Below are 48621 nucleotides of genomic sequence, written 5' to 3' on the forward strand. Positions count from 1 at the left end.
ATTAAAGGGATATAATGATCGAGAAATCGCGAAAATAGAATATAACAAAGCAACAGAAAAAATGCAAATTAAATTAGAAGCGGGTATCCCCCATTCTTATTTTACTAATACGTATGCAAGCATTAAAGTCCAGAATTCATCCGGTAACATTTTGTACAATAAAGAAATTATAGGAAATAGACAACAATCTGCTGAGAGCCAAACCGTTTCAGTCAAAGTAGGAGATTGTATTGAGTTTACTCATATAGAGGGAGAAGCACAAAAGGAAAAGACACGCGCCACACTTACTAATCTTGAGAATAGTAAACAAGAGTATATGGGAAAGAAAAGAATATATCAGGTTACCTCTATGGGATTATTAATAAAGCCATAGATTTCACTACAAAAGTTAAATTATAGATTTATATATTATATAAAAATCTTAACCATTATACGCATTGAAAAATGCTCAAGAGAATATAGATTGGCGGGTATAGTATGAACATATTTAAAGGGTTTCTAATTTCATCAATTGCAATGACAACATTTGTAGGAATAGATCTAATCCTACAAAATGATAGTATTCATAATAAAGTTTATGCTGAATCTTATAATGTCACATACAAAGAAAGAGATTCACAGGAAGAAAGATTAATTGTAAAGTTTAAAAATCAAATTGACTTACCTTATGAAGATGGTATTGAGAAACGAATAAAAAATGGGGATTATGATAACAATTTAAAGAAGTTATTTTCCGAAAATACAGAACTTACTTTGAATCGCCTGTTTTCATCTGTAAATCCAATAGAGATTGAAAAGTTATCATTACACTCTAAATCATTTGCTAATCAATCAGCTAACAATTTATTGAATTATTATATTGTACAAGTTCCTAATAACATAGAAATAGAATTATTACTGAAAAAATTTGAAACATCACCTCTTGTAGAGGAAGCTTATATACAAGAAAAACAAATTTTGACACCCCCTGAAATACAACAGTTACCAGATTTATCTGTTAATCCGTACGATGATCCTAGATTTAAAAATCAAGGATACCTTGAAGCGGCACCAAAGGGAATTAATGCCTCGCATGCTTGGAGCATTAAAGGTGGTGACGGAAAGGGGACAACTTTTGTGGATATGGAATATGGATGGTTATTGAACCATGAGGATCTAGTTAATAAAAATATAAAGCTTATGTCTGGACAAAATATAAGCCAGCATAGAGCTCATGGTACTTCTGTATTAGGAATTGTTTCATCAGAAGATAATCAAATTGGAAATATTGGAATTGCACCAAGTACAAATGTAAAAGTAATATCCCAAATCAGGGATAATGGAATTTATAATACAGCGGATGCTATTTTAAGTGCTGTACATAATTTACAAGCAGGGGATATTCTTTTATTAGAGGCACAAGCTTCGTATGATGGGTATGGGGAGAAATATTTACCTGTAGAAGTACATCCAGATATTTTTGACGCGATTCGTGTTGGTACAGATAAAGGGATTATTATTATAGAAGCTGGAGCAAATGGTTCAAACGACTTAGATAATTTTAAAGATCGTAATGGAAAAAAAATCTTAAATCGAAATAGTCCAGACTTTAAGGATTCAGGTGCTATTATGGTTGGGGCGGGATCATCAACTGTTCCACATAAACGTTTATGGTTTTCAAATTATGGAAGTCGATTAGATGTATATGGATGGGGAGAAAATGTTGATACAACATCTGCAAATCCAAGTCAAAATACTACAAATTTATATACATCAACATTTAGCGGAACATCAAGTGCTTCACCAATTATTGCCGGGGCAGCAACTTCGATTCAAGGTATTGCTAAAGAACATCGAGGTTATCCTTATACACCAGCCGAACTAAGAAATATTTTAAGTAATCCAAATACAGGAACACAATCTCAAGATCCTTGGAATGATAGAATAGGTGTTTTGCCTGATTTAAAATCTATATTAGATAACTTAGGTTTTAATTCAGATATACCGAACTCCTCTAGTATTTTAGAAGGAAAGCAGTTTGCATGGTCACTAAAAGGAATTAGTGATTTTGAGTTTGCTAAAATCAATTTCAATAAGTCGACAGAAGAAATGCAAGTTGATCTAAAATCAGGCATACCACATCATTATTTTAATGAAACATATGCGAGTATTAAAGTACAAAATGCATCAGGGAAAGTAGTATACAATAAAGATATTTATGGAAATAAACAACAAAATGCTGAATCGCAAAAAGTTTCAGTCAAAGTAGGAGATTATATAGAGTTAACACATCTAGAAGGTGTACATAGAGCTACTTTTACGAATGTCGATAATAGTAAACAAGAGAATTTTGGAAAAAAAGCCATATACGAAGTTACAAAAGAAGGTCTAAAGAAAGTAGAAAAAATGCCAGAAGCAACAATTTTAGAAGGAAACAAGTTTGCGTGGTCATTAAAAGGATATAGTGATAGAGAAATTGCAAAAGTAAATTATGATAAAACAGTAGAAGAGATGAAAGTAAAACTAGAAGCAGGTGTACCCCATTCCTACTTTACTAGTACGTATGCGAGTATTAAGGTCCAGAATGCTTCTGGCAACGTTCTGTACAATAAGGAAATCGTGGGAAATAAACAACAAAATGCTGAAAGCCAAACTGTGCCCGTTAAAATAGGTGATTACATTGAACTTACTCATATAGAAGGGGAAGCAACAAAGGAAAAGACGCGAGCGACTTTAATTAACCTTGAAAATAACAAAAATGAAACCATTGGAAAGACAGCAAGATATCAAGTTACAAAAGAAGGCCTGAAGAAAGTAGAAAAAATGCCAGAAACAACAGTTTTAGATGGAAATCAATTTAACTGGTCATTAAAGGGATATAATGATCGAGAAATCGCAAAAGTAGAGTATAACAAATCAACAGAAAAAATGCAGATTAAATTAGAAGCGGGTATCCCCCATTCCTATTTTACTAGTACGTATGCAAGCATTAAAGTTCAAAACTCATCGGGCAATATATTGTACAATAAAGAAATTGTAGGAAATAGACAACAAAATGCTGAAAGCCAAACCGTTCCAGTTAAGGTAGGGGATTATATCGAGTTTACTCATATAGAGGGAGAAGCACAGAAGGAAAAGACCCGTGCCACACTTACTAATCTTGAGAATAGTAAACAGGAATTTGTAGGCAAGAAAAAAACATATCAAGTTACTCCTACAGGATTATTAATAAAATAGATAAAAAGGATGTCTAAAAAAATAGAATTTTTTTAGACATCCTTTTTTATTATTAAAAAATGCTAATTATTAATAGTGATATAGGATGAATTCTATAGCCCACTAACTATTATATATACTCAAAAAATCAAGTTATAGCTAATGTTCCAAGGATTGACACATCTATTCTTAGTTAATCATGTTATACTTTTCACAAGTGAAATGCTACAATATCAAATCCTAGTTTTATGACATCCTTCTGTTGCCACGGTTTATAAAAGGTCAATTCCAATGGGATTGACTTTTTATAGTTGTAGCACAAAGTTATAAATGCCATATTTATTATAAGATAAATGTTGTAATTTCACGTACCGTATTTATGAATGTATAAATAATTACAATATGAAGAACTAAGGTATATGATTGTGATTTTTTTCACAAATAAACACCTTAGTTCTTCAAAATTATTTCAAAAGGAGATTATAAACAATGAAAAGAATTATAACACTGAGCACTTGTAAACTGCAAGATACTATAAAACATGGTGGGTGTGGTGCATGTCAGACATCTTGTCAGTCTGCTTGTAAAACCTCATGTGGAGTTGCAAATCAAAAGTGTGAAAATACAATAAATAGATAGGAAACAAGTAGTATTGTACTCAGTTATATTTTATATGGGCGGCAATCTTTATGAAAAAGGAGTTTGATTATCCAGTATGATTCATCAATATAAATTAAATGGATACAATATCGTATTAGATACTTATAGCGGTTCGGTACATGTTGTTGACGATCTTGCTTATGAAATAATTATGCTATATGAGAATACTCCTATGGTAGAAATCCTGTCAATGATGCAGGAAAAGTATAAATATGATTTCCACGTTTCCGAGAAGGAAATTCGAGAAACAATTGCAGATATTGAAGAACTAAAAAGAGATGGGAAGCTTTTTACCGATGATGATTATAAGGACCTTTCAATTGATTTGATAAATCGTCCCACTTATGTGAAGGCTCTTTGCCTTAATGTTGCGCATACATGTAATCTGTCGTGTGAATACTGCTTTGCTAGCCAAGGAAAATACAATGGAAATAGGGCCATCATGAGTTATGAAGTTGGAAAAAGAGCCATCGATTTTCTATTAGAAAACTCAGGTAATCATCAAAATCTCGATGTTGATTTTTTTGGTGGGGAGCCACTCATGGCGTGGAAGACTGTCAAACAGATTGTCGCCTATGCAAGAAATAAAGAAAAAGAGTACAAAAAAACTTTTCGTTTTACCTTTACTACAAATGGTATGCTGCTTAATGATGAAATTACTGACTTCTTGAATCAGGAAATGCACAATGTTGTATTAAGCCTTGATGGAAGAAAAAAAGTTCATGATTATCTACGTAAAACTGTCAATGGGAGGGGTAGCTACAATCATATTGTTCCAAAGTTTCAGGAATTTGTTGAGAAGCGTGGAGATAAAGAATATTATGTACGTGGAACCTATACCCATAATAATGTCGATTTTACCAATGATATTTATCACATCGCTGATCTAGGTTTTAATAAGATATCAATGGAACCAGTTATCTGTAATCCAAGAGAACCATATGCGCTCGGTGAAGAAGATCTTTTGGAAATTTACAATCAATATGAAATTCTCTCGAAGGAAATGCTAAACCGTGAGGAAAAAGGAAGCGGTTTTACTTTCTATCATTACATGCTTGACCTTTCAGAAGGTCCATGCGTTCAAAAAAGAATTTCTGGTTGTGGTTCTGGAACTGAATACCTTGCTATTACCCCATGGGGGGAGATATTTCCTTGTCATCAGTTTGTTGGGGAAGAAGAATATAGTATGGGGAATATCTGGGATGGCATTACAAAAACAGAGATACAGTCTCAATTTAAGAAGAGTAATTGCTATTCAAAAACGGAATGTCAGGAATGTTGGGCACAGCTTTACTGTAGCGGCGGTTGCCCAGCTAATACAATACATGCAACGGGTTCCCTTAAGGGAACACATGAGTTCAGCTGTAAAATCTTCCGCAAGAGGATAGAATGTTCTATGATGGTTAAAGTAGCTCAATCCATTAGAGCTATGAAGAAGGAAGAACAAGCCATAGTTCAGTAAATACAAAAGTGCACAAGCGTTGTTATAGCATAAATTTATAAAGATAGTTACAAACAAAACTTCTTTAGTCCAATTTAGAATAAATGAGTTTAAAAGAAGATAGCCATTTTTAAGGGCTATCTTCTTTTGTAAAAAATATATAATTTATTCAATTATTTTTTCGATAACAGGCATAACAGCGATTGGTGGAATAGAGTGAGTCCATCCTACGGAAAATATATTTAGTTTTTCACCTACGCTATAGTTATCTTTGCTAGTAATAGGAACACGTAAAATTTTATTCTGAGAAGCTAATTCCCACCAATTATTTTGATAAGAAAGTGCCTCCTCTTTTGTATTAGTGTCAGCTACAACCAAATAATTATCATCTGCTGAAATAACATATCCAGTGAAAGGTATTTGTATTCTTACTTGTTCTTCCTTAATAGGAGTAGGATTACTTATAGAATCTGCCGAAGTAGGAGTTAATCCGAAAGCTAATCCACATCCTAGCGTCAGAGTGGTAACCACTGTTACTAATTTTTGTTTTTTTGAAAACATAATATAAATCCCCCTTATATTTTATCCGTACACCATCACCTTTCTATTTTTTTATATAGAAAGCCTTTTTAAATCCCTATATTTAACAATTATGTCACAAATAATCCATTATTTTTTTTGAATAGGTATTATTTAAAGATAATATATGTTATAATTCACCAAATTAACTATTAATTGTACCTTTATCTTCTAGTGAACATATATTTTTGAAAAGAATGATAGCGTTATCTTTTGTAAATGTTCCTATTTGCATGATTACCTAATTTTTATGTACAATAAAGAAAAGAGAGTTTCTTAGACAGGAAGAGGAAAGTCATGACCAAGTCATTAGTAAATTTACGAATTGATTTTGCTTTTAAGCAATTATTTGGGACAAGTGGTAGTGAGGATATTCTTATCACATTTTTAAATGCCATGCTAAAGAGTTCATTAGAATCACCTATTATGTCACTACAATTAGAGGATCCACATTTACATCGAGAACACGAGGATGATAAATTATCAATTTTAGATGTCTCAGCCACATTAGACACAGGTACTAAAGTAAACGTAGAAATTCAGCTGAATAATAATCACGACATGATTAAACGAAGTTTGTATTACTGGGGTAAATTATATACTTCACAGTTACAAAAAGGAATGCCTTACAGCTCTCTTAGTAAAACAATTACTATTAATTTGTTAAACTTCGTACTTTTTCCCGAATATGAGGAATTTCATACAACGGGAAAGCTATGGAATGTACAACAGCAAAAGCAGTTTAGTGATGATATAGAGATTCATGTTATAGAGCTTCCTAAATTAATGGAACAATGGCGGGAAGAGAAGGTTAATCCGTGGGAAGATTCATTTGTTCGTTGGCTGTTATTACTTCCGGCAAATGAAGATGAACACTTAACTCAAACATTGGAGGACATTGCGATGAATCAAGATCCGATTTTACAAAAAGCAATGAATAAGTGGGAGCGAATGAGTCAAGATTCGACTTTCAGACAAGCCTATGAAGCGAGGGAAAAAACCCTAATGGATGAAGCTGCAAAGTTTGCTCATGCAGAGGAGCAAGGAATCAAAAAAGGTATTGAAAAGGGTATTGAAGAAGGGAAAAAAGCCGAGCGTATACAATTGGTATGTGGTATGTATAAAAACGGAATGTCTGTAGAGGATATTGCGAAATTTACGAAGTTACCTATAGAAGAAATAAGAGAAATTATCCAATTATAAATAAAAAAGAACACCTACAGCATTTTTAGGTGTTCTTTTTTATAATCAATAATGCCCATAATTATTAGTTGATGTATCGTCAGGAAAATAAGAATTTACAACATTAAATATTTTTTAAAGAACTATACATGGATGCTACGCTAAATACATGCTCTATATTCCATCATAATATTGTTAATAATTGTTTGGACGGGCAAAATCTCTTTGACTTCATTTACTCGTGCACCTGCGAAAACAAGACCATTTTCACAATCACCATCCATAGAGGTTATCAAAGAATCTAGCGTGCAGAAACGATAAGAACAGTTTTTTAAGCAATTTATACACTTTTTTATTTTTATTTTTTTATTATTATCAGCTATTAATTTAGTAAAGTTATTTTTTACCGCACGACCTTGGAGACCGACAGTTGTTTTGACTAATATAGTATCTTCTAATCGAGCATTTATATATTTTTCCTTAAAGGATAGTGGTGCGTCACACTCATTACTTGCAACGAATCTTGTCCCCATTTGCACACCAGATGCACCCATTTTTAAGGCACGAGCAATATCTTTCCCGGTCATAATTCCTCCAGCAGCAATTACGGGAATTTCGACTGCTGCAACTACTTCCGGTAATATATCGAATAAAGGTCGCTCGGTACCCAGATGTCCTCCTGCTTCATGCCCCTCTACTACAACAGCGGCTGCACCCAATCGTTCAGATAATTTAGCGAGTTTGGCTGAGGAAACTATTGAAATAACTGGTATGCCGGCATTTTTCCCCCAAGTATACATATCTCGCGAAATGCCAGCACCAGATATGATGAAATCAACTTTTTCCTCAATGGCTGCTTTCATTTTTTCAGCAAAATCATTCATTGCAAAAAGGACATTTACTCCAATATAACCAGTATTCCGAATCTTTTCTTTCGCCTTCCTAATATGCATTCTCATTTCATCTATGGAAATACCAGTTCCTGATATTATCCCAATTCCTCCAGCATTTGCAACTGCAGATGCAAGTTTACTTAATGAAATGCCTACGCCCATTCCTCCCTGTAGAATTGGGACCTTTGGCATCATATGCCCGATTTTTAATTGTGGAAAGTTCAAGTAAATACCCCATTTCATTAATGTTATTAGAGTAGATCTGTTAAACCCCTTCAGTTTAACACGGTGTTTGGAACAAACACAGGAAATTAATACCTACTACTAGTAGTTTGTGATGTTTTTTGGTGGTTTTCACAAAATGTTCGAATAGTGCGCTATAAATTTTAGAATAATATCAAATGTATATTAAGGCTTCTGGATAAAAAACAACGAAATTTAGAATTTCTAATAAAAATGTCTTTAAAGAATTGATTTGTCAAAAATGAAGTGGGATGTAATCATTAATTATTTTAAGCGGGGATATGAACAGAGCTAAATAGAAATTTATCTCCTTTTTAATAAAAGTAATTTTTGTATTATAAGTGTTAAATAATCAATAGTTATAAAGGGAAAAATCTATGTTTTTAGTAATCTACACGATTGGATTAGAGACAATTAGATGTGTAGTACATTCTAGAAGTTTTAAATATCAATATTCCAAAAATCCTGATAATCAATATGCTTATCAAATTTTTTTAGTATTCTAATGATTTTAGTTGCAGATGTTAAAGTGGGAATACGATCCTTTTTATTTGCTAAATCACTTATCAGAGATTTACTTAATCCAGTTCTTTGTACAAGCCATTGTTGTTTGATTCCTCTGTGATCTAAATAATCACCAAATGGAGTTCTTTTTTTTCCTAGACCAAACATAAAGAATCCCTCCTAATTAAGAATGATGTATAAATAGCTTGTACAAAATTCCATAAATTTAAACTTTTGTCCATAAATATGGAATTATAATTTAGAACAAAGCATAGAATAATATAAATATAATGAAAAAATATGGAATAATTTTGAGGAATCTAGCATTCATAGTAATAGCTACAAGTTGCTGATACACTATCCTAATGGCAACTTGTTGCAAAGGGTATTACTAAAATAAAAAAATCTGAAACTCCTTATGCCAGAAGGGGTTTCAGATTTTTTCTTTTTTAGGTCTTTGATTTGTAGATACGTATTTTATAGATTATGATGCATAATATGGCGAATGATTAGAATGGATTTGCCGCTTATATAGTTTGATCGACCTTGTCACTAAGAAAATAGCTCTGTTTTAGATATGATGAAAGGAAATACTAACAAAAAATGTGAAATAAACAGATCAAATAATGGACGTTTAAAAATTTAGCCGCCTTTCGGTGGTTTTTTATTTGTGCTTACCGTGTGGGGACTAGATGTATTGGGAGTGGTAAATGTGAAGAAGAAAAATAACCACATTGTTATTCCATGAAAGAGGCTTATTTTCCAGTTATAGTTTTTCATCCTATACTGTGGTTATAAATGGAAGGTGTTATCCCATGTTTGTATGCATTTCCCTAGTTAATCAAGTTGGTGACTAAATTTATTCTATTAGTATTTCGTTTGTCCTCATTCACTATTAAATGGACTTACTTCTTATCAATCTTCAAAATAAATTAAGTATTTTAACTTGTATTCCAGTTTTTCTTACCTATTTTAACGAAACACCACATATACACTCCAGATAAGCCCTAATATCTCTAGATAAACTCCAGATAAGCTTCATATAGACTCTAGATAACCTATATAAAATACAAATTATCAAGGAGGTAAGGAAAAATGAACTTTATGAAACGTGCAATTCTCAGTATGAAAAAAAGAGTCGGGACATCATTAATTTTGATGGCGGTCTTTCTGATTGTTACAAATTTAGTATTGGCCGGATTCGCAATTCAAAATGCATCAAAAAAAGCTGCGGATGCAGCAAGAAAAAAATTAGGTGCAGATGTCACTTTAGGTCTTGATTTTGATAAATTAGGTCAACAAGCTAGGGAAACTGGAGAGATGCCTAAGCCACCAAAGCTCAACATTAAAGAAGCAGATCAATTAGCGAAGTCCAAGTATGTAAAAGATTATAATTACATAACCCATACTTTCGGAATTTCGGATGGATTTAAACTAGTAGGTGCTTCAGAAGGAGAAGACGAAGGAAAAGGTAGAGTTGGAATGGTGGCAGCAGCGGGTGGAACAGGTTCGGGCTCAGAAATAGATATGAATTCTTCTCTTATGATAGAAGGAGTTCGTAAAACTGTATTACAAGAAAATTTTAAAAATGGAAAAAGTAAAATCATTGATGGGAAACCAATTACAGAAAAGATGAAAGATCAGAATGTAACTTTAATGGAAAAACGATTAGCGGAACAAAACAATTTGAAAGTAGGAGATAAGATTAAAATTCAATCAGGGGATAAGAAGCAAACTCTTGAATTTGAAATTATTGGTATTTATGAAACAAATGAGCAACCAATGGGTCAGCATGCTCCTCCTATGATGGATCCAGCTAATAAGCTATATATGCCTTACTCTACTTTAAAAAAATTAGAAACAGATGACGGTATGGGTAATAGTTTTCAAGCCGTGTACTTCTTGAACGATCCACAATACATTGATGGATTTAAAAAAGAAGCAAAAAAATCTGATATTGATTTTAATTATTTTAAGTTAGATGCACATGATTCGTTGTACAAACAAATGATTGGTCCTATCGAAAATATCGCTTCTACTTCTCAAATAATTATCTATATGGTATCTATTGCAGGTGCAATTATCTTAGGATTAATTATTATGTTATCGATTAAAGCACGTCGTAAGGAAATGGGAATTTTATTGTCCATTGGAGAGAAAAAATGGAAACTGATGGCGCAGTTCGTAGTAGAAGTAGTATGTATTGCTATTTTAGCATTTGGTTTATCTCTAACAACAGGAGCTAAAGTTTCTCAATTCGTAGGGGATAATTTACTTTCGAGTGAAGTTGCTACAGCAGGCGAAGAAACAGACACTTCACAAAATGGAACTGTAATGGTGGCTGGACCAGGTGGAACGGTACAAGATCAAAAAGAGGATCCAATAGATAAAATTAATGTAAGTGTAGCAGGAGAAGACGTAGGGAAAATGGGGGGGATTGGACTAGCTATTGCTATATTAGCAACTATTTTGCCAGCATTATCTATTCTACGCTTAAATCCAAAACAAATCCTTTTAAAAGATGAATAAGGAGGCTCGATATGGAGACGATTTTACAATTTAAAAACTTAGATTATTATTATGAAAGTAATGGAAAAAAAGTAAAGATACTAGATAATGTTAATTTTTCTTTTCAAAAAGGGCATTTCTACACGATTTTAGGGCCATCTGGATCTGGTAAAACCACCACCCTTAGCTTAGGTTGTGGGCTTGATATACCTAAAAATGGTTATGTACTTTATAATGGCAAGGATATTAGAAAAATTGGTTTGGATCGATACCGTAATCAAAATGTATCCGTAATTTTCCAATCCTATAATTTAATTACCTATATGACTGCCATTCAGAATGTACTAACGGCAATGGAAATTACAGGTGTAAAGGTAAAAAATAAAAAAGCAAGAGCATTAGAATTATTAGAGAAGGTAGGACTCACAGAAATAGAAGCGAAACGAAATGTCTTACAACTAAGCGGCGGACAACAACAACGTGTAGCAATTGCTCGAGCGCTATCTTGTAATGTCGATTTACTGATTGCTGATGAGCCAACAGGAAATCTTGATGAAGAAACAGCAAATGACATTATTGATTTGTTCCAGGAGCTCGCTCATCAAGAAAATAAATGTGTAATTGTTGTAACGCATTCACAGGAAGTTGCAAAAAAATCGGATCGAGCTGTTTATTTAAGTCAGAAAAAATTAGCAGTAAAAGATGCGCCTAGCATCTAAAAAACAAATACTACGACTAGAAGAGTGTGTAGGGTATGGAAATCGTGAAAATGATAAATAACTAGTTAATTATTTTCCGAAAAAATATATGATTAATTTAAAAAGGAATGGAGATGAAAATCTCCATTCCTTTTTAGATAGATAATGTAATGCTTATTTAACAGCCTCTTTTAAAGCTTTTCCAGCTTTAAATCCAGGTACTTTTCCTCCTGGGATATGCATTTCTTCGCCCGTTTGGGGATTGCGCCCAGTACGTGCAGAACGCTTACGTACTTCAAATGTACCAAATCCAATTAACTGTACGGATTCCTCTTTTTGAAGAGATTGTGTAATTTGATCTAGGATAGCTTGTACAGATGCAGTAGCCTCTTTTTTAGTAAGTGATGTTTTCTCAGATACTTGGTTAATTAGTTCTGTTTTATTCATTATGAACCTCCATTAAATAATATTTGTTAATTTAATTTTATAGTATAGTATGTTTTCAAGAAAGGGTAAATTTTATATAAATATAATATTAAAAGGTTGAAGATACTCTTACAGTTTTGTATAGGGGGATTAGGTATGTTTACTTTTAAATCTATACTATATAAATAGTTAAATAAGGGAAATTGTATTGTAGAGAAGATACAGGCTACCCATTTGCATAATTTTAAACTAGAAATAAAAATTAATTAATTGAAGTAGTATCACTTAACTATAGATTTAAGAGCAAATAGACCTAAACAAAAAAATTCACACCTTTTAATTAAAAGTGTGTGAATTTCTTGTTTTGGGTGCTTAATAATTTTTAAGTCAATGATTAAACGTCGGAAATTAAGTTATATATTAGACTTCTCAGCAATATTAAAAATATATGGCATAAAGATTAAAAAGAAACCCAATATCACCATCAAAGAATTTAATGAAAATAAAGAAGAGTTGTTAATGAAAGATGATCCAAAAATAATTACAAAAGTCATACCAGTTCCACGCAAAATAGATTTAAAAGAAACAGAATTTGTCATCATTTCAAATGATTTCAATTGTAAATTTTGAATTGATTTAGCTACTTTGGTTTTCGTGTTCAATCCTTCTTTCTAAAAAATAAGGTATATACTATATTCATTGTATTCCTGGGTGTTTTGAAATTCAAATTTTTATTTTTGTGTAACAAATCAGTGGGTATTAGGAAGCAGGGTAAATTGCTTTATATGTAGGAGGGAACCGAAAGATATCTATATCTTCTTTAAGATAATGACTTAGCTTTATAGAAAAAGAAGAACGCTTTCTCTTAAACTGAATCTCTCTAATTTCGACTTGATAGTAATAGGATTTTCTCTTTAATTTAGTGAAGAAATAGACGTTCTCTTGTATGAAAAGAAGCGAGCTTGATATAATCTATAAAATTAACCGATTGTACTTGTAAATAAAAATAGCATGATAGCAATTGATAAAAACAGGTATATTATATAAATTGTCAGCAATATATATCATCCCTTTCTATTGATATACGTATCATACAAACATAATCTGTAGTATATATGGAGTTTATGGGTAGTTAGTGTAATGATTATTATAATAATTTTTTAGTTGTGAGAAAGAATAGGAGAATCAACTATTACTTATTGATTTTATATCGTTATTTTAAGAAAACAGAATGTGTTTTACTGTCAGTTTTTCTATGCTATAAGTAGCATTAAGATACGATAGTTACTGCTCATTGGTCATAAGTAGTTATTTGAAATCAAGAAGGAACGCCTTTACTATAAATAAATTATATATAGAAAGGTGATATGATTATGTACTTATATGAAAGTAACGGGGAACGAAACCAAGAAATGTTATTTTCTATATAATGTGTTTCCGCGAATAAAGTTGAAATAAATCCATTACCAACATGGAATGAAGTTGTAGTTATTGTACTTTTACTTTTAGGACGTTCAGCGGTTTGTTAATTTGTATTTTAATTATTTTTATAAAATAAAACATTTTAATCTAAATATGAATTGTTTCCAAAAACAAAAAAGAATCTAGTGGAATTTCTAGATTCTTTTTTATTTTATAATCCTAAAGATATGTCACATTAAATTTTTTTAAGTTCACTGGATTCTTTATTTCCTTTAATATAGCATACCTGGAGAGAATGCTCTTTTGATACATAAGGTAATTGAACTTCTTAAGCCGACGGAGGGATAAAGAAATCCTTTAAAAAATTTAATTGGTAATAGCATATACTTTTACTGTAAACGGGTGATTTGCACCACTTGGATTTGCGATATAATATTTAGAATTTGTATCTGCTGCAGTCCTGGACTCATTTGAAATATTGCTCCAACTAACACGATCTAGACCCAGAGAAACATCGACCATAATATTGAAAGAGATACTGTCAGAAGTCTCTCCCTGGGTAGGTTCAATAATCCATTTTAAACCGATTGTCCCTGGGGGTAAATTATTTATACTAAAGTTTTGGCTGGATCGGTTCTTTTCTCCAGGCAATGGCTTAGAGTCAGAAGAAATTTGGGAAATTAATATCTCTTTTTCATTAACGTTTATCCCATTTAATTTAATGATACTATCTATTAAACCTGGACCTGGAAAATCAGCTGCAATGATACCAGAATGTCTGATACCACCTTGTAGTATGAAATCTGTCCCCATTGTATTCATTCCACCATAAAATACTTGACCGTTTGTATCACGAGGGAAGTCTTTCCATTCATTTGTTGTGTTTTTTTGAATTAACTGTGGGTTACTACCAGTATCTCGATTTTCCTTTCCACTTGCAACAAACCAAGGATAATAATTATTCCATAATGCTGTAGCGCCACCTGTACCACTAAAATGGTTGAGATAGATATGATTATTGTTAGAGTCGTTATTTGCCTTTAGAAGCTGGTTTTTTACTGCACTCCATTTTTCATACATTCCATCCGGTCCAGCGCTAACTTCAAAATTATCTTGGATATTTAATGATTCATAATTAATACCGTATTCTTGAGATGCTGCGAAGTTTTGTAGTATTACAATTTTTCCGCGGATATCTCCTAACTTAGGGTTATTTCTTTCTGAAAATGGAACAGAATTAGGTTCCCAAAAGTAGGACACATTACGGTCTTTATAACTTTTAAATATCTCCTCGAATGACTGTGAGCCGTTCTCTGGATCAGTTTCCTCTTTTAAGCGCATTAAAATTGTTTCATGAGGGTTGTCTCTTAAAAATTGGATTGTTTCTTTTAATACATCTTCAAACATTGCTTTTTGATTTACAATACCATGCTGCATGGCAAAAGAATTTTTCACACGTTTAACACGCATGTCTACATACCGTATTCCTGCATTGAACTGCTGAGGTAGGGGCATTGTTTGATTTCTTGTCAAATTCTCATCAATAAAACTCGCTCCATGTAAAGCCATAGAACCATGAGTACCTGGAATAGATAATTCGCTTATTCTTTTTGTATCTTCCAATTTTGACATCCAGTTTGGATTTCGATAACCTAAATCGGAGTCATATGAATAACCTGAATGTCTATCAGCAAATACTATTGAAGTTGTACATAAACTCGCTAGTGTAAAACAAGTAAGAATCCCGAATTTTAAGTGTTTTATAATCTTTATTTTCTTCATTATATCTCTCCTGATTTTAAACAGATTAGTCTTATATAATAATTTAGGTGCTTTTACCATATGCATAAAGTCCAGCATGAGAATAATAGACTGTATTAATTTGAAAATTTAGTTTTTATAAATAGTGCCAAATTTATAATAGGTACCAAAAGGTTTGTAAAGTTAAAAAGAAAGTAAGTCAAATAAGATAATATGTTAGCTACCATCAGATTTACTATTTTCATTTGCCTTAAAATATTGTGTTAGGTTTAAAATTTAGAGTGGGATATTCTCATTTAGATTTGCTCAAAAGCCATCGTGCACTGGGAACATAAGTTTAGAAATGTAATCATAAAAGGGTGGAAAGGCCAAAATAATCATGTGCAAGTTTAGTGAAATGATGACAAAGTATATTATCATACTTCATGTACTTTATAAGGCATACAATTCAAATCTAATATTATACAAAGAAAACAGAAGTCTTAAACTAGACGTCTGTTTTCCGAAGTACAATGAATTATTAAAATTGGTAATGTTTACATAATTATTAATGTAAATTTTTATTTGTTAAGATATTATGTGACAAAATTATATGAATTCCATATCTGAGATCAAAAGACTTTTGGGGAGAGTCTCTCTCTTATTACTGCATTGAATTTAGAAATGGATTTGTTACATATAATATCTTTTTAGAAAAACTTGCGAATAATACTTCTCTGTAACCCTAAATAATGCCTGTAAGCTTATTTCTCATTAAAGCTTAAACTAACTGCAGTAGCAATAGATTGTCCTGCATGTTCCCAACTACCATCGATAACTTTTCCAAGTTGTTGACCGAGTGAATTTAAATCATTTGGATTAACAGGAATTCCGTTATATGCAGCAAGAATTGATAAAAGTGGAGCTACAATCGGTGTCCAGCCCCCTCTATCAATATGGAATTCGAATCCCGTTACCTCACCATCTTTTTTTGTGAATTTATAGTAAAGTTGATCATCTGGACGGAAGCTTAAATGATGAGAGATTTGTCCGTATACATCTTTACCAGCTGCACCTCGATCCACAACTTCAATTTCTTTTACATTAAATTCATGCTCAAATACTTTTATTTTTTTTACTTCGGGGCCATTTAATGCAGCTTGAACAGCCGTTTCTAGATTACTTTGTGCAAACGGTTGAATACTAACTTGTGATTCCTGTTGTTGGATAGGAGCAACTGTCTCAGCAGCAAATACTGATGTTGTAGGTAATGCAGCTGTAGCTAATGTTGCAGCCAGAGCAGTTGCTGTAATGATTTGCTTCTTCATAATTTTACTTCCTCCTTTTTAATATATGATAATTAACTATAAATTACTGACAGATAAATTATTTCTATACATAGATAGAAAAACATTATTGTGGGTAATGGAAGTTAGACTGACAGATAATTTATATGATAATAGTATCAATATGCATTTGATTTCTCAATTTTCAGTCAATGTATTCAATACTAACCAATTTTAAGTAAGTTTTAGAAGGTAAATCTCTAATAGCAATCTACAAACATGGTAATATTAGAGTGAAAATGCAATGATAATAATAAAATATTTTATGATTATCAAAAAAAATATAAAAAATTTCACATATATTTTTATTTTTATATTATTTTTATTATAATGTATAGAAATTAACATGTTTATGTAAATTAAAAATGAAGAATATTAAAATAATCGTTAAAATTAACGAAATGTTCAAGGTTTCAATCTCAAAATATGAATATTAGTTATATAATCATTTTAAAGGGATAATTCACCCTTCCTTTAATGTTGTTGTTTACAAGTCTATAGTTCCAATGTGTTGAAGCTACGATAAAAAGAACTTGTAATTATATATTACAAGTTCTTTTTGTTTCGATTTTTTTGAAAGGTACCTTAACTAGTTATGTTTTTCATATTTTATTAAGAGAACGGTAGAATTCTAACGGAAGCATATGTACATTATCGTAAAATAAATAGTAATGTGTATATAAACTAAGTGATTCTTAATCGTATTCTAATAACAAAAGGAAAGACCAACTAAAAATATAGTTGGTCTTTCCTTTAAGTTGGTGTAAAAACAAATAAATAAAAGATAGGTGAGAATTAATGCTGCTAAGCAGTATTGATTCTGAATTAACTATAACACACTTCCTAAGAAGTAGTTGTGTCGGTTGATTGAACATTCATCCTTCCTTTTTTAACAAATAAGTATCTAAAATACATCACTTAATTGACAAGGGATGCATTTTAATCGAGACATAGATCAATGCTCAAGATTTAGAAAGTAAATAACGAAATGTTCGAAGTGACAGATACCTGCTAACATCGACGTATTTACCAGCTTTCTTAGTAGGTTTTGTCAGTAGTTCCTACGCTGAGAACTGAAGTATCTTGTGCGTTGACGTAACTTCGATAAGTATGGGACGATAAAACATATTTTTTAAAATGCCCCTTAAACTAATTATAAATCTTTTTTTGCATATATCTTCAGTGAAATTATCATTGATATAATGCTAATAACTATTGAAATGAGACAAGGCATCCATGCCATGATAATTGATGGAAATGGAAGAGGGAGTGTAAAATTTAGATGGCTCAACTGAATTTCTTTTATAAGAGTAGGAGCTACAAAAGGTGTCAAAAAGACAACAATAAAAGAAATCATTTTTGTCTTATCAAAACCAAATTTAAATTGGAAAGGGAGTAATATTCCAAACAAAATACTAACAACTAAGAATGTTATTCCGAGAGCGTTTATACTAAGATTCTCGATACCAGATGGTATAATAATTGAAATTATCATTCGAATAATTGAGGCACAAAGAAAAACTACCAATAGAAAGAGATATTTTGCTTTTACAAAGGCACTTCTAGTATATGGTGTTGCACAAAGTAAAGCTGCTCCTTTGTATTGGTCTTCGAATTTCGATATTGTACCAAACAAAATATGCTCCATAAAAACTACTGTTAAAAGAAAACCAATAAGTCCACCATCGTTGAGGTGTAACTGAGTAGAAAGATAGATTGGTGCAATAGCTGCGAAAACGAGTAAAATAAAAAAATATCTTTTTACTAATAGTATGTCTTTTACAACAAGATTAATAAGCATATGTATTTCCTCCAATATAAGAAAGCATTATATCTTCTATAGTTGGTCTTTCCATCAAAACACCAGGCATAAGCCGGCACACATCATCTATTTTATGAGTAATCCCTTCAAATCCATATTTAGTTTGACTCAAATTCAAAAAGAGTTTTTCTGTTTGATTATTAATCAATTGATTATCACCTTTTACTAATGCATGTGTTTCCACTAGTGCATCTTTTTCTTCATCAATTAATATTTGACCATCATCTATCAAAATAATCATGTCTGCTATTTTATCTAGATCTGAGGTAATATGAGTAGAAAAAAAGACACTCTTTCCTGGTTCTTTCATAAAATCTAGAAGTATGTCTATTAGTTCACTTCGAACCAATGGATCAAGTCCACTTGTGGGTTCATCCATTATTAATAGATCTGCGTGGTGGGATAAAGCTAGAGCAACTGCAAATTTCATTCGCATTCCTTTGGAGAGGGTAGAAATTTTTTGTCCTAGATTTAAATTAAATCGTTTAATATACTTTAAAAAAACTTGCTCATCCCATTCAGTATAGGAAGGGGCGATTACATTCTTCATTTCTTTTAATGTTAATTCATCGTAAAAGTACCCTTCGTCTAACACGACACCAATTTTATTTTTGGATTTTCGTTCATGTTTATCTATATCCTTTTCTAAAAAATTAATTTTACCCGAATCTTTGAGTACGAGCCCGAGGATAGCTTTAATAGTAGTAGTTTTCCCAGAACCATTAGTACCAATAAAACCAGTTATACAGTCCTGGTTAAGTGAAAATGTCACGTCTTTTAATGAAAAATTCTCATAAGCTTTGTTTAGATTCTTCACTTCTAACACTGCATTCATTCTTCATTTTCCTCCTTTAAGATTAAATCTAACATCGAATAGAGTTCCTCATTATGGATTCCAATACTTCGAGCCATTTTGCACACTTCTGTCAATTTTACTTCAACCATATGACGCTTAGATTCCATTAATAATTCCAAGTTTGTAGATGCTACATAAGTACCTTTTCCAACCCTGGTAACGATAAAACCTTCGGATTCTAGTTCCGCATAAACTCTTTTTGTGGTTAACATACTTACATGTAAATCATTAGCCAATACACGGATTGATGGTAATTGTTCACCTTCCGTCAATTCATTATTAAATATAGAATCTTTAATTTGTTCCTTTATTTGTTGATATAAAGGTTGATTTGATGCATTATTTAAAATAATTTTCATTTAAATACCTCTCCATCGACAAGTGTGACTGTATATGATGCACACCATACACACCATACACAGTTAAGATTATAAGTTATTGAAAATGGTTTAACAAGCTATCTTGTTATAAAGTTCACAAAATTTTCATTTTAGAAAAATTTATAATGAAATCCTCATATAAATTTCTTACTTTTTTTATTAATATAATGCTAAAATCTTAAGTTTTAGATACTGGGGCAGAGGAGATTAAATGGTGGAATTATATTAATGACCTGTAAGACATATGAAAAGGAGTAATAAATATGTAAAAATGGGGGGGAAGGATAGATAAAAACAAGCTATTGCTTCATTGCTGAAGTTGATAGCTTGTTTATCAAGTTCATCTATAAAATTTTGTTTTTTTGCTATTTTTTAAAATAATACTAGTAAATATTCCAAGAATGAAAGGAATTGAGAAATAGAGATAAGAAAATTGACGTGTAAAATAAAAGAGAAGAAATAAGATAACTATTGCTAATAGCCTAATCACTTTAAAAATAAATATAATTTTTTTTGCTTGCATAAATATCCTCCTCTAAAACCTTAAATTCATTTTTAAACCAGTAGCATTTTTTACTGTTTTTCTATTGTTATTAATCGTGCCAATTAGTTATTAGATATTTCTCCCATCAAGAAAATATAGTTTGCTGTTTATCAAGTTAAGCTTTCATTTTTATCAAGTTAAGCTTTCATTTTAATTAAGTTATGTTTAATAATATTAAGTTTTATTTATATATCCTCTAAATGAACTTTTTATATATTTATTTGGATATAAATCATTAATCATTGCGTATGGGCTTCCATTCCAGTATCTTACTACAGGTGTCCATAGTCTATGGCTTTTAAGCCACTGCATTGTGTATTGCTGTAATAATTGATTATCTGTCAGCTTTTCTTTTTCTTCAATTGTCCACTGTAATGCATCTAGCGCTTTTTCTCTTGTCCAAAAACCACTAGGTGTCATCTTAAATTCCCATTCTTTAAATTGATTTGGATATAAATCATTAATCATTGCATATGGACTATCATTCCAATATAATTGACAGGCTCCACGCAATCCTGATTGGGCTAACCATTTATGTTCGTATATATTCTTCAATTGATCCAGATTTAATTTTTCTTTTTCTTCAATTGTCCATTTTAGTGCTTGTAATGTTTTTTCTTTCGTCCAAAACTTATTAGGAGCCTTATTAAATTCCCATTCTTTAAATCGATTTGGATATAAATCATTAATCATCGCATACGGGCTTCCATTCCAAATCACCCTTAGAGGTGCACTTAGTCGATGTTCAATTAACCATTTTTGCCCATAAATTTGTAAGAGTTTCTGTGGTGGTAATTTCTCCTCTTCTTCAATTAACCATTTTAATAATTGTAGGGCCTTTTCTTTCGTCCAAAAATTTAATGGTGTCATTCTAAATTCCCATTCTTTAAATTGATTCGGATATAAATCATTAATCATCGCATATGGACTATTATTATATTTGTGCTTCAATACACCACGTAATCGATACTTTGCAATCAATTTGTTATTCCAATTCTGTTTTATCTCTTCTTCATTCCAATTCAAAATTTTTGTTACTAAATACTTTGTTACTCTTCTGGCCAATTGATTATTTCTATCTAATTTCCAAGTATTTGGTGGAAATCTATTTCTTTTTCCATTTAATATCTCCTGATAGATGTCTTCTATAGTATTAGTGTTCGTCTGCATCTTAAAACCTTCTTTTAATTATATATATAGTTAAAAAGATTTATATGTTAGGACTTTCGTCCGAACTATTAATAATGTAAACTTTGTCTTAACTTAGAAAATATGATGCTTAATCAAATCATAGTAATGTAAAATAAGAATTACCTATAGAAAATATATAGTCTAGGGCAAATGAAAGAATAGATTTGTAAAATATAAATTTCAATTCATAAAAGACATCAATCTGAAAAGAAAGATGTCTTTTATTTAATAGTATTACGGTTTATTTAATTACTTTCCATAAAGCTAATGAGAAAATCCAATTTGGATCACCGTATCCTTGATAACTTTGAACTGCTTCATAAATTTTACCTTGATGTTCTACTCTATCTCCTTTTTTATATGCAGCATACGAATCCCATGCCTTATACTCAGAAGAGGGGGTATCTTTTGTTGTGATTTTGATTTCATTACTCGCAACTGAAACTTTTCCTTGAGTATCTATAGCTTTTACCATATAGCTATATTCAGTACTAGCCAGTAAATTTTCATCTGTATAGTAAGTTGAAGGACTTGTAGCTATTTTCGTACCGTTACGATAAATCTCATACTCTTTTATACCAACATTACTTATGGATTCTTCCCATATTAAATGAACACTGTTTGTAGTAGTTTCTGATGCTTGTAATCCAGTTGGAGCTGTTGGAGCTGTTTGTTCTGGATTCTCTTCCTTTGTTGTAACTGAAACTTCATTGCTACTTTTTGACTTATTTCCCGCAGCATCTGTAGCTTTAATTGTATAATTATATTTTGTATTGGCTTGTAATCCCGCATCTTCATAACGTGTTGTTTTTGTTGTTCCTACTTTTTTTCCATCACGATAAACTTCATATTCTTTCACACCAATATTATCTGTGGAAGCCTCCCACTGTAGCTCAACAGTTGTTGTTGTTTTACTAACAGAGCGTAGGTTAGAAGGAGCTGTTGGAGCGATTACGTCAATTTCAGTACTACTATTAAAAGCAGAAAATAGTTTAGAAAAGGCACCGTCGTCTACATCGGGTAATCCAGAAGCATCTCCAGTTGCCTGACCGATTTGCCAACTTTCAGTAGCTTTTTTATCACGATACACTGACCACATACTAATTTCCCCAATACCTTTTTCTTTGGCAAATTGGAACAATTCTTTTGCATTATTTAATGTGAAAGTTTCATTTTGAGTATCATTTTTTCCTATCATAGGTGTAACAGCAATCATTTTCCAAATGTCAGAATCTTTAATAGTACCTTTATATAAATTAGTTAATTGTCCATGCAAGCTATTAATAGCATCTATTGCAGCTTGTCCCATTTGTTGGTTTTGTTGTCCGTAATCCATAGTCATAATATTAACAGAATTTAAATCTACATCATGTTTTATGGCGCTTTGAATCACATTTATCCCATCATTAGTTAGGCCATAAGGCATTACTGGTAAGGTATAACCAATTTTTACATCTTTACCTTCAGCTTTTAATTCATTTTGTAATAACGCAATTGCTTTTGATCTTCTTTCGATAGATTCTGGGTGAGCGACTAAGACTCCTTCAATATCAAAATCCATGTGTGTTAAATGTAATGTGTTAATTACACTTTTATAAGCATCTTTTAATTTATTTACATCTGTAATAGCTGCGGCAAGATCTGCACCTAATCCAGGGATATTACCGGCATTTGCTCCACCAAAGGATACTTTAACATCTCCACCTATTTTTCTAATTTGTTTTATTTGATCATCTAAGTTACCATCTCCAATAGGGGTATGACTTCCTCCCCATACTGGATTTCCATTTTTATCAGCCACTATAAACGAAAGCGTGAAGAAACTAGTATTTGTTTCTTGGGCATATTTTAATAGATTTTGAGGATTCATTCCGTTATCTACATATGGTGCAAAAACATGGGTTGGCCAAGTTATTCCTTCACCAAATAAATCATTTGGATCGCTATTGTCGGGTATATATTCTGAACCAGTATATAATTCCCATCCGCTAAATTGTTGGGTAGGTAAGGTACCTGCATTTACCCAATATAAAGAATGATAAACCTTACCTTCATATGTAACATAAGATTCGCCTGGATAATCTTTGTTTTTATTCCAAAATGGTGCTACTTGTTGTTGAGATTTGGTTATATTTTCTTGAGCATACGCAAACGGTTGGCTAATGGCTTGGGATGTAGGAATAATCATAGTTAATGCAACAGCTGTTTTTGCTAGAGTACGAAATGGGTGTTTTTTTATAATCATAATAATATCTCCTCACTTCTGATTTATAATTTTAAAAAAATTATATTTGGCAATATAAAAATCCTTTTAAAATATATTCTGAAGAATTATTGCCGTAACCTCCGATACTGATATAAAAATATGAATGTCTTTGATATTTTTAGTTAATGCTAATTTTTATATGTGATGATTACCCTCATTTAGTAGGATAACAACTTACAAAAAATGAAACAAATTAGAGGGAAATGTAATGATATTCATTCAAAAATAGTATATTTCTTCTCATAAACTACAGGAAATCGAATTAAAATGTATATATATATACCATTTTTGTAAGGTGAGAATTAATAGTGAGCTAGAAGTAATAGAAATGTACACAAAAGTGTCAATTCTAATAATCTAGTCTAGCTAAAAAATTGTTATCTTAAGTAGAAGACTAACTACTATTTTGACTGAATCTAAACAATATGTTGTATTTTTTAGTAATAAAATGAGATTATTCTTTCTAGATCTTCTAAAACTGTTTTAATTTAGTTAAATAGGTAAACTGGAAACAGCATAAATTAAGTCTATTACTTCTCCTACATTTTTTATTAGTTATATCTTTTTAGTATTCTCATATAAACTATAGGGAGTTTGAAAAATTGACACATAGACTTTTTGTTTTTATATGTTAAGATGGTGTAGCTAACCTATTGTTTATAATAAAAACAGCTTATTTTATTATTAAAAGCATAGGACTAGAAAAAACCTCATAAAGAGGTTTTTTCTTATTTCTATATTTATCTTTGGTGTGAAAGTTCAGTTATAAAATTAATTTTGACATAATGCTATGATTCATTTAAATATTTCGTGCTATTATATGTTGGATGAAGTCTTCAGATTATTTCATGGTATATACAATTTTAATGCTTATTTAGTTTCTAATATATAGTATTGTAATTTTGCTAAATTCTTAAAAGGACACACACAAAATTAAATAATGTGTAATATACACTTAATTAATTTTTTGGATTGTAATTTTGAACTAATTTTTTTAATTTATACTCAGTAGCATAAGCATCAGCAGCAATAATTGCATCAAAAACCATTTCTGGTGAAATTTCAAATGGCATATTATGTATAGTTTCACCATCTTGACAGGCAGCTTCTGCAACTTTCATCAATTCTTCTTTACTTGCATCACCTAAGTTCAAATCTTCAAGTGTAGTAGGTAGGCCGAGTTTGATACAGAAATCAATGTAGTTATATAGCTCTTCAGTTGTCCAAGATTCCATTGCCATTTGTACTAATGTGCCAAATGCAACCTTTTCTCCATGCATCAAATCATGAGTCTTATCATGTAAAACAGTAAAACCATTATGGATGGCATGAGCTGCAGCTAACCCGACACTTTCAAATCCAAGTCCACTAAGTAAGGTGTTTGCCTCTATTACGGCTTCAACTGCTGGAGTAACAGTTTTTTGTTTAACTGCTAAAAGCGCAGCTTCTCCATATTCAAATAAGGTATCCCAGCAGAGTTCTGCAATTTTAGCAGCTGCTAGGGTAGAGAGTCCTCCAGCCATAGCGGGTTTTCGAGATTCTAAATTTGCTCTAGCTTCAATCCATGTAGCCATTCCGTCTCCAATCCCAGCAGCTAAAAATCTGGATGGAGCTTGTGCAATGACTTGGGAATCTACTAAAATAATATCCGGATTTTTTAAATAAAATTTGTATTTCTCAAATACTCCATCATCAGAGTAAATAACAGAAAGAGAACTGGTTGGTGCATCTGTTGAGGCAATAGTGGGAACGCTTACAACTTTGGCCGAAAGAATTTCTCCTACCGCTTTTGCTGTGTCTACTGATTTACCACCACCAATACCAATGATTACATCAGCACCAAATTCTTTTCCTATTTTCTCAATTCTTGCAATTTCATTTTCAGAACTTTCACCATTAAAACCGACTTTTTCAAAGCTTAGATTTTGTTTATGAAAGCTTTCCATAACTTTTTCACCAACAAGATGCCAAACACATTCATCTACAATAACTAATAAATTGGTTCCTAGAGGTTTTACATACTCTCCAATTTTTTTAATTACATTTCTTCCCTGAATATATTTTTGCGGGCTAATTAGGATACGTTCCATGATAATCACTCCTTGATTTTTTTGTAAGTAAGCTGAAAATCTAGCCTTGAATCTAATGTTATCAAAATTCTGAGTACAGAATTATGAATATTTTATGTATATTTTTCGTCTGTTATATGACGGATTAAAAGATAGTGTTATGATTATCAAAAATAAAATACTATTTCTTAAGAAAGGTGAAATGGAAAAATTAGTATTAAAAACCTATATTATCAGGTTTTGTATAAAAAATCTTATTATGTAATAGTTAGAGTTTTAATAATGAAAATAAAAATACATAAAATTCACTGGTTGAATTTTATGTATTTTTATGCATGTATTATTATGAAATAGGTTCTTATGATACAAAGGATTGAAATTAATATTCATACTAAAAATGGTCCACATGCTCGAGCCGTAGCTACACTTATAGCAAAATTGAGCGGAATACTTTTAACGATGAATCTATTCATGAAACACAATCATTATTAGACCAATTGACTCTTGAAAAGAAAAGAATAAGGTATTTAGAATGTGAATTGTCGAAATATAAAAAACTAAACACCTCTTTTCCAGACATTATTATTTATAGTGACACTTTAATGAAAATGCTCTTTGTTGCGAATAAAGTGGCAGAATCAGATTCTACGATTCTTATTACTGGAGAGAGTGGAGCAGAAAAAGAACTTATAGCTAAAGGTATCCATAAAGCTAGTTTTAGAAAAGATAAGTCGTTTATTCGAGTAAATTGTGCGGCTATCTCCCCTAATTTAAATGAAAGTGAGCTATTTGGGCATGAAAAAAAAGTATTCACTGGAGCACTTCACATGAGGAACGGGAAATTTGAGCAAGCAAACATTGGAACAATCTTTTTAGCTGAAATTGGAGACTTAAAGTTAGATGTCCAAGTGAAATCATTATAGGTTTTTATAATAAAAGGGAAGTGTAGGAGGGAATAAAAATATAAGATTAAATGTTAGGGTACTAGCGGCGACTAATGGAAAGGAATAGATGCCATGAAAAAATTTATTAATAGTCCAGAAGAAGTAGTTAGGGATATGATTGACGGAATGTTGTTTGCACATTCTGATAAACTACAAAATATGCCTGAAACAAATATAATTATTCGAGCCAATAGTCCATTTGAAGGAAAAGTGGCAATTGTCAGTGGAGGCGGGAGTGGTCATGAACCAGCGCATATGGGATTTGTTGGTGAAGGAATGCTTGATGCTGCTGTAATTGGCGAAATTTTTACCTCTCCTACACCAGATCAGATTTTGAAAGCGATTCAAAAGGTGGATACTGGAAGTGGGGTTTTGTTAATTGTAAAAAACTACTCAGGAGACATAATGAATTTTGAAATGGCTGCTGAAATGGCTGAAGCACAAGGAATCCCGATTGCTACAGTCATTGTTAATGATGATATTGCTATTGATAATAGTTCACACACTATGAGAAGAAGAGGAATTTCTGGAACAATATTTGTACATAAAATAGCTGGAGCAATGGCTGAGAAAGGGGCATCGCTTAAAGAAGTTGAAGATGTTGCAAATAAAGTAATTGCTAATATACGTAGTATGGGCATGGCATTAAAAACGTGTACTATACCTGGAGCTGGTACAGTTGGTTATAAAATTGGTGAAAATGAAGTAGAGGTTGGTATAGGTATCCACGGTGAACCTGGAACTCATCGTATTAGTATGATAGCAGCTAATAAAATGGCTGAACTCCTTTTAGAGCATATTTTAAGTGATATGCAATTGAAGATTGGTGACAAAGTTGCAGTAATGGTAAACGGCTTAGGTGGAACGCCGTTAATGGAATTATATATTTTAAATAAAATGATTAACATAATATTAAACAAAATTGGTATCGATATCTGTAAAACATATGTTGGGGAATACATGACAACGATTGATATGGCCGGTTTTTCTATTACTTTATTAAAACTAGATGAACAATTAACTGCTTTGCTTAATGATCCAGCAAATACGACTAACTGGCGTGTACAATAGGAGGGCCAACATGTATATTACACCAAGACATATCATCAATTGGATGCAACTCACTGCAAAACAACTTGAGTATCAAAAAAAAAACCTAACGCAACTTGATCAATTCATAGGTGATGGAGATCATGGTATTAATATGAATAGAGGGTTTAAAGAGGTTGAAAAAAAGATATCATATACAGCCTATGATGATATTGGAAATGTATTTCATGATATTGGAATGATACTTATTTCAAAGGTTGGAGGTGCATCAGGGCCTTTATATGGAACAGCATTTTTAAGGGCTGGTAGTGTTTTAAAAGGGAAAAATAAAATTACAATCAATGAATTAGGACTTGCTTTTCAAGAATCTGTAAATGGTATTTGTCTAAGAGGAAAAACTCAGATAGGAGATAAAACAATGCTTGATGTTTGGGATCCTGTTTTGAAGTATATCCAAAGAAATGGAGAAAAAATAAAACCTATTGGTCTTATCATTTTTGCAAGAGAACAAATGGAAAAAACTAAGCCATTATTAGCTAAAAAAGGACGTGCTTCTTTTCTAGGAGAAAGGTCTATTGGTCATTTAGATCCAGGAGCAGTCTCATCTTTTATTATCTTTGAAACTCTATGTTTATCTCTTATAGGTGAAAAAGAAATTGTTAATGAACTTAGGGAGCAATTGTGATGAGTAATGCAGGAATTGCTTTAGTTTCTCATGTTTATCTACTAGTTAAGAGATTTAAAAGCTTTACTCGCCCGATTAAGTTCCAGTGTTTTTAAAGTTTCTGCAGGAGTAGTAGATAACGATAAGTAGGTAGAAGCGTCAGATAAATTCAAGAGGTTATTTATAATGAACGAGTTGTAATTGTATTCCTAAATTTGGGAGGCGCTCTAATTAAGAGTGATTAAATCAAAATAGTAGATTCACTATTAATAGAGGGTCCTACGTAGCAGTTGTTGAATTAGGGATTGGCAAAACTTTAGAAGAAATCTTTAAGATTTAAGGCTGTACTTGAAGCGAAAACCATTATAAAAATATAAAAGGAGCTAATCTTATGAGAATCGAAAGAAAATTGATTGTAACTCGTAAGGATGGAATTCATGCAAAATCAGCAAGTGAAATTGTAGATGGCTTAAGGGATTATGATTGTTCGGTTAAGTTTATATTTAAAGATAAAAAAGTTAATGCAAAAAGCACTCTTCAATTAATCGGTTTAGCAGTAAAAAGAGGAGCGGAAATACATGTAATTCTTGATGGGAAAGATGCTGATGATGCCCTTGTGTTTATACAATGGTATTTGAAATAACAAAAGGGGGTCATAAATATGTCTCCATTTATGGGGGAATTAATTGGAACCTTAGTTCTTATTTTATTAGGAAACGGCGTTGTAGCAGGTACTTTACTAAAAAAATCCAAAGCACAAAATTCCGGATGGATTGCAATTACTCTTGGCTGGGGATTAGCAGTTACATTTGCTATATATATAGTAGATAACATAAGTGGAGCACATTTGAATCCTGCAGTTACAATTGCTTTTGCTTGTATAGGTGTATTTCCTTGGAGTGAAGTTCCTTCCTATATTGGTGCACAGTTGATGGGGGCTTTTTTAGGTTCAATATTTGTCTGGCTCCAGTATTTTCCGCATTGGAAAGAAACTAAAAATAAAGAAATTATATTGTCGGTGTTTTCTACAAGCCCTGCAATAAAAAGTTGGCCGTTCAATTTGTTAAGTGAAATTATTGGCACTGCAGTATTTGTATTTTCAATTTTAGCTATGAGTCATAATAAAGTTACAGATGGACTACTTCCAATAATAATAGGAGCGTTAATAGTATCTATAGGTTTATCTCTTGGTGGAACAACTGGATTTGCTTTAAATCCAGCTCGAGATTTTGGCCCAAGACTAGCACATCAAATCTTACCAATATGTAATAAAGGCTCTTCGGATTGGGGATACGCATGGATTCCCATAATTGGTAGTACCATAGGAGGAATCATAGGAGCTATATGTTTTCAATTGATTTATTAAGCAATTAATATATTAAACTTCAATTAGAAATCAATTAGTTAACTAGGTTTACTATCGATCATATAATGCAAAGGGGTATTTAAGTAAAAAATGTATGCTAAAAAAATCACTATATATTTCTTATAATGTGGAATTGTTTTATTCATAAAATGTTCAATTTATATCCATTGTGAAAAAATTCACAATGGATATAATGAATATATAACCGTTGTAGAGGGTGATAGTGGTTTTATTCTTTTGAGAACTGATAAACGAGCTGCTTTTATATTGTTATATTTATGTTTTTTTACAAATATTATTATTATTTGATACATACTCTCTTTAAAGTTGAGCAAATATCCAATCTAACCAAGATCAAAAATACCAATGCTAAATATTCTTTTGCGACGAATCAACTCTTTTATCAAATTTCTGTCTCCAACTACAAACTGTTTTCTAGATAGCTATCTTTAGCAAACTTCTGATTCGTAAGAGGGGGTTATTGTTTTTTTTGTTTGTTATTTTGTATGCAGGCGATATAACTCATCTTATAAGATAGAACGGCAATGTTTTTAGCAAGTGGAATCGATTTCATTATACGAGTAACAGTGCTTTTCTTTATTTGGGAAAAGGATAAATATGTATAGTCTGTCATTCAATTGAACTTTTGGTGAGTAACATATGCGTAATTAAAAACTTACATGGTATTTTTATCATTCGAAAGAACTTTAAATTGATTTCTGTCATGTTCGTTTGCATTGATAATCATGTTTTTCGAGATAAACGCTTTCCTTATCAATAAGGCAATTCGCAAGTGGAGTTTTACTCCTATTTTGGTTTGACGCAACTCAGTCTATTTATAGTTGATTAGGTTTAGAGTAAGTGTATTTGAAACAACGATTTTCAACGGTATGTTCTTTCTATATTTTGAAAGCGTTTTCTTGTAGTGGGTTATTTTATAAGATTATGAACCTTTTACCTAAGAAATTATGTGTTTTAAGTAATGATTTGGAAAATGATGAATTGGAGATTCACAAACTCATTTTTAGTAGTAAACAAAATTTTATAAAAGAAGTGAGATTTAAATAGCCTAGGAGGTGGTTTTCTCAAGGATAGAAAAAGTTGGTTTTTAATAGTTAAAGATTGATGAAATGAAGAAGAAGAGTTGTGTTGGTTGCGTCAATTCAGAAAAAATTAGGATGAAATATTTAGGAGGTAGAGAGATGGTAGGGATTATCCTAGCAAGCCATGGCCAATTTGCTGAAGGTATTTTACAATCTGGCGCAATGATTTTTGGAGAGCAAGAAAATGTTAAGGCTGTTACTTTAATGCCAAACGAAGGTCCAGACGATTTGAGAGCAAAAATGGAAGCAGCAGTTGCATCTTTTGATAATCAAGATGAGGTATTATTTTTAGTCGATCTATGGGGAGGTACTCCATTCAATCAAGCTAATGGCTTGTATGAAGAACACAAAGACAATTGGGCAATCGTTGCTGGTTTGAACTTACCAATGGTGATTGAAGTTTATGCATCCCGTTTATCAATTACGTCTGCTCAAGAGATCGCAGCACATATCATTAAAACAGCGAAGGAAGGGGTCAGAATTAAACCTGAAGAGCTGGAACCCAAAGAAAATACTGATATCGCAGTTGCAAAAGATGGAAAAGCAAATGGCAGACTTGCTCCCGGTACAGTAGTTGGTGATGGGAAAATCAAGTTCGTTTTAGTCCGTGTGGATTCTCGTTTATTGCATGGTCAGGTAGCGACTGCATGGACAAAGTCTACACAACCAAATCGTATTATCGTAGTTTCAGATGCAGTGTCTAAAGACGATCTTCGTAAAAAATTAATCGAACAGGCGGCACCACCAGGGGTTAAGGCCAATGTTATTCCAATCAGCAAAATGATTGAAGTTGAAAAAGATCCCCGTTTTGGTAATACTAATGCACTGGTATTATTTGAAAACCCACTAGATGTCCTGAGAGTTATAGAGGGTGGTGTAGTTATTAAAGAAGTTAACGTTGGTTCTATGGCTCATTCAACTGGAAAGGTTGTTGTTAATAAGGTTCTTTCTATGGGAAGAGAAGATGTAGAGGCTTTCGAGAAAATGAAAGCAAAAGGCATTCATTTTGATGTACGTAAAGTACCTAATGATTCTCGTGCAAATATGGATGATATTCTAAAAAAAGCGAAGGTTGAATTATCGTAGTTACATAGCAAATGTAAATGAAATGGGGGATCATAATGTCTACTATAGAAATAATTTTAGTGATACTAATTGCATTTCTAGCCGGTATGGAAGGAATATTAGATGAATTTCAATTCCATCAACCACTAGTGGCATGTACACTAATTGGTTTAGTAACAGGTAACCTAGAGGCTGGCATTGTTCTTGGCGGTACACTTCAAATGATTGCACTTGGATGGGCAAATATTGGAGCAGCCGTAGCGCCAGATGCTGCATTGGCATCGGTTGCATCAGCAATCATTTTAGTATTAGGCGGACAAGGTGTTAGCGGTGTTGCATCAGCAATTGCAGTAGCGGTACCACTTGCAGTAGCAGGACTTTTCTTAACAATGATTGTTCGTACACTTGCTGTTCCTATTGTACACATGATGGATACGGCAGCTGAAGAAGGAAATATAAAAAAAATTGAAGTGTTACACATTGCTGCGGTGTGTTTACAAGGTATCCGAATTGCAATTCCTGCCGGAGCACTTTTATTTATCCCTGCACAAAGCGTTCAAGGATTCTTGGAATCAATGCCTGCATGGTTAACTGATGGAATGGCTATTGGTGGCGGAATGGTTGTTGCTGTTGGTTATGCATTAGTTATTAATATGATGGCAACAAAAGAAGTATGGCCATTCTTCATTATTGGTTTCGTAATAGCAGCAATTTCTCAATTAACACTTATTGCTCTTGGTGCATTGGGTGTAGCTTTAGCTCTTATTTATTTGAGTCTTTCTAAAATGGGTGGTTCTTCAAATGGTGGTGGAGGTAACTCTGGTGACCCACTTGACGATATCTTAAACGATTATTAATTTAGGAGGAGGAGAAGACAAATGGCAGAAAAAATTAAATTAACAAAAAGAGATCGTTTAGCCGTTGCATGGCGATCTACATTTATTCAGGGTTCTTGGAACTATGAACGTATGCAGAATGGTGGCTGGGCTTTCTCGATGATTCCAGCGATTAAAAAGTTATATAAATCAAAAGAAGATCGAAAAGCAGCATTAAAACGTCACTTGGAATTCTTTAATACACATCCTTATATTGCTTCACCAATTCTAGGAGTTACATTAGCACTCGAAGAAGAACGTGCTAATGGTGCAGAAGTTGATGATGTGGCAATTCAGGGGGTTAAAGTTGGAATGATGGGTCCTTTAGCTGGCGTTGGTGATCCGGTATTCTGGTTTACTTTACGTCCAATGTTAGGTGCTTTAGGAGCATCATTAGCAATGGGGGGGAATATCCTTGGGCCAATCCTTTTCTTCTTAGCTTGGAATCTGGTTCGTTGGGGATTTATGTGGTATACACAAGAATTTGGTTATAAAGCCGGTTCTAAAATCACTGATGATCTTTCAGGTGGATTATTACAAGATATTACAAAAGGTGCATCAATCCTTGGTATGTTTGTACTTGCAGCCTTGGTGGAACGGTGGGTATCAATTAAATTCAAGCCAGTTGTATCTGAAGTTCAGTTAGATAAAGGGGCGTATGTTGAGTGGGACAAACTTCCTGGAAATGGTGAAGGGATTCGTCAATCTTTTGAACAAGTAAACTCAGGAATGGCACTATCACCTACGAAAGTGACCACCTTGCAAGATAACTTAGATCAATTAATTCCTGGTTTAGCTGCATTACTTCTGACATTCTTCTGCATGTGGTTGCTGAAGAAAAAAGTCAGCCCAATTGTTATTATTCTTTCATTATTCGTAGTTGGGGTAGTTGGTCACGTAATCGGACTTTTATAATTTAAGTTGCTCACGTTTTCAATTCTTAAAATTTAATATTTAGGAATTGTTGAGATTAAAGTATAGGTTAGTAGCCTGTGAATCGATAATAGTTCGTATACAAAAAGTGGCTGGGGATTATCGCTTCAGCCACTTTTTGTATTGACTTAATTGTTTGAAGTTACGAATTATAAATAGGATAAATGAAATGGAGTGGATATGATGATTCAATCAATTAATACAAAGGTAGATTTAGTAATAGATGCTACCGCTTTTACGGGACTTACGGACTATGGGAAAATTATGATTGGTGATAAAGGGTTTGAATTTTATAATTCTCGTGATACGCGTAAATTTATTCAAATTCCGTGGGAGGAGGTAGATTACGTTATAGCTTCTGTAATGTTTAAGGGGAAATGGATTCCACGTTATGCTATTGAAACCAAGAGAAATGGAATCTTCACCTTTTCTTCTAAGGAACCTAAGAAAGTTCTTCGGGCTATACGAGAATATGTAGATCCAGGTCATATGGCACAATCTCTAAGTTTCTATGATGTTATTAAACGTGGTCTTAAATCGCTAGGTAAAAAGAAATAATAAAATGAAAAGAAGGGTGTATTTTTTATATAGGAGCTAACATGGTTTTGGTGTAAAAATAGATTAACTGATTATGCTCCTTTTTAGAGTCATACTATCAGTATGTTCAAGATTAAGATATTAGTTGTAAGAGCCCTGGGATTTTTGCACCAGAACCGTTTTATACACTAAAGGTTATTTATGTTATTTAATTATATTTTTGTAATCGTGCTGTGTTATAATTCTGAAATACTGATATATCTAGTAGGACTTAAAGATTTCGGTTTATCATACGAAGTGGAAAATTAATCTATTATATTTGAGGGTCAGGCTATGATTATTTAAACTATTATTCACACTATTATTTAGACTAAAAGAAGTACAAGGAGGAAGGTATATCTATTAAAGTAGTGAGATATACCAAATTTAAAATGAATATTAAATTTAATAAAAAAGTAGTAGCATTCACGGCAGGATTAACGGTATTATCTTCACCATTGGTATCGTTTGCAGAGGAACAACAATTAGTAAACAATAAGCAACCTACAAACGTTCAGGAACAAAGTAAAACAACATCAGATGAACAGGCTTTAAAAAGTATTGAAGCTAGTTTTGAAGAGGTAGACGGACGTGGTGGAGGTACTGTCGACAATAAGAAAGTAGATAGTCTTCAACGTTCAGAAGGTATTCATGAAGAAACAGGTACACTAACTGTTCCTAACAATTCAAACAGAACAAAACGTAGTCTGTCTCCCATATCACCTAGCACCTCTAGTACAATAAATGGTGTTCCATTCACGGAATGGATTGTTCCAGCAGGTAACGATAATATTCGTCCTCAAAACTATATGAGTCCAAAGTATATTACAATTCATGAGACTGATAATACAAGTGTAGGAGCAGGTGCTAGAAACCACGCTCAATACCTATATAACCAAGCAGTAGGGAACACAGACCGAGCTGCATCGTGGCATTTTACAGTAGACGATAAGGAAATTTATCAACACCTACCATTAAACGAGAACGGATGGCACGCAGGAGACGGTGATGGTCCAGGTAATAGAGAATCTATTGCAATTGAAATCGCAGTTAATAGTGACGGAAACTACAGTAAAGCGGTAGATAACGCTAAGAAACTTGTAGCTTATTTAATGAAAGAAACTGGTGTACCGTTAAATAACATTGTAAAACATCAAAAATGGAGCGGTAAAATATGCCCTGCCAACATGATTAATAATGGGCAATGGGATGTATTCGTAAATAGCGTTGAGGGGTATTATAATGATCTTTATCAACCAAAAGATGACATTACAGGAGGTTGGTATGAAGAAGCTATTCGAGAGTTAAATAGAAGGGGTATTATGATAGGGGAAGGAAACGGAGTTTTCGCACCCAATAGAGCGATAACAAGAGCCGAATTTGCTCAATTAATCTCTAAATCTCTAAACCTGCCAGCTGGAGATGCTTCATTTAGAGACCTAAACGATGCAAATTCAACTTTACGAGATGGTATTAAACGTACTGCAAGTGCAGGTATCATTCAAGGTAGAGGAGATGGTTATTTTGACCCAAACACACCTATTACAAGAGAAGAATCAGCAATTATTGTAAACAAGGCTTTACAGTATAAAGGTATATGGGGACCAGTTGTAAACCTACCATTCTCAGACAAAGACCAAATTATTTATAAAGAAGACGTACAAAGACTGTATGGCCTAGGTATTGTAAAAGGTAAGGGTGACAATCAATACGACCCTAAGGGAACAACAACTCGTGGTGAGACAGCAACATTCATTCTAAATATGCTACAAGTAATTGAAAATGGTAGTGTTGAAAAGGTAATTGGAACGGCTCAAATTAATGGTATTGGGGTAAATGTTCGAAGCGGATCAGGGACAAACTATTCTATTGTTAGAAAGACAAGTAAAGGCGAAAAAGTTACAGTATATGAAGAAAAGAACGGCTGGCTAAGAATTGGAACAGGTCAGTGGATTTATTATGACTCTAGTTATATCGACTATAACAGATTATAAAAGACTTAATAGTTAAAAGAACAGGTCATATTTGGATATATAACTTACTCTCAGGTTGTGAAGAAGACTTTCTCCACAACCTGTTTTTGTGCCTAGCCCTCTCTTTACCTACCAATACTGATAAAAAGAGGAAATTCATTATGATGGGGCATCGGAAAATCAACATAATTAGCGTGTATACAATTAAAAACTAATGTTTTTCTAATAATTAAGTAGAGGTCACCATACATGCCCATCCAGCTCATATTTTGAAATACCCCAAAACGAAAAAATGAGCTTTATTGTTACAAGTTAACATAAGATTTCGTTCTGGGGTTACTATAAAATTTTAGCATAATAGCGATGTGTTAGTTCTAAAAACTCAAGAAAGCTTTAGAATACTATTATAGTTGGTCAAGCACATGAACTAGACATCTAATTATTTCAGAGGATTTCTCGATTTGCTCTGCATCAAAATCTGAAAGGTTCGCATTAAGAATATGTTTTAGTTTTTTCTCTCTCTCTAAGTGACAATTTAAACCACTAGGCGTAAGTTGAACGTTGACAACTCTCCGGTCGTTATTTGAACGAACACGCTCAACGTAACCAGCCTGTTGTAATCCATTGATTAATTGAGTAATACCAGCGGCGGTAGTTTCTGCTCGATCAGCTAATTCTTTGACTGACAATTCGCCTTCTTCAGCTAATACTTTAAGGGTTCGAGCATGGACCATTGAAACTGCCCCTAATGTACGAGTAGCTCGCCCTCTTAAACGTCCATCGGCTGCAGTTAGACTATATATAGCCTGACTAAGTTCGTCTATCGCAGTTAACTTATTTGAAGAATTTGTCATAACATCACCATTTTCTCATTAACTAAGTACTTAATTATATGAAGTTAACATTAACATATGAAAAAGAGTAGAGTCAAATTAAGTAGAGACTGGCTATTCATTTTCCAAGCAATATTATATATGCTCACCTTAAGTCATCAATAAAATAATAAAAAGACTTGGCTCGTAGTCTTGACAAAAGTACATATTATACTTCATTATTTTAATTAAGTACTGAATCATTAAGTACTTAATTAAAAATAAAAAGGATGATTATTATGACTCAACGTTCACAATCTCAAGGGTGGGCTTTAGATATAGCTCTTTCACTTGGTGGGTTTGATGCTTTGCATCCTGAAGCAAAGGCAACTATGGAACAGTTAGGGCACGACCACACTGATTTTGATAAAGTTTTTTCTCAAGTAAAGAGTGGAGCAATGATACCAAAAGCATGGGCCACGGTTGCTTCTCAGGCTCAAGAACGTGCAAAACATTATGAACAAAAGGGATTCACTGTTACTGCTCGTGATCTATATCAGCGTGCTGCTGTTATGTGGGGACGTGCACAATACTCATATTTTAATGATGATCCACGAAAATTGGCATTTCGAGAGCGTTGTAACGAATGTGTGGCAGCTATTTCATCACTTGGAGGAGGAACGGTACAACGTATAGTACTAGAATTTGAAGGCAAACAGATATATGCACTCCTTCATTTGCCCTCAGGTGAAGTTCATAATGCACCAGCAGTAATATTAGGTCCAGGTATGGATATGATTAAGGAAGACTATATACAGATTGCGCAACGTTATTATACGTCTCGTGGTATCGTAGCTCTATCAATTGAAGGACCGGGGCAAGGCGAATCTGTATCTGGAGGTCTAAAAGTTGATTTGACTAATTACGAACGCGCCGTTAGTTGTTATATCGATTTTCTATCAAAACGGCCTGAGGTTGATCCAAAGCGTATTGGATTTTTTGGTATAAGTATGAGCGGGTATTGGGGGATGCGAGCTGCTGCGAGTGATAATCGTATAAACGCTATAGCGACTTTTGAAGGTGTATATGGTGAATTTGATACCATCTTTAACAGAGCGCAGCCGAGTTTCAAAGCAAATTTTATGTACATGTCTGGTTACACTGATGAAGTTGCTTTTGAAAACGAATTGAGTAGCCAGATGAATTTGTGGAAATTGGCACCAAAGATTACTTGTCCAGTCTTCATGGGAATAGGAGAATTTGATGAACTTACCCGTTTGGAAGAAGCATTAAGTCTTTATGAGTTTGTAGAAGCACCAAAGGAGATACGCGTCTATGAGAATGAATTTCACCCACTTGGTGGAGTAGCTGCAGAAATTTTCCGTTTTGGTGCAGAGTGGGTGGAACTTGCACTTGAAGGAAACTTTAAAGCTAACCATGATGAGCGTTATTACATGCATCGTGATGGGAGTGTTACTGAAGGGACTGCTTTTCCAACTTATTGGCTTGGTGCCCAGCCGGCGGAAATTAAAGGACGAAAAAAGTGTAATACATTAAATGCTTGTAATAATTAACAAATTTATACGGATTAAAAAAGAAAACAATAAAAATAGTATGTAGCTTTTATTTACACTATTTTTGTTGTTTTCTTCAAAATTTAGACTCCTCATAATTATGGTTATTGGTGAGGATATTCAAAGTGCGGAAGACTTCGAGTTGATGAAGAACATGGAAGAAAATGAAGGGAATGTTAAATGATTTATAAAGTAGTGACGACATACTATGTTTTTTCTTGAGCACAACTAGCATACATATTATTTTCTAGGAATTAAGTCCAGAATTGTGGAGACAGACAATGAGATATCTACGTTTTGAGGAACATCACTTTCATAAAATGTTAGGTCTCATTGGATGGGATTGCAAGACAAATCAAAGTTCCTAATTTGAATTTTTAAGCTGATGGATGTGGGGTTCGCCACATCCATCAGCTTAAAAATTTTATAATGCTCCCAAAACGAGTAAATTGTACATTCTCACCTGGAGATATCAATTTTCCCGTTTTGGGGTGGATTTGTTTACTTAAGTTGATGGGCATGTGGTGCAAAGCAAGCAGCACTGGATGACACAGGCGGTTATCCAAAATCAATTAGTAAAATAGAAAAAACGCAATCTCAAGTGGAGCTGCGTTTTTGTTTTTATTTGAGTAGCATGCATGAATCTGTTAACAGAGAACACACGTGACTAAAATGGATTACTAATAACCTATTTTTATTTATTCGTAACTTTTAGAGTATCTAACACGACTTTAGTAGCATCTGCAATAAGTTTATCATCGTATTCTGCATCTTCTTTATCATGATTAGAAAGGATGGCAAGAACAATTGGCTTTTTATTTGGTGGCCAAATTATTGCGATATCATTTCTTGTTCCATAAGAACCTGCACCTGTTTTATCTGCTACTTCCCATCCTTTTGGTACGCCCGCACGAATTAATTTATCCCCAGTCGTATTTCTCTTCATCCAATCTACTAACAGTTCACGTTTTTCAGATGGTAGTACAGTTCCTAATGTAAAAGATTGAAGCGTCTTAGCGATTGCTTCTGGTGTACTTGTATCATGTGTTTCTCCTGGATTTACTTCATTTAATTCAGGTTCAAATCGCTCGGAATTAGTAACAGTATCACCAATTTCCCTCAAGATTTTTTCAAATGCAGATGGACCACCTAACTTTTTAAGAATTAAATTATGTGCTGTACTGTCACTATATCGAACAGAAGCATCTGCAAGTTCTTTTAACGTCATTCCTGTATCCACATGCTTTTCAGTAATTGGATTATAATTAGATAGGTCTTCACGTGTATAAGTAATTCTTTCATCAAGAGCTTCTATTGAATTTTGACGTAAAAGAGCTCCCACTGCTAATGATTTAGATGTAGAGGCAAATGCAAAACGATCATCTGCATGGTAAGCAACAGTCTGATTCGTACTTGTGTCCAGTGCGTAAATACCAAGCTTAGCGTTATATTCTTTTTCAAGTTTAGCAAAAGCATGATTACCTGTATTTACTTGCTTAACTTGATTGATTTGATTTGTTTGTTTAGGTGATTCAGATTGCGTATTACTATTAGAACAGCCTATCAGTGTCACGCATGAAAGTAATACGACAGGTACAATCTTTTTGTAATGTGAGTTGGTAAAGAACTTGTTTAAAACGAACATAATTTTCAACCTCTTTCAAGAATATATGGATTTAGTCTAGTTTTTCATACTGATGCAATTGTAGAGAGCATACGATAACGATACTTTGCAGCTAAAATATTTCAGGTTAAAAACGTTTACGAAATGAATAACCCACTGTTCAAGCGGAGCGTTTTTATTACCTATTCACTTGCAAGGAGTATCCCGTAAAAGTATGAAACTGGTAACATGTAAACGTAGTATTTCAATACACACCTTTTTTACATTCTTCTCCTTTGCAAAATAATGAGTCCTTTCATTTTTTTATTAACTGTATAAATAGGTGTCTAACGAGATAGGTTGTATCCGATTTGGACATCTATTTTCAGGAATACACGTAATAGACATTCTAAGTAATGTATTTGTTCCACTTTTAGATGAAGAAGAACTTGATTATGGTAAAAATATATTATGAATTACTATATAGAAACCTAGTTCGGTAAAGGAAAGTAATCGTGTAGCATTCTTATTGCTACCTCCTCCTAAAATACGCTCACTGAATTTATAAACTGTATTTTCAGAAACATTGCAAGCGTGTAAGACAAATGAAAGGTAATTCAATATGAGAAAAACAACCTTACTACTACAATGAAAAACAGAAACATGAATAAAAATCATGTGTTACGATATGAAATTTAATTTGGTACTTAATAATTTTGACCAATTATCCCAGTTTCAATAGGAGAAGCCGAAACAGATCAGTTGTGAATTGTACATGACTCGTATTAAAAAAATCATAATTTGGGCAGATATCTTGTATCAAATCTCATTCGTAGTGTGTACATTTGGAGGGAATTTCTCATATGAAAATAGTAAAAGTAAATGATCTTAGTAAAGAATATACAGGAAAGGTTCCACATACAGCACTTTCAAATATAGACTTAACAATTACGGTGGGGGAATTTGTTGGGATAATGGGACCTTCGGGAAGTGGGAAAACAACATTATTGAATATGATTTCTACTATTGACTCGCCAACATCAGGCAGTGTATGTATTCATAATCAAAATCCGTATCAACTCTCCGCCGATGATTTGGCCTTATTTCGCAGACAACAATTAGGATTCGTTTTTCAATCCTTTAATCTGCTGCATACTTTAACAGTAAAAGAGAATATAGTTCTTCCGCTCGTATTAGATGGCATCAATGTGAAAAGAATAAATAAACGAGTAGAATCTATTTCGGAAAAATTAGGAATCAACGAAATTTTAAATAAGCGAACATATGAAATATCAGGAGGGCAAGCACAGCGAACAGCGATTGCCCGTGCACTCATTCACTCTCCTAAATTGGTTCTTGCCGATGAGCCGACAGGAAACTTAGATTCTAAAGCCTCTCAAGATGTGATGGAACTATTAACACTATTAAACAAAGAAGAAAAGGCAACAATGATGTTAGTAACGCACGATCCAGTTGCTGCAAGTTACTGTGACCGCATAATTTTTATTAAAGATGGCCAGTTGTACAATGAAGTTACTTGCAAAGATAATCGTCCATTATTTTATAAAAAAATTATGGATAGTCTTTCTATGTTAGGGGGGAATAAACATGACTTTTCGACAACTCGCATTTAATAATGTTTTACGAAATAAAAGAATATATCTTGGTCATTTTTTTAGTAGTACATTTGCGGTATTGATTTTTTTCACTTATGGGCTACTTGTCTTTCATCCGAACCTACAAGGTGAGCTGACTCATCTAAGTACCATCATGAGTGCATTTGGAAAAATAGGATTTCATTTATCCTATTACTTAATCTTTGTTTTTTCTTTCTTATTTATTTTCTATTCTGTTAGTGCATTTTTAAAAAATAGAAAAAAAGAGTTTGGATTATTAATGTTACACGGAATGTCTAATAAGCAGCTTCATCGATTAATTTTCTTCGAAAATATGTTGATTGGAATCCCTTCAATCGTAGTAGGCATTGGACTAGGAATGGTTTTTTCTAAATTGTTTTTATTAATTAGTGGGTCTTTATTAGGGATAGAGCAAACGTTAGCATTTTACTTTCCAATCAAGGCAATGGTAGTAACAGCAATGTCCTTTTTGGTTTTATTTCTACTTATTTCTTTGTTTACATCAAAAATGGTGAAAATGAATGAACTTGTAGAACTCATAAAATCAGATGAAAAACCAAAAACTGAGCCAATAGTGTCTGTTTATATATCCTTGTTGGTACTTATTTTATTGGGAGCGGGTTACTCCTGTGTTCACCACAGTATCGCTGCGGTGGATTACATGACTTTAAAACAACTATTCTTACTCGTAGGAGTAGGAGTCGTATTCATTGTATGTGGGACCTATTTCTTCTTTACTCAATTGTGTGTATATGTGTTATCCGCTTTAAAAAATAGAGAAACTACATTCTTTAAAACAACCAATCTCCTTGTTATATCAGAATTAATGTATCGCATGAAAGATAATGCGAGAACCTTTTTTATCGTATCAGTTATATCTGCAGTATCTTTTACAGCAATTGGAGTTTGTACGGCTATTGCAAATCCTGAATTGGCTAAGCATGAGACTCCATATGCATTTACCTATCGTTCAGATAAGGGGAATATAGAAGAAAAAGCTCATATTGAAGAAATAAAGAAACAATTAGAGGAATCTGGATTTTCATATAACCTTGTAGCAACAGAATTTAAAAGGACATTAGACGGATTGGCTTTGATTAATCTTTCTGCGTATAATGAATACGCTAAAAAATTAGGATATGAAATAGAGAAACTAACAAATGAAAATGATAGCATTGCTATACGACTTAATAAGAAAGAGAAAAGTACAGAGCATCTGAAATTTTTTGAAATAAATCATGGTGAACTCGAGATTCCACTTTCTGTACAAAAAACAGTGTATATTCCAGAGTTAGCCATGATTGATAACCCTGTTATTGTTTCTGATGCTGTTTATAATAAGGTCATACAGGTTCAAGAAGAAGGCGTACTCCGAGATTACACTATTTACGGTTTTATCGTTAAAGATTGGTCTGAAACAAGTGCGATTTCCACAAGTCTTAAGAAGTTCATTGGTACGAATCAAGAAGATTATTATAAGTTTTCATCACTGTATTTAAGATGGATTGAAATGAAACAACAAAATGGATTACTTTCTATTTCAAGTGTAATGGTGGGCATTGTATTTTTCGTATTTACGCTAAGTTTTTTATATTTTCGTCTATTTACTGATTTAGAACGTGATCAAGTGCAATATGAAATGATCTCAAAATTAGGTTTAAGTCAAAGAGAGTTAAAGCAAATTGTGACAAGACAAATGATGTTACTATTTTTCCTGCCGATAGTAGTGGCGATGCTTCACAGTAGTTTTGCATTTCTAACGTTTCATCAATTAGGACAAACAGTAAGCAGAGAAATGTCTGTTTTACAAAGCTCAATTGTAGTATTAGTAAGCTTTATTTGCATTCAAATGATTTACTTCTTTATTATTAGACACCACTATTTAAAACGCATACGTACAAAAATGTATTCATATAATAGATAGGCAAATATTAAAGGTGCATACTCAATCATTAAATTTGATTGGGGATGCACCTTTAAAATGTTGGGGAATATATCCAGGTTAATGAGGAACACAAGGAAAAAGATAATTAAAGCCAACCTATAAATAAAAGTAGCTAGTAAAAGCTAACTGCTCTCCAAATGGAATGAAGTGTGTATTTATATTATGACTTAGCTGCCCATTGTTCTATTTCAATTTTAACATCTGATAATCCTAATTCTGAAATGTATGCAATTTTCATTGCTGGATGTTTCGTTAATTTGGTCTCTCATACGGATGATACCGGTAGCATATTTACTCTTTGCAAGGAATGTGACTTTATGACACCGGAGCGATAGCAAGTTCAATCAAATCACGCAGAAACCACCCAACTTACTTCATACACAACCAGAATAATCTCACGGTGAAGAGAGAATAGTTGACGATCTACCAAGAGGCATTCGTGCTTCTTTTTTTAATAAAAGCATGATAAACTCTGATACATCAATAAAAAACGAATGTAAAATCTATTTGATTTATCACTCGTTTTCATGTTTTGTTTTGATAAAATGAAATATGGTTAAGGCATTATAAATAAATAGAAAAATCATGAATACCAGCATAGGGAGTTTCATTTTTAATTTTTGTTTCTAGATTTTGCAGGGTGTACTCTTGCCATGCTTCTAAATGATTCGTATCCCATGATTGATTAAATATTTGATACAAATAAATCTCTCTTAATTTCAAGAAGGTTGGGATTTGTTTAATTGTATCCTTATGTAGGCTATTTTCTGTTTTATATCTCTTGAAGAAATTACGCATAAAACTATCACAAAAAGTATGTGTATTGCCATTGAAGGAGTCGTGCTGCCAATAAGCATGATAGAAAGCTACTGCAAGATCCTGTGCAAACCAATTGTAAGAACAATCATCAAAATCAATAATGGTTATAAATCCTTTCTTGTCCATAATTAAGTTTCCCTGATGATAGTCATTATGGATAAGGCCGAAATTGTCAGGCGTTATGTTATCGGATGTGAGATTGTTAAGTAACTTATCATATTTTTCTCCAATCCACGGAATTAGGTTTTCTCTAATATTAAAGACATCAGGGTTATCATTACGCCAAGCAGGACGGTGTATGCTTTCAAATTTGTGAATTTTTGATATTGCATACATTCTCCCTAAACTTTTACCAAATTGTTTAAAAGTTACTTCATTCCAGTGTGATTTATTTTTAACATCAATTGAATCGCCTGGAATAGGGTACCACCCCATGCCCATCAACTTAAGAAATCCGACTACCCCAAAGTGTAAAAAAATGTTATTCTTTCTATTCAAGGTGAACCACAATTATTTGGTAATTGTACAATGACAATAAAGTTGTTTAATTCACAACATAGTCATTTAAAGAATAATAAAGTTATTTAAAAATCTTTCTATCAAGTGGTCAAAAGGTATTTTCAGCTTAGTACAGAACTATATCATAGTAGGTTGACATAAAATAGGTTGGATAAAATTGATATGAATAGGGAGAAAAATTTCAATGAATTGCTTAGTTGCAAAGGGTAGTATTTATTATGAAATCGTAGGGAATGGCTTTCCAATATTAATAATGCATTCAATGGGTACAGACCATAAATCTATGAAAGCCTGGATAGAGCCAATTTTTGATAAGATTCAGGGTTTTCAGAGGATATATATAGATTTACCTGCTCACGGTCGAAGTTTAATTGACGAAAATTTCAACTCTTCAGATGATATGCTTTTAAATATTTTGGACTTTATTGATATGACAATTCCTAACCAAGCATTTTCTCTTATTGGTTTTTCATTTGGAGGATATTTGGCACAAGGTGTTTTGCGCCATAGACATAAAAATGTAAAGAGTATTTGTTTGCTGGCTACTTCACTTCATTTGAAAGATAGGGATCTTCCTAAAAAAATAGTTGTTACAAAAGATGAAGATTTATTAACAGAATTGAATTCTGATATAAGAATAGCTTTTGAAACATTGATGAATTATCAAAATAAAGAGAACCTTAACTACTTTTTAAACGAAATCCAACCTGGACGATTATTAGCTAATAAAAATTTTTTAATGTCAAATTGGAGAGAGAAAGGGTATTTTCTTTCTGAAGAACCGCTTAATGATGTAGGTACACTTACACAACCTGTACTCATTATTCTAGGGAAACAAGATTCAATCTGTGGTTATAAAGATCACCTTTTTCTTCTAGAAAAATTTCCGAATGCTACGTTTTCCATTTTAGATGGTGCTGGTCATATGCTTCAAATAGAAAAACGTAAAATAGTACAGGAACTAATCAAAGACTGGCTAATTAGGAGCAATTCGGTTTGCGAATCAAGCGAGTAAATACAATCGATAATTTTTTTAGCCAAATTTCCATATCTGTTGCTTGTCAGTTCATTTTGTTGTTCTTCAACTAACAGGTGCTTTAGTTCAATAAGGATTAAATAACTTTATTATTGATTTTTGAGTGCAAATGCAATTAAATGGATAGAAATTAAACAACTTTAAAGAGCCTTAGTACAATAAAATGTGCAAGGCTTATATATATTTCATAACAAAATTCAATAACTTTATTATCACTTTACATAGTCTACATTTAATTTTTGTACCTAATTAATCCGCTTAATGGATTCAGTCTCGTCTGTTTTTGGATAGATTTCTTGCGAAATATGTACCTAGAGACGTATTTCAATTAAAATGTGATACGATAGTTATATATTCGTTTTGCTAGTAAAAGGGGATGAGTGTCGATGAAAAAACACATAAAAGTAAATGGGAAAATCCTTCAAACAAATAAAAAATGGTCACATCTCAAGCAAAGACAAAGAGAACATATTTCTAATTGGTTACGTAGAGAATATACACAGTTTGTAAAAACACAGTATAGAAAACCTAAAAAGTATGAACATGATGAGATTCTTCATGAAGTGATGAATCAAATACAAGAACGTGAAATTTGGATTCCTACTGGTGAAGTAAAAAGATATTATCTAAGTAAAATAGGAAAATGGTTTAGAAAAATAGAAGGTGAATGGGAAATACAAATAGACAACAAAGAGATGCAGCAAGCATTAAAAGAAAAGTAGATACAATTAGGGGGAGTATTTCATGTATAACTTACAAGAAGATATGTATGAACAATTGAAAGAAAGAAAAGGGGCAGTTACTGTATTTTTAATGAATGGCGTTCCAATACGTGGGCAGATCCTTGCAATGGATAAATTCACCGTTCTTATGATCGTTCATGGTAAGCAACAACTAATCTACAAGCAAGCTATTTCCACAATTCTTAAGTAATTCTTGTTCTTTTTTCGAGGAAAGAGGAACTAACAAAAAAAAAGAAGATTGAAATCAATCTTCTTTAGAAAAAGGAACAGATGACAGATTAGTACTCCAACTCATAATCAATTATAAATAAGGGTACATATATATTCAATGCGTTCTGAATTTTCTCAATATATTTATCTTATTTTTAAATTATAATATAAGTAATTCTTTTTATTATTATATACTGGTTCTTTCCTGTTGCAATTGCAGCCAATTTGATATACTATAAGTAAAATTGCCAGAAAGGTGATGAGATTATGTACCAACAACAAAATGATAGGGATCGAGACCAAGAAATGATGTTTTCTATACAAGGAATCCCAACAAATAAAGCTAACATGAATCAATTACCAAAATGGATTGGAATTTTTGGCTATGTTGCTTTTACTTTTATGGCATTAAGCGGTTTAGCGATGCTTATTTTAAGTATTTTTAGAAGTTAAAAAATATCTCAATTATAAATACAACTAGCATTTAAATACAAAATAAAGAAGAATCCATAATTCGCTGGATTCTTCTTTATTTATTTTTACTTGTTAATCCATTTAGAGATAATAGGATAATGAAAATCTTTCTCTTGTAATACATGTAAAATTCCTTTAAGGGGCCCGAAAGCTAATAAAATAGTTAGGATTATATAAATTGGGGCTGTCCACAATATCATGGACATATTACTCATGTTCATATCGGAATGGAACATAGAAAACATTAAAGTCCTCATTACAAAAGTATTCCAAATCAATACAATAATCCAAGTGAATAGCTGATAAACGGCTGTTTCAATAGCAATTATACGAAGTTTTTTTGATTTGAATATGAAATAAAAAATTAAGGGTATATAAAAAATTGTAATGCTAAAAAGAGTGAGAATGATGAAAGATAATAAAGTAATAATATGCATCATAAGTTCTAGTTTTTTTTCCTGAGATAAATTCATTTAGACTCCTCCTATATGTAGGCTTGATTCTCTTAAAGTTAACGATAATTCATTATAACACACCATCTAATGTAACAAAAAAAAATTATTTGTTAGGTTTTGTTACATTTTGTATTTAGAAATATGAAATATCCTAACTGATAAATTTGCTGTATCAAAAATATTTCTTAACATTACTAGTAAAACACCTTTTTGTTACACCGAAACCTCATAATGGGAATAAAATACAGTTTATGACCCATTTTTACACGTATCTCGGCTG

General features: G+C 32.5%; 41 protein-coding genes. 25 read left to right on the plus strand and 16 right to left on the minus strand.

Going from position 1 to position 48621, the window contains the following annotated elements:
* From HMPREF2590_RS23060 to scfB, 4 genes are all read left to right on the plus strand, one after another.
* The coding region (locus tag HMPREF2590_RS23060; protein ID WP_277996130.1) for a putative mucin/carbohydrate-binding domain-containing protein at nucleotides 1–373 on the plus strand (373 nt) is incomplete at its 5' end.
* Nucleotides 374–477: 104 nt separating this feature from the next.
* The gene (locus tag HMPREF2590_RS23065; RefSeq protein ID WP_070861546.1) at nucleotides 478–3216 is read left to right on the plus strand and encodes a putative mucin/carbohydrate-binding domain-containing protein; all 2739 of its coding nucleotides are present in this window, start codon (nucleotides 478–480) and stop codon (nucleotides 3214–3216) included.
* A gap of 468 nt (nucleotides 3217–3684) precedes the next feature.
* On the plus strand, nucleotides 3685–3834 hold the full coding sequence (gene scfA, locus HMPREF2590_RS23070) for a six-cysteine ranthipeptide SCIFF (RefSeq protein WP_000821352.1): 150 nt from the start codon (nucleotides 3685–3687) through the stop codon (nucleotides 3832–3834).
* 76 nt (nucleotides 3835–3910) lie between these two features.
* Complete coding sequence (scfB, locus tag HMPREF2590_RS23075) at nucleotides 3911–5317, plus strand: thioether cross-link-forming SCIFF peptide maturase (protein ID WP_000581827.1); 1407 nt, start codon at nucleotides 3911–3913, stop codon at nucleotides 5315–5317.
* Nucleotides 5318–5461: 144 nt separating this feature from the next.
* Here the strand turns inward: scfB and HMPREF2590_RS23080 are convergent, their stop codons facing one another.
* Nucleotides 5462–5857: a DUF3221 domain-containing protein gene (locus HMPREF2590_RS23080; protein WP_000491772.1), complete on the minus strand. Its 396-nt coding sequence runs from the start codon at nucleotides 5855–5857 to the stop codon at nucleotides 5462–5464.
* A 315-nt stretch (nucleotides 5858–6172) separates the two neighbouring features.
* Between HMPREF2590_RS23080 and HMPREF2590_RS23085 the strand changes: the two genes are divergently transcribed.
* Complete coding sequence (locus HMPREF2590_RS23085) at nucleotides 6173–7078, plus strand: Rpn family recombination-promoting nuclease/putative transposase (protein WP_000167468.1); 906 nt, start codon at nucleotides 6173–6175, stop codon at nucleotides 7076–7078.
* Nucleotides 7079–7218: 140 nt separating this feature from the next.
* Here the strand turns inward: HMPREF2590_RS23085 and HMPREF2590_RS23090 are convergent, their stop codons facing one another.
* The gene (locus tag HMPREF2590_RS23090; RefSeq protein ID WP_000871005.1) at nucleotides 7219–8193 is read right to left on the minus strand and encodes an NAD(P)H-dependent flavin oxidoreductase; all 975 of its coding nucleotides are present in this window, start codon (nucleotides 8191–8193) and stop codon (nucleotides 7219–7221) included.
* A 441-nt stretch (nucleotides 8194–8634) separates the two neighbouring features.
* Nucleotides 8635–8865, minus strand: a complete 231-nt coding sequence (locus HMPREF2590_RS23095) for a helix-turn-helix domain-containing protein (RefSeq protein WP_000467331.1) — start codon at nucleotides 8863–8865, stop codon at nucleotides 8635–8637.
* A 927-nt stretch (nucleotides 8866–9792) separates the two neighbouring features.
* Here HMPREF2590_RS23095 and HMPREF2590_RS23100 point away from each other — a divergent pair.
* Together HMPREF2590_RS23100 and HMPREF2590_RS23105 are read left to right on the plus strand one after the other, a co-directional pair.
* Nucleotides 9793–11226, plus strand: a complete 1434-nt coding sequence (locus HMPREF2590_RS23100) for an ABC transporter permease (RefSeq protein ID WP_050822649.1) — start codon at nucleotides 9793–9795, stop codon at nucleotides 11224–11226.
* 11 nt (nucleotides 11227–11237) lie between these two features.
* Nucleotides 11238–11924, plus strand: a complete 687-nt coding sequence (locus HMPREF2590_RS23105) for an ABC transporter ATP-binding protein (protein ID WP_050822647.1) — start codon at nucleotides 11238–11240, stop codon at nucleotides 11922–11924.
* Nucleotides 11925–12077: 153 nt separating this feature from the next.
* Here the strand turns inward: HMPREF2590_RS23105 and HMPREF2590_RS23110 are convergent, their stop codons facing one another.
* Nucleotides 12078–12350 (minus strand): HU family DNA-binding protein, encoded by a 273-nt coding sequence (locus tag HMPREF2590_RS23110; RefSeq protein WP_001043921.1) that lies wholly within the window; start codon nucleotides 12348–12350, stop codon nucleotides 12078–12080.
* A 369-nt stretch (nucleotides 12351–12719) separates the two neighbouring features.
* Between HMPREF2590_RS23110 and HMPREF2590_RS30475 the strand changes: the two genes are divergently transcribed.
* On the plus strand, nucleotides 12720–12959 hold the full coding sequence (locus HMPREF2590_RS30475) for a hypothetical protein (RefSeq protein ID WP_000596062.1): 240 nt from the start codon (nucleotides 12720–12722) through the stop codon (nucleotides 12957–12959).
* Between the two features lie 1158 nt (nucleotides 12960–14117).
* Here HMPREF2590_RS30475 and HMPREF2590_RS23120 read toward each other — a convergent pair.
* From HMPREF2590_RS23120 to HMPREF2590_RS23160, 8 genes are all read right to left on the minus strand, one after another.
* Nucleotides 14118–15533 (minus strand): phosphatidylinositol-specific phospholipase C, encoded by a 1416-nt coding sequence (locus HMPREF2590_RS23120; RefSeq protein WP_070861547.1) that lies wholly within the window; start codon nucleotides 15531–15533, stop codon nucleotides 14118–14120.
* 722 nt (nucleotides 15534–16255) lie between these two features.
* A complete protein-coding gene (locus HMPREF2590_RS23125) occupies nucleotides 16256–16819 on the minus strand; it encodes a hypothetical protein (protein ID WP_000744122.1) in 564 nt (187 codons plus the stop codon).
* Between the two features lie 1171 nt (nucleotides 16820–17990).
* On the minus strand, nucleotides 17991–18638 hold the full coding sequence (locus HMPREF2590_RS23130) for an ABC-2 transporter permease (protein WP_000906775.1): 648 nt from the start codon (nucleotides 18636–18638) through the stop codon (nucleotides 17991–17993).
* The gene (locus HMPREF2590_RS23135) at nucleotides 18628–19494 is read right to left on the minus strand and encodes an ABC transporter ATP-binding protein (protein ID WP_000994767.1); all 867 of its coding nucleotides are present in this window, start codon (nucleotides 19492–19494) and stop codon (nucleotides 18628–18630) included. Before HMPREF2590_RS23135 ends, HMPREF2590_RS23130 begins: the two co-directional genes overlap by 11 nt.
* The gene (locus HMPREF2590_RS23140; RefSeq protein ID WP_000691660.1) at nucleotides 19491–19874 is read right to left on the minus strand and encodes a GntR family transcriptional regulator; all 384 of its coding nucleotides are present in this window, start codon (nucleotides 19872–19874) and stop codon (nucleotides 19491–19493) included. The genes HMPREF2590_RS23135 and HMPREF2590_RS23140 overlap by 4 nt, the downstream gene beginning before the upstream one ends.
* A gap of 739 nt (nucleotides 19875–20613) precedes the next feature.
* Nucleotides 20614–21609, minus strand: a complete 996-nt coding sequence (locus HMPREF2590_RS23150) for a DUF4046 domain-containing protein (RefSeq protein ID WP_070861550.1) — start codon at nucleotides 21607–21609, stop codon at nucleotides 20614–20616.
* Between the two features lie 262 nt (nucleotides 21610–21871).
* Entirely contained in the window at nucleotides 21872–23875 is a 2004-nt protein-coding gene (locus tag HMPREF2590_RS23155) for a fibronectin type III domain-containing protein (RefSeq protein ID WP_070861552.1), read from the minus strand.
* A 980-nt stretch (nucleotides 23876–24855) separates the two neighbouring features.
* Nucleotides 24856–25986 carry a glycerol dehydrogenase gene (locus HMPREF2590_RS23160; RefSeq protein ID WP_000439699.1) on the minus strand — a complete coding sequence of 377 codons (1131 nt, stop codon included), beginning with the start codon at nucleotides 25984–25986 and terminating at the stop codon, nucleotides 24856–24858.
* A 518-nt stretch (nucleotides 25987–26504) separates the two neighbouring features.
* Between HMPREF2590_RS23160 and HMPREF2590_RS23165 the strand changes: the two genes are divergently transcribed.
* From HMPREF2590_RS23165 to HMPREF2590_RS23210, 10 genes are all read left to right on the plus strand, one after another.
* The gene (locus HMPREF2590_RS23165) at nucleotides 26505–26888 is read left to right on the plus strand and encodes a sigma 54-interacting transcriptional regulator (protein ID WP_070861553.1); all 384 of its coding nucleotides are present in this window, start codon (nucleotides 26505–26507) and stop codon (nucleotides 26886–26888) included.
* Nucleotides 26889–26981: 93 nt separating this feature from the next.
* Nucleotides 26982–27980, plus strand: coding sequence for a dihydroxyacetone kinase subunit DhaK (gene dhaK, locus HMPREF2590_RS23170; protein WP_070861555.1), 999 nt, complete (start codon nucleotides 26982–26984; stop codon nucleotides 27978–27980).
* A 10-nt stretch (nucleotides 27981–27990) separates the two neighbouring features.
* Nucleotides 27991–28644, plus strand: coding sequence for a dihydroxyacetone kinase subunit DhaL (gene dhaL / locus HMPREF2590_RS23175; protein WP_025966275.1), 654 nt, complete (start codon nucleotides 27991–27993; stop codon nucleotides 28642–28644).
* Nucleotides 28645–29014: 370 nt separating this feature from the next.
* Nucleotides 29015–29266, plus strand: a complete 252-nt coding sequence (locus tag HMPREF2590_RS23180) for an HPr family phosphocarrier protein (RefSeq protein WP_001217719.1) — start codon at nucleotides 29015–29017, stop codon at nucleotides 29264–29266.
* 18 nt (nucleotides 29267–29284) lie between these two features.
* Nucleotides 29285–29989, plus strand: a complete 705-nt coding sequence (locus HMPREF2590_RS23185) for an MIP/aquaporin family protein (protein WP_070861557.1) — start codon at nucleotides 29285–29287, stop codon at nucleotides 29987–29989.
* A gap of 1202 nt (nucleotides 29990–31191) precedes the next feature.
* Entirely contained in the window at nucleotides 31192–32178 is a 987-nt protein-coding gene (locus HMPREF2590_RS23190) for a mannose/fructose/sorbose PTS transporter subunit IIA (RefSeq protein ID WP_000232810.1), read from the plus strand.
* 35 nt (nucleotides 32179–32213) lie between these two features.
* Nucleotides 32214–33014, plus strand: coding sequence for a PTS mannose/fructose/sorbose transporter subunit IIC (locus tag HMPREF2590_RS23195; protein WP_000103758.1), 801 nt, complete (start codon nucleotides 32214–32216; stop codon nucleotides 33012–33014).
* A 21-nt stretch (nucleotides 33015–33035) separates the two neighbouring features.
* A complete protein-coding gene (locus HMPREF2590_RS23200) occupies nucleotides 33036–33947 on the plus strand; it encodes a PTS system mannose/fructose/sorbose family transporter subunit IID (protein ID WP_000818296.1) in 912 nt (303 codons plus the stop codon).
* Between the two features lie 198 nt (nucleotides 33948–34145).
* Nucleotides 34146–34523: a DUF956 family protein gene (locus tag HMPREF2590_RS23205; RefSeq protein ID WP_002099017.1), complete on the plus strand. Its 378-nt coding sequence runs from the start codon at nucleotides 34146–34148 to the stop codon at nucleotides 34521–34523.
* Nucleotides 34524–34933: 410 nt separating this feature from the next.
* Nucleotides 34934–36535 (plus strand): S-layer homology domain-containing protein, encoded by a 1602-nt coding sequence (locus HMPREF2590_RS23210; protein ID WP_070861574.1) that lies wholly within the window; start codon nucleotides 34934–34936, stop codon nucleotides 36533–36535.
* A 383-nt stretch (nucleotides 36536–36918) separates the two neighbouring features.
* On the opposite strand, the gene HMPREF2590_RS23215 is transcribed toward HMPREF2590_RS23210, so the two are convergent.
* Nucleotides 36919–37368 carry a MarR family winged helix-turn-helix transcriptional regulator gene (locus tag HMPREF2590_RS23215; RefSeq protein WP_000185335.1) on the minus strand — a complete coding sequence of 150 codons (450 nt, stop codon included), beginning with the start codon at nucleotides 37366–37368 and terminating at the stop codon, nucleotides 36919–36921.
* 257 nt (nucleotides 37369–37625) lie between these two features.
* On the opposite strand from HMPREF2590_RS23215, the gene HMPREF2590_RS23220 reads away from it, so the two are divergent.
* The gene (locus tag HMPREF2590_RS23220) at nucleotides 37626–38900 is read left to right on the plus strand and encodes an alpha/beta hydrolase (RefSeq protein ID WP_000194255.1); all 1275 of its coding nucleotides are present in this window, start codon (nucleotides 37626–37628) and stop codon (nucleotides 38898–38900) included.
* A gap of 694 nt (nucleotides 38901–39594) precedes the next feature.
* Here HMPREF2590_RS23220 and blaIII read toward each other — a convergent pair.
* Nucleotides 39595–40545, minus strand: coding sequence for a class A beta-lactamase BlaIII (blaIII, locus tag HMPREF2590_RS23225; protein ID WP_000497841.1), 951 nt, complete (start codon nucleotides 40543–40545; stop codon nucleotides 39595–39597).
* A gap of 821 nt (nucleotides 40546–41366) precedes the next feature.
* Between blaIII and HMPREF2590_RS23230 the strand changes: the two genes are divergently transcribed.
* Both HMPREF2590_RS23230 and HMPREF2590_RS23235 read left to right on the plus strand, forming a co-directional pair.
* Nucleotides 41367–42137 carry an ABC transporter ATP-binding protein gene (locus HMPREF2590_RS23230; protein WP_000706744.1) on the plus strand — a complete coding sequence of 257 codons (771 nt, stop codon included), beginning with the start codon at nucleotides 41367–41369 and terminating at the stop codon, nucleotides 42135–42137.
* The gene (locus tag HMPREF2590_RS23235; RefSeq protein ID WP_070861560.1) at nucleotides 42112–44064 is read left to right on the plus strand and encodes an ABC transporter permease; all 1953 of its coding nucleotides are present in this window, start codon (nucleotides 42112–42114) and stop codon (nucleotides 44062–44064) included. Before HMPREF2590_RS23230 ends, HMPREF2590_RS23235 begins: the two co-directional genes overlap by 26 nt.
* Before the next feature lie 585 nt (nucleotides 44065–44649).
* Here HMPREF2590_RS23235 and HMPREF2590_RS23240 read toward each other — a convergent pair.
* Entirely contained in the window at nucleotides 44650–45345 is a 696-nt protein-coding gene (locus HMPREF2590_RS23240) for a phosphotransferase enzyme family protein (protein ID WP_083325436.1), read from the minus strand.
* A gap of 262 nt (nucleotides 45346–45607) precedes the next feature.
* Here HMPREF2590_RS23240 and HMPREF2590_RS23245 point away from each other — a divergent pair, with 262 nt between their 5' ends.
* The 4 genes from HMPREF2590_RS23245 (at nucleotide 45608) to HMPREF2590_RS23260 (ending at nucleotide 47865) form a co-directional block, all read left to right on the plus strand.
* On the plus strand, nucleotides 45608–46438 hold the full coding sequence (locus HMPREF2590_RS23245; RefSeq protein WP_070861561.1) for an alpha/beta fold hydrolase: 831 nt from the start codon (nucleotides 45608–45610) through the stop codon (nucleotides 46436–46438).
* A 407-nt stretch (nucleotides 46439–46845) separates the two neighbouring features.
* Nucleotides 46846–47181, plus strand: a complete 336-nt coding sequence (locus HMPREF2590_RS23250) for a transposase (RefSeq protein ID WP_070861563.1) — start codon at nucleotides 46846–46848, stop codon at nucleotides 47179–47181.
* A 22-nt stretch (nucleotides 47182–47203) separates the two neighbouring features.
* On the plus strand, nucleotides 47204–47392 hold the full coding sequence (gene hfq / locus HMPREF2590_RS23255; protein WP_016513486.1) for an RNA chaperone Hfq: 189 nt from the start codon (nucleotides 47204–47206) through the stop codon (nucleotides 47390–47392).
* Nucleotides 47393–47679: 287 nt separating this feature from the next.
* Nucleotides 47680–47865 (plus strand): hypothetical protein, encoded by a 186-nt coding sequence (locus HMPREF2590_RS23260; RefSeq protein ID WP_070861567.1) that lies wholly within the window; start codon nucleotides 47680–47682, stop codon nucleotides 47863–47865.
* 86 nt (nucleotides 47866–47951) lie between these two features.
* On the opposite strand, the gene HMPREF2590_RS30915 is transcribed toward HMPREF2590_RS23260, so the two are convergent.
* Nucleotides 47952–48359 carry a hypothetical protein gene (locus HMPREF2590_RS30915; RefSeq protein ID WP_001054344.1) on the minus strand — a complete coding sequence of 136 codons (408 nt, stop codon included), beginning with the start codon at nucleotides 48357–48359 and terminating at the stop codon, nucleotides 47952–47954.
* Between the last annotated feature and the right edge of the window lie 262 nt (nucleotides 48360–48621).

It is taken from the genome of Bacillus sp. HMSC036E02 (genome assembly GCF_001836235.1).
Lineage (GTDB): Bacteria > Bacillota > Bacilli > Bacillales > Bacillaceae_G > Bacillus_A > Bacillus_A cereus.

Bases quoted from the DNA above. Each gene is read 5' to 3' on its own strand.
- HMPREF2590_RS23260 (WP_070861567.1), top strand. From the start codon at position 47,680: ATGTACCAACAACAAAATGATAGGGATCGAGACCAAGAAATGATGTTT.
- HMPREF2590_RS23195 (WP_000103758.1), top strand. From the start codon at position 32,214: ATGTCTACTATAGAAATAATTTTAGTGATACTAATTGCATTTCTAGCC.
- HMPREF2590_RS23125 (WP_000744122.1), bottom strand. From the start codon at position 16,819: ATGAAGAAGCAAATCATTACAGCAACTGCTCTGGCTGCAACATTAGCT.
- HMPREF2590_RS23120 (WP_070861547.1), bottom strand. From the start codon at position 15,533: ATGAAGAAAATAAAGATTATAAAACACTTAAAATTCGGGATTCTTACT.
- HMPREF2590_RS23200 (WP_000818296.1), top strand. From the start codon at position 33,036: ATGGCAGAAAAAATTAAATTAACAAAAAGAGATCGTTTAGCCGTTGCA.
- HMPREF2590_RS30915 (WP_001054344.1), bottom strand. From the start codon at position 48,359: ATGAATTTATCTCAGGAAAAAAAACTAGAACTTATGATGCATATTATT.
- HMPREF2590_RS23155 (WP_070861552.1), bottom strand. From the start codon at position 23,875: ATGATTATAAAAAAACACCCATTTCGTACTCTAGCAAAAACAGCTGTT.
- scfB (WP_000581827.1), top strand. From the start codon at position 3,911: ATGATTCATCAATATAAATTAAATGGATACAATATCGTATTAGATACT.
- hfq (WP_016513486.1), top strand. From the start codon at position 47,204: ATGTATAACTTACAAGAAGATATGTATGAACAATTGAAAGAAAGAAAA.
- HMPREF2590_RS23240 (WP_083325436.1), bottom strand. From the start codon at position 45,345: ATGGGCATGGGGTGGTACCCTATTCCAGGCGATTCAATTGATGTTAAA.
- HMPREF2590_RS23220 (WP_000194255.1), top strand. From the start codon at position 37,626: ATGACTCAACGTTCACAATCTCAAGGGTGGGCTTTAGATATAGCTCTT.
- scfA (WP_000821352.1), top strand. From the start codon at position 3,685: ATGAAAAGAATTATAACACTGAGCACTTGTAAACTGCAAGATACTATA.
- HMPREF2590_RS23095 (WP_000467331.1), bottom strand. From the start codon at position 8,865: ATGTTTGGTCTAGGAAAAAAAAGAACTCCATTTGGTGATTATTTAGAT.
- dhaL (WP_025966275.1), top strand. From the start codon at position 27,991: ATGTATATTACACCAAGACATATCATCAATTGGATGCAACTCACTGCA.
- dhaK (WP_070861555.1), top strand. From the start codon at position 26,982: ATGAAAAAATTTATTAATAGTCCAGAAGAAGTAGTTAGGGATATGATT.
- HMPREF2590_RS23185 (WP_070861557.1), top strand. From the start codon at position 29,285: ATGTCTCCATTTATGGGGGAATTAATTGGAACCTTAGTTCTTATTTTA.
- HMPREF2590_RS23190 (WP_000232810.1), top strand. From the start codon at position 31,192: ATGGTAGGGATTATCCTAGCAAGCCATGGCCAATTTGCTGAAGGTATT.
- HMPREF2590_RS23215 (WP_000185335.1), bottom strand. From the start codon at position 37,368: ATGACAAATTCTTCAAATAAGTTAACTGCGATAGACGAACTTAGTCAG.
- HMPREF2590_RS23100 (WP_050822649.1), top strand. From the start codon at position 9,793: ATGAACTTTATGAAACGTGCAATTCTCAGTATGAAAAAAAGAGTCGGG.
- HMPREF2590_RS23235 (WP_070861560.1), top strand. From the start codon at position 42,112: ATGACTTTTCGACAACTCGCATTTAATAATGTTTTACGAAATAAAAGA.
- HMPREF2590_RS23110 (WP_001043921.1), bottom strand. From the start codon at position 12,350: ATGAATAAAACAGAACTAATTAACCAAGTATCTGAGAAAACATCACTT.
- HMPREF2590_RS23140 (WP_000691660.1), bottom strand. From the start codon at position 19,874: ATGAAAATTATTTTAAATAATGCATCAAATCAACCTTTATATCAACAA.
- HMPREF2590_RS23160 (WP_000439699.1), bottom strand. From the start codon at position 25,986: ATGGAACGTATCCTAATTAGCCCGCAAAAATATATTCAGGGAAGAAAT.
- HMPREF2590_RS23210 (WP_070861574.1), top strand. From the start codon at position 34,934: ATGAATATTAAATTTAATAAAAAAGTAGTAGCATTCACGGCAGGATTA.
- HMPREF2590_RS23130 (WP_000906775.1), bottom strand. From the start codon at position 18,638: ATGCTTATTAATCTTGTTGTAAAAGACATACTATTAGTAAAAAGATAT.
- HMPREF2590_RS23065 (WP_070861546.1), top strand. From the start codon at position 478: ATGAACATATTTAAAGGGTTTCTAATTTCATCAATTGCAATGACAACA.
- blaIII (WP_000497841.1), bottom strand. From the start codon at position 40,545: ATGTTCGTTTTAAACAAGTTCTTTACCAACTCACATTACAAAAAGATT.
- HMPREF2590_RS23085 (WP_000167468.1), top strand. From the start codon at position 6,173: ATGACCAAGTCATTAGTAAATTTACGAATTGATTTTGCTTTTAAGCAA.
- HMPREF2590_RS30475 (WP_000596062.1), top strand. From the start codon at position 12,720: ATGATTAAACGTCGGAAATTAAGTTATATATTAGACTTCTCAGCAATA.
- HMPREF2590_RS23080 (WP_000491772.1), bottom strand. From the start codon at position 5,857: ATGTTTTCAAAAAAACAAAAATTAGTAACAGTGGTTACCACTCTGACG.
- HMPREF2590_RS23205 (WP_002099017.1), top strand. From the start codon at position 34,146: ATGATGATTCAATCAATTAATACAAAGGTAGATTTAGTAATAGATGCT.
- HMPREF2590_RS23180 (WP_001217719.1), top strand. From the start codon at position 29,015: ATGAGAATCGAAAGAAAATTGATTGTAACTCGTAAGGATGGAATTCAT.
- HMPREF2590_RS23230 (WP_000706744.1), top strand. From the start codon at position 41,367: ATGAAAATAGTAAAAGTAAATGATCTTAGTAAAGAATATACAGGAAAG.
- HMPREF2590_RS23150 (WP_070861550.1), bottom strand. From the start codon at position 21,609: ATGCAGACGAACACTAATACTATAGAAGACATCTATCAGGAGATATTA.
- HMPREF2590_RS23090 (WP_000871005.1), bottom strand. From the start codon at position 8,193: ATGAAATGGGGTATTTACTTGAACTTTCCACAATTAAAAATCGGGCAT.
- HMPREF2590_RS23245 (WP_070861561.1), top strand. From the start codon at position 45,608: ATGAATTGCTTAGTTGCAAAGGGTAGTATTTATTATGAAATCGTAGGG.
- HMPREF2590_RS23105 (WP_050822647.1), top strand. From the start codon at position 11,238: ATGGAGACGATTTTACAATTTAAAAACTTAGATTATTATTATGAAAGT.
- HMPREF2590_RS23250 (WP_070861563.1), top strand. From the start codon at position 46,846: ATGAAAAAACACATAAAAGTAAATGGGAAAATCCTTCAAACAAATAAA.
- HMPREF2590_RS23135 (WP_000994767.1), bottom strand. From the start codon at position 19,494: ATGAATGCAGTGTTAGAAGTGAAGAATCTAAACAAAGCTTATGAGAAT.